Genomic DNA, 45,266 nt, shown 5'->3' with positions numbered 1-45,266 from the left:
TACGCTTTCCTATTTTTTTGTCAACACTTAATTTTGTTAAACTTGAAAGTTTTCGAAACTAAGTTTTACTCAACTCACTGAGTAGCTCGTGCCTCGCTATGCGTTGCGCTCTGCCGTCTCAGTGGGGTCGCATTATAGGGAGATCCGAAAACAGATCAACCCTTTTTTGAAGAAAACTTGAAATAAATGTCTGTTCGAACAAAATTACAACTAAACGCTTAAAAAGACAACTAAACTCAAGCATATTTAGCTTCAAATGAGGTTATAAGTTATTTTTTAATGATAACGTGTTGATGTTGAAATCGCTTGCAAATAGCATCCAATTTCTTGCTATAACTATTTTAGCTAGTAGAACACTAAGGGCATTTGGCAAAAAACATAGCATATAGGTAAGGCTTTCTTTACTTATGTATTTACTGTTTCAACCTATGACGTTAATCACAACCTTAAGTTATATAATTAGCTTATTTTTACCAATCATAGCTAAATAGCATATATAAGTCAGGGGTAACATGAAGAAAGTATTTAAATAAGCGAACTATTTTTCTGTTAGTAGCAAATAGACTGCCTTTATTGATATGGGGCTGTTGTTTATTATTGATAAAAAAATTGGGGAGGACTTTACGCGTTCCTATTACCGTGTGATAAATTTTAGGTATTAAAAAGCCGAGCATAAGCTCGGCTTTTTGGTGTCTCTTTAAAGACTTACTCTGCAGACTGTGCGTCTTCTTGAACTTCTTCGCTCGCCGCTGGGCGACCAACTAGTTCAATATAAGCCATTGGTGCATTATCACCAGCACGGAAGCCACACTTAAGAATACGAGTGTAACCACCTGGACGGTCTGTATTACGAGGACCGATTTCGCTGAACAATTTACCAACTACTTCATTATCACGCGTGCGGGCAAATGCTAAACGGCGATTTGCTACGCTGTCAGTCTTAGCCAGTGTGATTAAAGGTTCAATTACACGGCGTAACTCTTTCGCTTTAGGCAAAGTAGTTTTGATGATTTCATGTTTCACCAAAGAACCTGCCATATTGCTGAACATCGCTTTACGATGGCTACTGTTACGGTTTAATTGACGACCACTCTTACGATGGCGCATGACCCTATCCTTCTAACTAAACTAATATAGTGATTTAGATTATTCAGCTAGGCTTGCAGGCGGCCAATTTTCTAGGCGCATACCTAGAGAAAGACCACGTGAAGCTAGCACGTCTTTTATTTCAGTTAGAGACTTCTTACCTAAATTAGGCGTTTTAAGAAGCTCAACTTCAGTGCGCTGAACTAAATCACCGATATATTGAATTTGCTCGGCTTTCAAACAGTTTGCTGAACGTACTGTTAGTTCAAGATCATCAACTGGACGAAGTAGAATAGGATCGAATTCTGGCTTCTCTTCTTTCTCTTCTGGCTCAGTTACATCGCGTAAATCTACGAATGCATCTAGTTGCTCAGCTAAGATAGTAGACGCACGGCGGATCGCTTCTTCAGGATCTAAAGTGCCGTTTGTTTCCATATCAATGATTAACTTGTCTAAGTCTGTACGTTGCTCAACACGGGCTGATTCAACCGAGTACGCAATACGTTCAACTGGGCTGAATGATGCATCAAGCAGCAATCGACCAATTGGACGCTCATCGTCATCAGAGGATAAACGACTAGATGCCGGCACATAACCACGACCACGCTCAACACGAATACGCATGCTGATCTCGCTGTTATTTGTAGTTAAATTACAAATAACATGATCTGGGTTAGCAATTGTTACATCGCCATCGTGCTGAATATCTGCCGCAGTCACAGGGCCTACACCAGATTTAGTCAGGGTCAGAAAAACTTCATCTTTGCCTTCTAACGTTACCGCTAGACCTTTAAGGTTTAGTAGTATTTCAATGATGTCTTCTTGTACGCCTTCTTTCGCGCTGTACTCATGCAATACACCGTCGATTTCAACTTCAGTTACTGCACATCCAGGCATAGATGATAACAGTATACGGCGTAAGGCATTACCCAAAGTGTGACCAAAGCCACGCTCGAGTGGTTCTAAAACTACTTTAGAACGCGTTGGGTTTATAGCGTCGATATCGACTAACCTTGGTTTTAGAAATTCTGTAACAGAACCCTGCATTTTATCCTCTCTTAACTCTTAACTTTACTTAGAGTAAAGTTCGACGATTAGTTGTTCATTAATGTCCGCAGACAGATCTGAACGCTCAGGTAGGCGCTTGAAGCTACCTTCCAATTTCTTACCGTCAACTTCAACCCAAGTCGGCTTTTCACGTTGCTCAGCCAACTCTAGAGCAGCGATGATACGTGCTTGTGTCTTAGACTTCTCACGGATTACAACAGTATCTTCTGGAGTAATTACGTATGAAGGAATGTTCACAACACGACCATTAACTAGAATCGCTTTGTGGCTTACTAACTGACGTGCTTCAGCGCGTGTGCTAGCAAAACCCATGCGATATACAACATTGTCTAAACGTTGCTCTAAAAGCTGTAACAAGTTTTCACCTGTATTACCTTTAAGGCGAGCAGCTTCTTTGTAGTAGTTACGGAATTGCTTTTCTAATACACCGTAGATACGACGTACTTTTTGCTTTTCACGTAATTGTAAACCGTAATCAGATAAGCGTCCTTTACGAGCGCCGTGCTGACCAGGTGCAGTCTCAAGTTTACACTTAGAGTCGATAGCTCTTACGCCGCTCTTAAGGAACAGGTCAGTACCTTCACGACGACTCAGCTTGAGCTTAGGGCCCAAATATCTTGCCATGTTATTTCTCCTAACCTATTGTTAAACGCGACGTTTCTTCGGTGGACGACAACCATTGTGTGGTATTGGCGTCACGTCAGTAATGTTGGTGATACGGTAACCAGCAGCATTCAAAGCACGTACAGCAGATTCACGACCTGGACCTGGACCTTTGATGAAAACTTCTAGATTTTTTAAACCGTATTCTTGAGCAGCAGTACCTGCACGCTCTGCAGCAACCTGAGCAGCAAATGGAGTAGATTTACGTGAACCACGGAAACCTGAACCACCGGCAGTAGCCCATGATAGTGCATTACCTTGACGGTCGGTAATCGTTACAATAGTGTTGTTGAAAGACGCATGAACATGAGCCATACCATCAGCAACTTGCTTTTTAACCTTTTTACGACGAATTGGTGTCTTAGCCATTTTACTATCCCCTTATCGCTTAATAGGCTTACGAGGACCCTTACGGGTACGCGCGTTAGTCTTTGTTCTTTGACCACGAAGTGGTAAAGAGCGACGGTGACGTAGGCCACGGAAACAACCAAGGTCCATAAGGCGCTTGATATTCAAAGTAACTTCACGACGAAGGTCACCTTCTACAGTGTACTTGCCAACTGCTTCACGCAATACGTCAAGTGTTTCGTCTGAAAGTTCACCGATTTTTGTGGTCTCGGCGATACCAGTCGCTTCTAAGATAGCCTTAGAGCGAGTCTTACCTATGCCATAAATAGCTGTTAAACCAATAACTGCATGTTTATGATCAGGGACGTTAATGCCAGCGATACGGGCCACTAACACATCTCCTATATTTGAATTTGGTAATCATCTGTTTGAAAAGCCCGTAAGGATACTCAAACGAAGACCAAATCACAACTAAAAACACAGGCCGAGAAACCTCAGCCTGCACGACTGTTTACTTAGCCTTGCCTTTGCTTATGCTTAGGCTCACTGCAAATTACGCGTACTACACCAGCACGTTTAATAACTTTACAGTTACGGCATATTTTCTTAACGGAAGCACGTACTTTCATTGCTCAACTCCGTAAACTGACCTTATCGACCGTAGCCTTTAAGGTTCGCTTTTTTCAGCACAGAATCATACTGATGTGACATCAGATGCGTCTGTACTTGTGCCATAAAGTCCATGATTACTACAACGATAATCAAAATTGATGTACCGCCGAAATAGAATGGCGTTTGCCATGCCATAGTCATGAATTCGGGCACCAGACAGATAAAGGTTATATACAAAGCACCTGCCAATGTCAGGCGTGTCATCACTTTATCAATGTATTTAGATGTCTGCTCACCTGGACGAATACCTGGGATAAATGCGCCAGATTTTTTCAGGTTGTCTGCCGTTTCACGTGGGTTAAAAACCAACGCTGTGTAGAAAAAGCAGAAGAAGATGATAGCCGCAGCTAAAACCATTGCATACAAAGGCTGACCTGGAGTCAACGTTGTAGCAATTGCTTGTAGCACATCAGCAACCGGACCTTCACCCTGGCCGAACCAGCTTGCAATTGTACCAGGGAACAGAATTATACTGCTAGCGAAGATTGGTGGAATAACACCCGCCATATTTACTTTCAGAGGTAAATGCGTGCTTTGAGCAGCAAATACTTGACGACCTTGTTGACGTTTGGCGTAGTTAACAACGATACGTCGTTGACCACGTTCAAAGAATACAACAAGATAAGTAACAGCGAATACTATAACCGCAACCATCAACAGTACAAAAACATTCAAATCACCTTGGCGCGCCATTTCGGCTGTCGAACCAATAGCAGACGGCAGGTTAGCTACAATACCAACAAATATTAGAACTGAGATACCGTTACCGATACCACGTTCTGTTATCTGTTCGCCCAACCACATAAGGAACATAGTACCGGTTACTAAACTCACCACTGCGGTGAAATAGAATCCCATACCTGGGTTAACAACTAACCCGTTCATCATGCCCGGTAAGCTTGTGGCAATACCGATTGATTGGATAGTAGCAAGCACAAGCGTGCCGTAGCGTGTGTACTGGCTTATCTTTTTACGCCCTTGCTCACCTTCTTTCTTAAGCTCTATAAACGGCGGATACATATGCGTTAATAGTTGCGTAATAATCGAAGCCGAGATATACGGCATGATACCCAGTGCTAACACTGAAGCTCGCTCAAGCGCACCACCGCTAAACATGTTGAACATCTCAACAATGGTGCCCTTTTGTTGCTCGAAGAAATCGGCAAGTACAGCGGCGTCAATCCCAGGGATCGGCACAAATGAACCTAGACGGTAAATTATGATAGCACCCAATACGAAGAGTAATCGGCGCTTCAATTCCGAAAGTCCACCTTGTGCACTTTGTGTATCTTGACCTGGTTTAGCCATTAGTACTTCCTTAGTCTTCTACCTTGCCTCCGGCAGCTTCGATAGCTTCGCGTGCACCTTTAGTAGCCTTAAGGCCTTTAACGGTAACAGCGCGTGAAACTTCGCCAGATTTAACAACTTTAACGAACTGAACGTTCTTTTTAACTAGACCAGCTGCTTGTAACGCGCTTAGGTCTACCACATCGCCTTCAACTTTAGCGATTTCGTATAGGTTAATTTCTGCAGATACTAATGATTTGCGAGAAGTGAAACCGAACTTAGGTAGACGACGTTGCATAGGCATTTGACCGCCTTCGAAACCAACGCGTACTTTACCGCCAGAACGTGATTTTTGACCTTTGTGACCACGGCCACCAGTCTTACCAAGACCAGAACCGATACCACGACCAACACGTTTTGGAGCAGTTTTTGAACCTGCAGCAGGTGAAAGTGTATTCAAATGCATCGAATTACCCCTCTACCTTAACCATGTAATAAACCTGGTTAATCATACCACGTACACATGCTGTGTCTTCTAACTCAACAGTGTGATTGATACGACGTAAACCAAGACCGCGTAATGTAGCTTTATGCTTCGGTAAACGACCGATAGAGCTTTTTACTTGTGTTACTTTTACAGTTTTATTAGCCATGGTTTACCCCAAAATCTCATCTACTCGAAGACCACGTTTTGCAGCGATCGACTGAGGAGAATTCATGTTCTCAAGAGCTGAGATCGTTGCACGTACAACGTTGATCGGGTTAGTAGAACCGTAACATTTAGAAAGTACGTTCTGCACACCAGTCACTTCAAGTACTGCACGCATAGCACCACCTGCAATGATACCAGTACCTTCAGATGCTGGTTTCATAAACACTTGTGAGCCAGCATGACGTCCTTTAACAGGATGCTGTAATGTGTTGCCATTTAGGTCTACGTTGATCATGTTACGACGTGCTTTTTCCATTGCTTTTTGAATAGCAGCTGGAACTTCACGTGCTTTACCATAACCGAAACCTACTTTACCTGCGCCATCACCAACTACAGTTAGTGCAGTAAAGCTAAAGATACGACCACCTTTAACTACTTTAGACACACGGTTCACCGCGATTAGCTTTTCAGCTAAATCAGGCTGTTGTTGCTTTGCTTCTACGTTAGCCATTGTCTACTCCTAGAATTGCAAACCGGCTTCACGCGCAGCATCAGCTAGCGCCTTCACACGGCCGTGATATTTAAAGCCACTGCGATCAAAAGCAATCTTTTCGATGCCTTTGTCAGCCGCACGTTCAGCAACCGCTTTACCAACTGCTTGTGCAGCTGCAACGTTGCCTGTGCCTTTAACTGTTTCGCTAATAGCTTTCTCAACAGTAGAAGCAGCAGCCAGTACATTACCCTCAGCGTTTACAACTTGAGCGTAAATGTGACGTGGCGTGCGGTGGATAACAAGACGCGTTGTGCCTTGTTCAATATAATTTCTACGAGTGCGTTTAGCACGACGTAGACGAGCTGTTTTTTTATCCATCGTCTTACCTTACTTCTTCTTAGCCTCTTTACGGCGTACATTCTCATCTGAATAACGAACACCTTTACCTTTATAAGGCTCAGGTTTACGGTATGCACGAATGTTAGCAGCTGTTTGACCAACTAACTGCTTATCTACGCCCTTAACTAGAACTTCTGTTTGGCTTGGAGTTTCAATCGTAATTCCTTCAGGAACTGCGAAATTAACTGGGTGCGAGAAACCAAGAGTTAAGTCTAAAACTTTGCCCTTAGCTGCAGCACGGTAACCAACACCTACTAACTGAAGTTTCTTCTCGTAACCTTCATGCGTACCAACAACCATGTTGTTGATTAGAGCGCGAGCAGTACCTGCTTGTGCCCATGCATTGGCTACGCCTTCACGAGGTAAAGTTGTAATAACGTTGTCGTTAACTTGTACTTCAACTGCATCGTTGATAGTACGAGTAAGTTCACCGTTTTTGCCTTTAACTGTGATTTCCTGGCCTTTTAATGTAACTTCTACACCGGCAGGAACGTTTATTGGTGCCTTTGCTATGCGAGACATAGTTCCCCTCCGATTAAGCTACAAAACCAATGATTTCACCACCAACGCCTGCACTACGTGCTGCGCGGTCTGTCATTAGGCCTTTAGAAGTTGATACGATAGCGATACCTAAACCACCCATTACCTTTGGTAATTCGTCACGTCTCTTATAGATACGTAGACCAGGGCGACTTACACGCTGGATATTTTCAATAACAGCTTTGCCTTCGAAGTACTTTAACTCGATAGAAAGCTCAGGTTTTACATCACCACTTACTGAGAAGTCTGCGATGTAACCTTCATTTTTTAATACATTAGCTACTGCTACTTTCAGTTTCGAATTAGGCATCGTTACAGATACTTTTTTCGCTGACTGACCGTTACGGATTCGTGTAAATAAATCCGCGATAGGATCTTGCAAGCTCATAGTCTTACTCCCATGATTCTATTACCAGCTAGCCTTTTTAAGGCCAGGAATTTCACCGCGCATAGCTGCTTCGCGAACTTTAATACGGCTCATGCCGAATTTGCGAAGGAAACCATGTGGGCGGCCCGTAATGTTACAACGATTACGTTGACGTGCAGGGCTAGAATCACGAGGTAAAGCTTGTAGCTTAAGTACCGCGTCCCAACGATCATCTTCAGATGTATTAACATCACTGATGATAGCTTTTAGTGCTGCACGCTTTTCAGCGTACTGAGCAACTAGTTTAGTGCGCTTTGCTTCGCGCGCTTTCATAGAATTCTTTGCCATAACCCTACCCTTATTTCTTGAATGGGAAGTTAAACGCTTCTAACAACGCACGGCCTTCCTCATCTGATTTCGCAGATGTAGTGATTGTGATATCCATACCGCGTACACGGTCTACTTTATCATAATCAATTTCTGGGAAGATGATTTGTTCACGTACGCCCATGCTGTAGTTACCGCGTCCATCAAAAGACTTAGCACTCACACCACGGAAGTCACGGATACGTGGGATAGCGATTGAAACCAAACGCTCAAAAAAGTCCCACATACGCTCGCCGCGTAGGGTTACTTTACAACCAATCGGGTAACCTTCACGCACTTTGAAGCCAGCAACAGATTTGCGTGCTTTAGTGATTAAAGGTTTCTGACCAGAGATAGCTTCTAGATCCGCAACAGCGTTATCTAAAATCTTCTTGTCAGCTAAGGCTTCGCCCACACCCATATTTAATGTGATCTTCTCGATCTGAGGGACTTGCATGACAGAGCTGAAACCAAACTTCTCTTGAAGTTCAGCAACTACTTTGTCTTTATATACTTCATGCAGTTTCGCCATCATTCTACTCCAACTATTAGATAGTTTTACCAGTAGATTTAAAGATACGTAATTTCTTACCATCTTCAATCTTGAAACCTACACGATCTGCTTTGCTCGTTTCCGAGTTGTAGATCGCAACGTTTGATACGTCGATAGACGCTTCTTTCTCAACAATACCGCCAGCTTGGTTCAACTGTGGAACCGGCTTTTGGTGTTTCTTGATTAAGTTAATGCCTTCGACAAATACTCGACCAGACTCGGTTACAACTGAAAGCACTTTGCCGCGCTTACCTTTGTCTTTACCTGCTAGTACGATTACTTCGTCATCACGACGGATTTTTGCTGCCATGATAGACTCCTTACAGTACTTCTGGGGCTAGTGAAACGATTTTCATGAACTTTTCATTACGAAGTTCGCGAGTCACAGGGCCGAAAATACGAGTACCAATAGGCTGCAAGTTATCATTTAAGATAACAGCCGCATTGCTGTCGAAACGGATCAATGAACCGTCTGGACGACGAACGCCTTTTTTGGTACGCACAACTACCGCGTTTTTAACATCACCTTTCTTCACTTTACCGCGAGGAATCGCTTCTTTTACAGAAACTTTAATGATATCGCCAATCGCTGCATAGCGACGGTGTGAACCACCAAGGACTTTTATACACTGCACTTTGCGAGCGCCGCTGTTATCAGCAACTTCCAGCTGAGTTTGCATTTGGATCATGTTAATGACCTCCGGTGTAGTAATTACAACTTGTCTTAAATTTGTTTAAAATCAAGACATTTCGATTGAATTCCACTCAAAAAACATACTAGATGTCTCTTAAGGGCGGGCAATTGTATCAGCATTGAGGGGGGAGTGGTAGGTTATTTTTTAATTAATTTAATAGGGATGCTAAATTAAAACGAGGTTTTCTATGCTATTTATCTAATTTACAGGTGGTTATAAAACAAACAAGGCATCTTGTTGATGCCTTGTTTTATATCAGTAATTAAAATTAGCCAAACAAACCTTTTAATTTGTCTTTAATTTTATCTTTAGCTTTGTCTTTTGCATCATCAAGCTTTTGCTTAGCTTCATCTTTTAAAGCATTGCTTACATCAAGCTTTATATTCACGTCATGAAACGGGCCTTTTATGCGTAAAGGAACTTTAAAGCCAGTACTGTCATCGGTTGTACCTTGACCTTCAATAGAGTCAACGACGCCTGTTACTAGTCGATAGTTAACAAGCGTTTGCGGTAAATCAACGTCTCCTTCACCTGAAATGCGTATTAAAGGGCTGATCAACGATAAATCAGTATTTTTGCCTACGCCATTGGTAAAGTTAAAACTACCAGAAAGTGCAGAGAAATCTGTTTTCTCAGATTCCTCAAATCCTGTATCTAATCCCTCAGACACGGCATTAAAGTTGCCTTTAACTAGCTCTTTCCCCTTACGCACCATTTCTGCTACGTTTGCTCCCTCAACTGCACCATCAGCGAACTTGAATCCTAGTTTACCATTAAGCGCGTTAATAAACGTTTTTTGGCTTTGCCCTGCTGTGGTTAGATTCCAGTTTAAAGAGCCCTTGCCCATTAGCTTATCAAAGCCTGCAGCATCGCTAAGTAATGGCTGTGCGTCTATTTTATCTAAATCGAAGTTGGTTGCTATTTTATAAGGGGTATTTTGAGCATTGATAGTCACCACCCCTTTACCTGTTCCTTCATAAGCCGCAAAGCTGTCTAAACTTAATTTAGCAATGCTATTTTTAAGTGCCACAGTAAACTGGTTTGCGCCGAGTTTAATATCGTTCGCTTTTAAGCCACTTGAACGGACAATCACATTTGCATCTAATGCACTTAAGCCACTTAAATCAATTTTAGTATCATCCCACACTATTGGCTCTGCAGGCTTAGACTCGTCTTTTGCAGGGGCTTCTTTTTTAGCTACGGTTTCTGGTAAGTAAGGATTTAAATCAAGCATCCCTAGGTCAATATCAGCATTAACCGCTAAACGACTGCCTAGATTCACCTTACTTTTACCTTTAATCTCGAGTGCATCGAGCGTTGCAACTAATTCAGTTAGGTTAAACTCCTCACTGAGCAAGTGCATTTGGGCATTGATACTAAAGGCATTAAACGCATTGTCTTTAGCGTTTAAGTCAACCCCTTGCCAGTTAGCAATATTTTTAACTGAATCACCGTTAAGTGCTAATAATCCTTTAATATCTTGGCCTTGTTTGGCTATGCTGCCATCAAACGTTAAATCGACTAAACGTGAGTTAAGCGTTTGCTTTACATTAAATGTGGCACCTTCAATCGCTTTTGCTGGAGTATCAAGTTTTACATCAAGCTCAAATCGCTCTTGCATATAAGTAATAGCCCCTTTGACTTCGAGCTGTTTGCGCAGTGAAGGCAGTAATATAGCCAGTTCTAAATCGCTAATTTGTTGTTTAGCACCCGTTTGACCATCTAAATATGTAAACGACCCGCCATAAATAGCGACTTCACCTAATTGAATATCAAAGTTTTCAGGTAGTTTGACTGCCTCACCCGATTGAGTTTGCTGCTCAGGTTGCTTGGCCACTGCATCAAATAACTGCCAGTTAGCTTTACCGCTTTTATCGGTTTCTAGCAAAATATCAGGCTCATTAATGACAAACTTTTCTAGCTTTAACTCGCCACCGAGTAATGAAAGCCAAGGAATATGAACGGCAAGTTGCTGCATACTTGCCATATCAGCGCGAGAGCCGCTAGGCATATTGGCAAAATGCACATCATTAAGCTCTAATTTTAATGCGGGGAATACACTGAGGGTTTTATCGCCCTTTATGGTTAATGTGCGCCCGGTTGTTTTTTCAACCTGCTCAGACACTTTATTAAAAATGGTATCAGTAGGAATTAAAAAAGGTGCAGCAACAATTAACGCTATGCATAGCAATAATATGACACCAATAATTTTAAATAAGGTCTTCATGATCATCCTTTCAAACGTGCAAATAATGTTCTTATCATAGCGGGAGTTAACACTAAAAGCATTGTTAAATAAATAAAAAACATATCAATTAGGGCATCCCTTTTTAAAATCAGGTTTTCAAAACTCATTTTAATAAATTTAAAGATTCATGCCCCTGATTACATTGCTGCAATTGTTCGGTATGATGCGCGCCCCTGTTGTATTTAGCCTAAATAAGCTAAAATGTAGCGACTAAAAAAAATATCTAACCGGAGAGTCTACAAGGCATGAAGAAACTGCTAATTTCACCGTCAAAAATGGCATTAGGCGAACAAGAAAGTCAAATTTATCAAAACATTCTGAAGCAATCTTCAGAGCTAAGCCTAAACCTGATGGCCGTGAAAGTGGAAAACCATCCAGAAGATTTTTTAGGTTGGTGTTACGAGCTATTAAGTGCAAGCCGCGACCGCATTAATTACGACTTACTCGAAACCTCACAATTACCATTATTAAAAAAACTGCATGACCAACTTATTTCAGCGATTAGCTTTTTACAGTTAAAAACATTACGGGTAGCACCTTGGCCAGTAGTGAGTATGTTTGTAGAACAACATAAAGAACTGGTGGCACTTGATGAGCAATTACGTTTAACTGCTTATATCTCAGGCCTGCGTAAACAACCATTAAAAGACATGATCCCTGAAGACTTACTCGCTTTTAGCGGTAAGCACATGGCGTCACTCGACCCGAGTACTTATAACTTTGATGTAGAATGGTTTGCCTCTACAAAAAGTGCTAAAGGCTTTCACCAGATGTTGGCTGACTTGCCAGGTGCATTTGACGATGCCCTGAGCAATATCCCACTTGAGGGTGATGTAGCGCAAAGTAATTACCAACAATTTGTAATTGCTTACTTGAGTGCATTTAATGGCAGTGATGAAAAACCAACACTAGCGCCTGCAACCCGTTTATTAGCAATGCGCCGCCCTGATGTATTTACACCGATTAGTAACAGTCGCTTAGATGCACTTTGCTCCGCACTTGGTATCACCAAATTAAATAACCGTGACTTTGAGCGTTACTGGCAAGATGTAGTACAAAGCATTCACGCTATGTCATGGTTTAAAATGGCCAATGCAGGTAATGAACTAGAAACTCAGTTAGTGGATATTAAAGCGCTAATACCTTGCTTTTTTTATTATGCAGATACGAATACTGCAGATAACTCTAACTACATTAAGCTACTAAATAAACCTACACGTAGCACTTCGAGCAGCAGTAAAGCGCCACGCCGCGGCAAAGAATCGGCTGAAATATTAGTGGACCGCGCACTTGCTGCTGATGACATCCCAGAGCATATTCGTGCTAAGCGTGATTCTATTATTAGCGAAGTACAAAAAGGCCGTGGTGTAAACGAAACAATTACACTTATGCGTACCATTTTTGGATAAAACGTATATCAAACGCAATTAGCTTTAATAAACTAGCTTAACGTTAGGGTCTGTAGACCTTTCAAGGTTAAATTTTCAAAGGCCAATAGATCCTAATATAGATAGCCTGGTAGCGCTCTAATGGTGCAGCCAGGCTTTTTTTTGCACCAGCAGTGTGTTCTTTCCTTACATACTTTTCACAAAGCGTCTTTGCGCATAACTTCAACACCTTGTTTTATAACATAAAATTTATTTTTTATTAAATAAATGGAAGCTGGCACATACAGTGCAATTCCCCCTGCAGTAACGTAATAATACGCCGCCGTTCAAAAGGTTGTAGTCGTTTATAATAAAAAGCCTTGGCGTGCAAAATCATACAATGGGAAATGAGACATGCTAAAACTACAAAAAACAATATTGATCAGTGCATTGGCATTAACAGGAATGACATCAACTACTGCATTTGCCGAAGTAACAGCCAATGCAGCCGCTACTTCTAACTACTTATGGCGCGGACAAGAGCAAACTGGGGGCGATGCAGCTGTATCTGGCGGTATTGATTACGCTAATGAATCTGGATTTTATGCAGGTACCTGGGCGTCAAATGCGTCTTGGGCCGATGAAATGACTTACGAACTAGACTTATACGCCGGTTTTGGCGGCGCTATTAATGAAAACGTAAGTTATGACGTAGGTTATATTTATTACGCTTACCCAGATGCGGCATCAGATGCCGATGCTGATTTTTCAGAAGTTTACGGTAGCATTAGTGTGCAAGGTTTTACATTTGGTGCAGCCGTACTTGCAACATCTGCTGCCAGTGGTGATGGTACTGATTTTGGTGATTCACTGTATTTAAACGCCGATTACAGCTTCGCTGTTGGTAGCAATGGCACTGAAATGGCGCTACACATAGGGCATTACTCAGGCGATTTCATCGGTGATGACAATATCATTGATTATGGCGTATCAGTTTCTAAGGATGGTTTTACCTTTGGCCTATCTGATAACGACATGGACGGCTCAGATGTTAAAGCTTATGTAGCCTACGCTGTCGACTTTAGCCTATAAAAAGAATGTGTTACTTGCTGCAACACTAAGGGCCGAAAGGCCCTTTTCTCGTTTAATGGCCACCTTTTAAATTAACCATAAATATAAAAACGCCTGTTTATTCAGCTTTAAACTCGTTCTTGTTGCAATCAATTGCAACTGATTTAGGATGCCAAAAAGGACCAACTTGATTGATAACTAACTATACTAAGCCATTAGTAAAGGATTTATAAGCATGCACACTTTGCAATTGCGAGCTTGTATGTGATTGTTTACTTCACCCCCCTCGATAAAAAATAAAATCAATATTTGTGCAACCAGTCAATACCGCGAACTCACAATAATTAGTTTAAAGTTCATACTGACTTTCCTGCCAACTGCATTTGAGCAACCTGAGTATCCTTACAAATTTGCTCTACATCTTCACGCTGCTCAAACACTTATCCCTATAAATAAAATGGATGGCTATCTTCAACACTTGCCTTACTTGTTATTTTTGCGCTGGCTTGCGGCTAACTTTTTACCTCATAGTAAGTACTAAAATCAAGTAAAGCAGCACCCATTATTAATGATTGGATAATCATCCTGATTAGCTCACTATTAGTAATTAACTTTATAAGAGGGCAAAAAATGTTGAGTAATAAATTGTTTAACAAATATCACATGACTACAAATCTTATAAATCATTCATATAAAAAGACCGCATAAATGCGGCCTTTTATGTTTATAAAGATAAATTTAACTCGATCGTCTTTATCTATTAAATATAAGGTTTATCGCCAGTCTATAAAAAAACTGGTATTTTGGTCCAAGTTAACATTATAGCGCCTTGATATTATCGCCACTTTTTTTATCAATTAACTTAACGAAAGGGTCAACACCAGCAAATTTAGGTAACTCAGTTACCTTTAATGTAATGGTATTTTCACCTGTTTTTATCTCGTGCTTTTGCATGTAGATAACAGTATCCCCTTCCTGAATTTCATTTGGATCTGCGCTAAACAAAGCGACATCTATCATTTGCGCTAATGGAATATCCTCTTCATTCCCTTCCCCATCTGCATGTTTTTTTGCTGCAGAAATAGTTAGCGTAACAGTATGCTCGCCATCAACAGATTCAGCCTCTTGAACATCAACATCACTGAGCTTTAACTCATATAACGTAATGGCATTAAACTGATCTTCAATGAATGCTTGCTCTTGCTCACTCGCTCCTTCCTTTAGGTAGGCAATAAAGTCTAACGTGGTAGGGTAACGATCTTGTGCATATTGGTAATCTTGCAAAAAAGCTCGTAAAACGGCATTTAAACGTTGTTCACCTAACAGATCATGAATGGCCATCATAACCACAGATCCTTTGTTATAATGGATGTATTGCTGCCCTACTGTACGCGCTAGAGTCCTCTCATCATAAGGCTCAGTCGTTCGTCCGAACAAATAACGATCTAGCTCATACTTTAAGAATTTACGAAGATTGTTTTCACCGTATCTCTCTTTCATCACCATAATTGCTGCATATTGAGAGAGCATTTCAGATAAAATATTAGAGCCCTCAACCTTCGCGCCAATCACCTGCCCCCCCCACCATTGGTGCGCTAACTCATGCGATGTTACATAGTAAGGATAGTTAATATTATCAGGTTCACGCGTATCGGTAATAAACCCCATACTTTCAGAGAACGGGACTGTATTAGCAAAACTCTGCGCAAAACTACGATAACGAGGGAACTCAATAATACGCATTTGCTTATGCTGATAGGGGCTAAACTCTTTGGAAAAGTAATCTAAAGAGTCTTTGGTAGATTGAATTATCGTATCTATATTCCAAGCATGCTGTTTGTGATAATAAACTTCTATATTTACGCCATTGTACAGCTCTTTTTTCACCTCAAGATCCATAGAGAGCAAGGTGTAAAAGTGCTTCATAGGTGCATCCATTTCGTATACAAACGTAGTGCGGCCGTCTTTAGTAGTTTGTGATTGCAAGTAACCCGGAACCATCGCAATTTGAGACTCATCGGTGGTAATAGTGGCAGCAAAACTGACATAATTATCCGCAAATAAAGGTTGGTTATGATATTGCTTTTCTTCAATTTTATTGCCGCGCTTTAACTCTGGTAAACCTCTTTGACGACGCTCATTTTTATCTTGCAATTGCTTACCAAAGGAATAACCAAAGGTTGGAAACAGTGCTGAGTTATCGATGAATGTACCGTTATATACTACTCGTTCGTCACTACCTCTATCTACGAAACCTTTAGTATGACGCTCTACGCTCATCACAATTTCGCGGCTTTCATTTGGTTGCATTGGCTCTGTAAACTCTAACCAAGCATGACGATACTGCTCATTTAACTCGCCCAGTTGCGCACCATCTGCCACAACACTCCATTTATGAGTATGATAAGGTTTATTCACCAATACTCGTGTAATCGGATGTTGCGACTTATTTTCTACTTGCATAACTACGCTTGCATTAATACGTCGCTCTTGAGGGTAAATATCTGCAGTAACAACAACATCAGTCGGAATAGGCACAGCCGCATTAACAAATTGACCAAACTCACGTTCATATTGCTCTTTTAAATCTTCAGACTGGTCAGTAGTTATAAATTGATTAAGTATTGTTGTGTTGTAGTAAATATAGCTACCCGCACCAACAAAAATAAGTGCACCGCATACCATAACAACCTTACCTGAATTGCCAAGTTGATAGCCTAATAACTTAACCCGTGCTTTTAAATTTTGCCCTGCACCACGAGGCCAAAGCGCATAGCTGAGTGCAGCAATGATCATACTAAAGCCAAACCAGTATAAATTATACCAATGCACCGCAGTTAAAAAGTGGCCGTAACCATTAATGTCTGAATAAGGCGCGCTTGGCGTACTTCCAATAGCAAACATGTTATGCTCAAAGCCATAGCTACTCATCACCTGAGTCGTAATAAAGTACAGTACATATAAACCCATACCGACGTACTTGTTAGGGCTAATTACTTGTAATAAAAATGCAAAGCCACCTTGAAAAATAAGCATAAGTACAAATAAATAACCAAGCCTGATTACATATTGAGCAATATCGAAGTTCGCCATGCCCATAATCATTTGATAAAACAATGTCACCAAAGATCCAAATACGCATAACAATAATAAAACAGCACTCAAAGCTACATATTTAGAGCCCCAGAACACCCAATTTGCAACAGGATAAGCATCAACAATGTCTGACATTCGTGATTCACGATCATGCCATACAAGTTCACCACAATAGTAAACCAGTACTATTATCATTAAAGTACCAAAGCTACCTTGAATAAGCTCAACCATTCTAAAAGTGACAGGCCAAATATCAGTCCCGTATGAGCCCATTGAACCTACCAACGCAGGAATTAATGTCGCTAAAGATAAAATCAATAAGATACCAAACGAATAGCTTTTTATAACTTGTTTGACCTCAAAAACAGTCCGCGTTAAAAACTGCGACCACGCATTACTTCCTGTCGATTTTGCCGTTATATTAAAGTTAAGAGCGGCTGCAGAATTAGTATTACTATCTTTATTGGCCTTGCCTTTCACTTTTTGCTTTTGCGCCAAATGATGGGATGAATTAAGCGCTGCAGTTACAAATGCTACCAAGCCAACACCTAACCAAATTAGCCTGTTATGCAATAATTGGTCTGTTAAGGTAATTTCCATCACGTTGCGATCAGCTATTGTCCAGTATTCCATCTGAACTCTCATAGCAGACAGAGCAAACATATCTAGGTAAGCTGAGATTTCGCGATATTGAATATCACCGAAGATACTTCTTCCAACCAAATAACTAATAAGTAAAGCAACAGCAACGAGATAGAGCGTCACCATACTGCGAAAGCGCACTGCGACTGCGTTGATTAGCGATGAAACAACAAACAAAGAAGGGGCAGCAATATAAAAGAAAGGCACTAAATAATAACTGAGTTTATTTTCACCTACCATCTCACTATCTAACCAACCTATTAGGTTACCAAAACCACTGCCAACCCACACACCCAACATCGTAGTTGAAAACACCAATAGCGTGACCAAATAAGCCCCGATGAATCTACCCGCTCTATACTGAGCGATGTTTAGTGGCTTACTTAGTACCAATTCGTTAAGTTTACTCACATCATCACGAAGAGCAGAACTGCCGACAAAATTGACCACTAAAAAAATAGCAAACACCGACATAATCGCAATAAATTGCAAAATTGCGTAAGGAGAATTTACATTCACATTACTGCTTCCACCGATTTGCACCGTGTCAGAAACAGACGCCATAAAAGTTAGAAAGAACAAAATAAGTGACGTGATATAGAAAGAGGGCTGACGTATAAAATAGCGCAGCTCAAATTGCATCATTTTAAACAACATAATCAGTATCCTTATGCCGCTTTATTGCGATGCTTGTGCAATGTTGAAAAATAAACGTCTTCTAAATCAGCGGGCTTTGCATCAAAACCTTGCGGGGCATCGTCAGCAAATACGCTGAGTAATGTTTTGCCTGCAAACAAGCGTTTTGCGATTACAGGTAATGACTGTTCGAGTTCGATAGCTTCGGCTTGGCTCACCGCCTTGTGCCATATTTTTCCCTGCAGCGTATTAGTCAGCTCGATTGGATTACCTTCCAGCAAAATTTGACCGCTTGCTAATACAGCCATATTTGGGCAAAGCTCAGATACATCTTCAACTATATGGGTTGATAAAATCACCACTTTACTTTCGCCTAAACCAACCAATAAATTATGAAAACGATTGCGCTCTTCAGGATCCAGCCCTGCCGTTGGTTCATCAACAATGAGTAAATCAGGGTCGCCTAATAAAGCTTGTGCAATACCAAAACGCTGACGCATACCGCCCGAAAAACCACTCACTGCATTTTTTCTGTGGTCGTATAAATTAGTTTGCGCGAGTAACCCTTCAACGGCCTCTTTACGCTCAGCTTTATTATTTAAGCCTTTTAAAACTGCCATATGATCTAATAAGTCATAGGCACTCACACGTTGATATACACCAAAATCTTGCGGTAAATAACCTAAACGCTCACGTAAACTTTTGGGTTGTGCTAAAACATCAATCCCATCAAACTTTATGCTGCCGCTATCTGCTGATTGTAACGTTGCAATTGTACGCATCAATGAAGATTTACCAGCCCCATTAGGACCGAGTAATCCAAACATACCTTTAGGAATATTTAAGTCGACACCTTGTAGAGCGTGGACACCGTTGTCGTAGGTTTTTGATAACCCTGTTATTGATAGCATTTTTACTTCCTTGAATTGTAAGTATTATTTTTGTACTACTTTATACCATATTAAAAACGGGAACATAAGTTAGTAACTAGTTAACTTTGTAACAATAAATAAACAGAAATTCATTCTAATAACACTTGCTTAGAAATGAGCCTCTCGGTATAAAAACCACACACTCTAAAAATAAGAAGCGAACAGCCATGCAAAATCATAAAAGCCAACTATTAGCCGATTTTATAGAATACCCGCCAGAGGAAATGCTGACGCGTGCGAATGAGTTTTTACAAACGAGTCAACGCCGTCATAGTATTCGCAGCTTTAGTAACCGCCCAGTGCTAAAAGAAATCATCGAAACCTGTATAAAAGCGGCAGGTACAGCGCCTAGTGGCGCAAACCACCAGCCTTGGCATTTTGTAGCAATTAATAGTAGTGATGTTAAAAAGAAAATTCGTGAAGCAGCCGAGAAATTAGAACGCTCTTTTTATGAAGGCAGAGCGGGTGAAGAATGGTTAGATGCACTAAAACCCTTAGGCACCGATGCTAACAAACCCTATTTAGAGCACGCGCCATGGTTAATCGCGGTGTTTAGTCAAAAAAAGGGGGTGTAAATACGGACGATAAAAACACCAATTACTATGTGCATGAATCGGTAGGCCTTGCCACTGGCTTTTTAATTCAAGCCTTGCACCGCGCAGGCCTTGCAACACTTACCCACACACCAAAACCGATGAGTTTTCTAACCGATATTTGTGGGCGTGATAAAGACAACGAACGCCCTTATATGTTACTTATTACTGGTTACCCAGATGAGCATGCAACAGTGCCGCTGCACGCCCTAGATAAAAAGTCGATTGATGAAATTGCGAGTTTTATTTAATCGCTTTGACTTGGCATGTAATCAACAGCAAGTACATCACCCTCTTTTAGGCCTGCTATTACGTGTTGCTGGTTATTTATAATACTGCCTAAACGCACGAAACGTTTAACCAGCGTTTCGTTTTCAAGTACATACACCATATTGAGCTGACCAAACTCATGCACCCAACGTGGATCAATTAATACACCTTGGGTACTTTTTATTGGTAACTGTAGTTGAGCATAAAGGCCTGGCATTAAACCAAGTTGCGCATCGGCTTCTAAACGAATAAGCAAGCTGCGCGCCGCGTTATCTGCCACTGGTACAATTTCGCTCACCGTTGCGGGTGTTGTTATATCTAGAGAAGGTAATACCACATTTAAACTGTCCCCTACTCTTAATTTTACTGCTTGTTGTTCACGTACATTAAATTCAAGCTGTAACTGTAATGGGTTATACAAAGTAATCAGCGGTTTACCGGGTGTTGCAGTATCGCCAGGTTCAGTTAGGCGCTCAACGACCACGCCCGAAATAGGGGCAGTAATACGCGTATAATTAAGCGATACCTGAGCTTGCGTTTGCTGTTGCTTAGCAACCGCTAAATTAGCGGTTAAGTTTTCAAACTTTGCTTTGGCGTCATCTAATTCACTAACAGATACTAATCCTTGCGCATTTAAATCAATCATTCTGGCTAGTTGCTTTTTAGCTTGCGTTAACGACGCTTGCACCGCATTAATATTTGCACTGCTTTGCGCTAATGCTGCTTTAAAATCATCTTGCTTGAGCATAATAAGTAAATCGCCCTTAGCGACTTTATCGCCAGCACGTACTTTTAACTGCTCAACCTGCGCCATAACATGCGATGAAATTTGCGTATTTTGTTTTGCTATTACACTACCTGGTACCTGCTCAGTGCCTGCAATACTTTGCAGCGTTACCGTTACTCGCTCACCTTGATAGCTCGTTATTTTTGATTCTTTTAAGCCAGCAGCTTGCTTGTCAGAAAAGCTGCCTGCCATATAAAACACAGCCATAATAATGACAAATAACGCGGCAAATGTGCCTATAAGTTTTGATTTACCCTGCATGCGCTTCATCCTCTGTGCTTGCAAACACTAAATAATAAACAAGCGGTACTACAAATAATGAAAATAATGTAGACGCCACAATGCCAAAAATAATCGCAATCGCGAGCCCGCTAAATACCGGATCGAGTGTGATCACTAAGTTACCCAACAAAGTGGTACCTGCGGTTAGGAGCACAGGGCGCATTCGCACCGTACCCGCTGCAACAAGCGCCTCTTTAATTGCCATGCCTTGGCCGCGAGCTTGATTAATAAACTCAACCAAAATAAGTGAGTTACGCACCACGATACCTGCAAGGGCAATCATGCCTATCATCGCTGTGGCAGTAAATAATACCGGCTCTGGGGCACCTGCTATGGAGCGCTCACCAAACTGATTTAACAGCCAAAAACCTGGCATTATACCTATCACTGTTAACGGAATAGCTGACATGATAATCAGCGATAAACTCGCCGACTGTGTTTGTACCCGTAAAATTATAAATATAGCACTGAGCGCAAACGCAAAGGCAATGCCCATATCTCTAAATACATCAATGGTTATGCGCCATTCCCCCTCGCCGCTAAAGCTGACATGGGTTCCTTGTGGTAGTTGCCATGGGGCTGTTCCGCCATTATTAAAAAAGTGACGACCTACCCACGATGTTTTAACAAACTCATCGTTTGATACATTTAAATCAGCATTCACATCAGCAATCACTTCCGCTGGTGTGCGCCCATTAAGCTCAGCCATAACATAAATCACGTCGCGCTGATCTTTACGAACAATCGTTTTAGCAACATGATGTTGTGTAAATTCACCGAGTTCTGAAAGCGATACTAACGGCCTTGGCGCACTGCTTAAACCAAACTCGTTACTGGTTTTAGCTAAATCTCTGTCGCCCCTAACCTGAAGTGCAAGTAATTGCGAAAGCTGATTTCGCTCGCTATAAGGTAGCTGTAATTTAATATCAACGGGCTCTGTTTCATTGCTCACATAAAGTACACCCACGTTTTCACCTTGAGAGGCAATACTGAGTGTTTGTGCAATATTTTGAGTTGAAACCGCACTGAGTGCGGCCTTGGTTTTATTGGTAACAAAGCGCTGTAATGGCGAGGGTGCCACCATTGAGGTATCGACTTCAACTACATGAGGCTCTTGTTGTAAACGCGCAGCTAACTGCAAGGCAGCGTGAGAATGTGTTTGCTCATCAACAAAAGCATCTCGGTAAACCTCAGCAACTAAGGTACTCAGTACCGGCGGCCCTGGTGGTACTTCAACCACTTTTATTACAATGCCATCGGTTGCTAGCATCGCGAGCTGTTCGCGAAGACGCATAACCACCCCATGGGATTGATGATCGCGCTTAGACTTATCCACTAACAATACTCTCAGCTCGGCGAGATTAGCTGCCTCACGGCGATAATAGCCGCGCACCATACCGTTAAAGTCCATACTTGAAGGTTGACCAACATAGGCCGCTATTTCACTTACTTCGTTTAATTGCCATGTGAGTGTTTGGATTTGTTTAGTAAATGCAGCTGTGTGCTCCAGATTAGTCCCCTCTGGCATATCTATCAGCACTTGCAGCTCATTTTTATTATCAAAAGGGAGTAGCTTTAAAGGCACCAAACGCATCACGGGTAACATGGCGCTAATAATAAATAATGCTAGGGTTAGCCACAAAACAAGTTTAGCTCGCCCCTTAGAAGCCAATAATGGGCTTAATATTCTTTGATATGCACCAATTTTAGGAGCAAGCTCGGAGGGTTGTTCGTTATCAGGCTTGAGTAACTTCATCGCAAGCCAAGGGGTTACAAAAAATGCAACAATGGTAGAAACCATCACGCTAACCGGCACATTAAATGCCATAGGTGCCATGTACGGCCCCATCATTCCGGTGATAAACGCCAGTGGAATAAACGCCACCATTATAGTGAGTGTCGACATAAGCAAGGCATTTCGAATTTCGCTCATTGCACCAACAATCTGCTGTTTTTTATCGCCTTTTTTATTCAAAAAGCGGCTAATATTATCAATACCTGTGATTGGGTCATCTACCAGTAAACCCAAAGATAAAATAAGCGCAAATAAGGTCACCCGGTTAATGGTGTAACCAAATGCAAAATCTAATGAGAGTGTAATGCCATAACAAATAGGAACCGCCAACCCAACCACCACGGCAGGACGCCAACCTAAAAACACCCCCGCAAATATCACCACAGTAAAGACCGCAAAGACTAAACTTGAAGTGAGGTTATTTACTTTTTCATCGGCAGTTTGGCCATAATCTCTTAATACCGCATAGCTCACTTCAGGGGGTAATAGCGTGCGTGTTAGCTGCGCCATCATTTGATGAACATCGTTGGCAACTGCAACAGCGTTCGTGCCGGTTTGTTTTGCAACGCTTAGTGTTACCATTGGCAAATGCTGCTGGTTTGCCGATTGAGCAAGCCATTGGTAATACTTAGCTTCACTTGGGCCATCAATAACGTTTGCAACATCAAGCAAGTAAACACTTTTGCCATTAACAACATTCACTACCAGCTGTTCTACAGCAGATTGACTTCGTAGAACATCACCTGCTTGCAATTCAATTTGCTGCTGACCATCAACCACACTGCCTACTTGCGTTAGTTGATTAGACACGCTTAATGCATAAAAAACGTCATTTACGGTTGTTTGGTGGGCAGCCAATGCGCTGGCATTTAAATTAATGGTGAGGGTTCGTTTACGACCAGCAATGACTTTTACTTCACTGGTGTGTTCAATACGTTGTAAACTGTTGGCTATTTCGTTAGCAAAGCGGGTTAACTCGTAATCACCATAAAGTTGTGGGTCTTTACTGTATAGCCCCAGCATAACAATAGGTACATCATCCACTTCAACGGGCCGTATTTGCCAACTTTTGATAACAGAAGCCATGGTATGTTGATAACTGTTAAGTTTTGCATAGGTATCTAAAATAGCTTGTTCGCGGTCATGGCCAACCTCAAAGCGAAGTGTAACCACTGCGGCATTCGTTTGTGTAGTGGAATAAATATGTTCCACACCGCCAAGTTGGGCAAGTAGCTTTTCAAGTGGCTGGGTAACCAATCTGGCTACCTCTGGAGCTTCTACGTTGGGCGCCGATACGTATATATCGAGCATAGGCACCACTATTTGTGGTTCTTCTTCTCGCGCTGTTTGTTGTAAAGCAAATAAGCCAAACAAAATCGACAACACAAAAATAATAACCGGAATACGGCCACTTAAGCTGCTTTTTACTGCGTTATCAATCATGCTCATAACTTTTAGCCCTTGCAAAACAGTCCATATAATGTGCCTAACAAATGCACGGCATTTTGATCAATCACGCGGTAATAAATAGTTTGGCTTTCGCGGCGAGTAGCCACTACATTGGCTTTGCGCAGTGCCGCTAGGTGCTGTGATAACGCAGACTGCGCTAGCGGTACGGCTTCGTTAAGCTGCGAAACACTCATTTCGGTATCTTGTAATGAGCATAAAATCATTAGTCGATTTTTATTCGCTAATATTTTTAATAGCTGCTCAGCTTGATCCACATTAGTCGCCATCGCTGTAAAGTCAATTTTCATACTATGCTCTTATTCTAAAATATGCACTTAGTATAAATTGCTAGATAAGAAATGTCTAATATTAGAATTTACTAATTTAACAATATCTAATATAGTAGCTCTGTACTCAATCAAATAAGTGACCTACTATTATGAAACTCAATAACGCACTTCGTCTTATCGCTGGCATCATGATTGTTGTATCAATCCTTTTGCAAACGTATCACGATCCGAAGTGGATATACTTTACCGCTTTTATCGCTGTAAACTTAATCCAATCAGCTTTTACTAGCTGGTGCCCAATGATCACTCTATTACGCAAACTTGGCTTTAAGGAATAATCACCATGCTTACATCTATCCCCGATTTACTAAAAATTATTACGCCTAATCAACGTCGTATCGACGCCGAACAAGCTAAACAAGAGATCAGTGAAAACAAAGGATTACTCATTGATGTGCGTGAACCGGCTGAACATGCAACCAAAGCCGCTACCGGCGCAATTAATATTCCGCGCGGCTTACTTGAAATGAAGTTAATGGAAATAGAAAAAGACGCAGCACGCCCTATTTACTTACATTGCGCTAGTGGTGCGCGTGCAACATTAAGCGCTGAAGCACTGACACGCGTAGGTTATGAAAACGTCACAGTTATTACCTGTAAAGCAGAAGCTGTTTGTCAGGTATTTTAAAGGCCAAAAATTAAATCACTCGGCGATCAACCGATCGCCGAAAATTAATGTATACCTGCGCCTTACTTCCTCTCATCCAACAAGTTGACTAACATTTGCTCGATATTTTTTACGCTGTAGGTAAGCGAGCGGATGAGCTCTACTTGGCTTTGTGGTTCATCGTTATTAGATTGGGCTGGCTGATCTGCAGTGAGGTTATCTTTTTGAGTTAAAATGGCTTCACGAAATTCACTGGCATTAACTACCCCAAGTAACGATACTAATGCACCGTGACCAGACTGCCCTGCAGTTTCAAAGCTTAAGCGGTATAAACCAAATAGTCGCATTAATGGCCCCTGACTTAATCCCACATCAGTGATTTTTTCAAGCGGAATCGATTTTTCTTCTTTAAACAAAATACCGCGTTTAACCACTAGCTTGCGCTCTAGCAAATCGGCCGACATAGCTGCTAATACTCGCCCTGCGACTAGCCACACCAAAAGCAATACAACGGGTAAAAACACAATAGTTACAACTGGAAAAAGGCTAAATATTGCAGCTAAGCACATCCAGTACTGTTTAACTTTGTTATCAAAAGTGGCACTTTTTAAAATTATATTAGACATCGTTTTATCACTTTTAAATTATAGTTTTTTTAAGTTACATTAATTACCAACTGTACGCAATTCAATCACTTTGATAGTTAAAATCCTATTACCACTTTGATCGCAAGCGCAATAAATACCATACCTAATAGTCTATCTAACCACACATTTTGCTTGGTAAAGCCAAAGCGCTTTTTAGACACATCAGTAAGTAAAGCCACCAATAAATACCACCCAGTATCTATTACAAAAACGGTTAAGCACATAATAATACCGATGTTTAATGTAAGGTTTTCTGGATCGATAAACTGCGAAAATAGCGCCAAAAAGAAAATTGCCAACTTAGGATTTAAAAATGCAATCGCAAAACCATCTTGTAACGCCTTAGAACTGCTCACTGCACTTTTTTGAACTTGCAGCTCGCTGTCGTTAGGTTTTGAAAATAGTATTTTCAAACCTAAATACGCTAAATAGGCTGCCCCTAAGTACACTAAAAGTTGATACACAGTAGGAAACTGCAACATCAATGCGCCTAATCCCAATAATGAGGCCGCTGCATATAAGCCAACGCCAAAACCATGGCTTAACGCTGCCAGCATGCCATTTTTCATCCCGCCATTTAAGCTATGCTTTAATACCACAGCTAAACTAGGCCCTGGCGACATTGCTCCCATCATGCATACCAGTGCTAAGCTAAACCATAATGATAATGCCATTAGTAACCCTTATATTTCTTCATTTTCAATAAGTAATGCATAACCATGCACTTGCCCATAAAAGCCTGTCAATGGCACTGCGTTTATTACTTTCCAGCCGTCTTGGTTTAATTCCTGTATGCGATCATTTAGTGCGACTATATCTACCCCACCCAAAAAACGGGCCTTTCTGAATTCGATTACTTTTTGCATTTTAATCCTTGTTAAACTTATAACATGTATTCAAAATCGTAATGGTGAATCCCTTGCTCAATCCGTATTTTCATACTGCCTGTTAATCCTGCGAGCTCATCAGTGCCTGAGTCGGGTACCACTTTTAAAATCAAGCTATCTTGGCCTTTATCCATGGTGCCAAAATGCTGCAGTACAAAACCACCTTGCAAACCATCAAGTTCGCCTATTACTTGTTCAATAGCCACATAACCGGCACTGCCTTGGGTGGGGGTCATGGCGCTGAGCATTTCACCTTGGCTAGTTGCGGTTAGGCCACCAGTAAATTGTTTATCAATCGACATACGACCTAAATTAACGCCTTGCTGCCCGTGTGCATACCCCTCTATAGGCGCTAATGTAACGGTAAACTCGCCTGTTACCTGTTTAGTTGTCATAATTTTTCCTTATTGATGATTTTTAATACTATTGATTTTTAATCTATTGATGCCATATCTATACCTTAATCATCAATAAGAATCTACTATGCCTACAGACAAGCCTGCTTCAGATAAAGCCGCCTTTAGCGCTTTATTCCCTATATTCAATTTTATTAAGCCTTATAAATGGGTAGTTTTAGGGGCTTTAGTGGCGTTACTTGCCACCGCAGGAGTTAACTTATCGCTAGGGCAAGGCGTTAAATTTGTGATTGATCATGGCTTTATTGCCGGCTCGCAAGCGCAATTACAACAAGCTGTGTTGGTATTAATTGGTTTGATCAGTTTATTGGCAGTGGGTACATTCAGCCGATTTTATTTAATGTCGTGGATTGGCGAACGAGTCAGTAACGACATTCGAAAAGCCGTGTTTAATCGTATTGTTACCTTGCACCCGAGTTACTTTGAAGAAAATCGTAGCGGCGAGCTGATGTCGCGTTTAACCACCGACACCACATTATTACAATCTATTATTGGCTCGTCATTTTCTATGGCACTGCGAAGCTCGCTAATGTTAGTCGGTGGTTTAATTATGCTGCTTGTTACTAATTTAAAGCTTACCTTGGTCGTTGTGGCCTGCGTCCCTTTAGTACTGGTGCCTATGATAGTGTTTGGTAAAAAGGTGCGCAAACTCGCCAGTTCTAGCCAAGATGCTATTGCCGATATAAGCACCTACGCGGGTGAGATCATTCAAAACATAAAAGTGGTACAAAGTTATAGCCACGAACAACTAGAACAATCTGCTTTTGCGCTTGAAACCGAAAAGGCCTTTAATGTGGCTAAAAGCCGAATTAAACAACGTTCGTTTTTAATTGCAGCAGTTATTTTTCTGACCTTTAGTGCTATTAGTGCCATGCTCTGGGTAGGCGGTAGTGATGTGTTAGCAGGCACTATGACGGGCGGTGAACTCGGTGCTTTTGTGTTTTATGCCATTATGGTGGCCATGTCGGTAGCGACCGTTGCAGAAGTTTACGGTGAACTACAACGCGCAGCAGGAGCAGCAGCAAGGTTACTCGAGCTACTTGCGGTTGAAAGTAAAATACAAAATCCCGAAATTCCAAAAGATGATCAGTTACATGCAACAACCAGCAACAGTGCAATTTCACTTGAAAGTATTAGTTTTAATTACCCTTCTCGCCCAGATGTAAGCGCATTAAATAATATCAGCTTAAATATTGAAACAGGTAAAACTGTGGCTATTGTTGGCCCTTCCGGTGCCGGTAAAACCACCTTGTTTGAACTGTTACAGCGTTTTTATGACCCTGCCAGCGGAGCGATTAAGTTTCATAATATAAATATTAAACAGTTGTCATTAAATACCTTGCGTAACAAAATGGGGATGGTGGCACAAAACCCGATTTTATTTAGCTCTGATGTTATGCATAACATTCGCTATGGAAACCCAAGCGCCAGTGACGAGCAAGTTTATACGGCCGCCAAACATGCCCATGCTGATGAATTTATAAAACAGTTACCACAAGGCTATAATAGCTTCTTAGGTGAACAAGGTGTAAGGCTATCGGGTGGGCAAAAGCAGCGTATTGTTCTTGCTCGCGCCATTTTAAAAGACCCAGAAATACTGCTACTTGATGAGGCTACCAGCGCGCTTGATGCACAAAGCGAGCATCATGTTCAGGCCGCACTTGAACACTTAATGCAAAATAGAACAACGCTGATTATTGCCCATAGACTGGCCACGGTAAAACATGCCGATATGATTGTGGTAATGGAAAATGGCGAAATAAAAGCTATAGGCACTCATCAGCAATTAATGGCAAGTAACCCTTTGTATCAAAAACTATGTGAATTACAGTTTAATCTAGATTAATTGCGCTTTAGTAGTTACTTTTTATGAAGCCATTTATTCATTGCGGTATCGTAAGCCTTTGTTAGCTTGGTTTTATCGCACTTTACACCAACGATATAACTCTCTGGCAAGTCCTTTTTGGGCATAACCCCAGCACCAATAGATACCTTTTTAAAACAGCTATCACCTCGTCGGTAAGTGGTAAATTGCATATTTTGCTGCTCTATTTTTAATAGCGGCTTCACCTTCCCTGCATGCTCTTTTGGGACGGTAATGCGCTTTTTCTGAGGGTCATTCTTTGCAGTATCAGAATAGCCAGTTTGTTGCTGTAAAATACTATTGAGCCCTTTTTTCAGGTCGATCTTTTTATAAGACGTTGCGGTTACAGGGTGGGTGTTTATGGAGGTGGTACTTACCGGCTCAGTCGTCTCCTTTGTTTTTTTATTAGTCGCATTTAGTGGTTTTGATTGGGTTGCATTAACAGGCTTGGTTGGGGTTATTTCTGTATTAACATTTTTATTAGCGCTTTGCTGAGTGGCTTGTTGCGTTACTTTAGTTTTGGCAGGCACATTCACCATATACGCTTTAATTGGCGTTAATTGCGGCTGTTTAATTTTAGGGGCTTTTAAGGTAGTTAAAAAAAACAAAACTAACCCATGTAAACATACCGATAAAATAATTGCTGTACGCCAATTTGTCATAAACATGTCCCTATGAAGAACTCCTTATGACAACTAACTTATTTAAAAGTGCCCTTTAAATAAGTACACAAACCGCGCGCAAACGCGGTTTGTAACTACAAAACTAACCTTGAGTGTTTGGTACAATTTGAATTTCTACTCGGCGATTTTGCGCACGACCATTCGCTGTGTCGTTAGTCGCTATTGGGCGTGATTCGCCATAGCCACTCGTGCTTACTCGTGCCGCCATAATTTGCTGGTTCACTAAGTAGTTTTTTACACTTTGTGCACGCTGCTCTGAAAGAGTCATGTTGTAACTGTCTTTGCCCGTGCTGTCGGTGTGACCTTCAACACTTAAGTAGGTTTTTTCGTATTTATTCATTACACTTGCTATCGCATTTAGAGTGTCATGAAAGCCCGATGAAATATAAGATTGATCAGTCGCAAACGTAATATTAGAGGGCATCACTAAGCGTAAGTTATCGCCTTCACGAACCACTTCAACTCCCGAACCCGCTAACTCATCACGAAAAGCAGCTTCTTGTTTATCCATGTAATCACCTACAGCAGCACCCGCTAGCGCACCAATAGCTGCACCAATAAAAATACGCTTATCTTTATGATTACCTGTAGCTTTACCTAAAATACCACCCGCGGCTGCACCAATAGCGGCACCTTTACCTGTGTTATTCATTTCACAGCCAGAAAGTAATACAGCAACGACAGTGACACTTAAAAGTGATTTAGTTAACATCATGGTAATTTCCTATTCATTTAGAATTTATTATTGCGATTATGCAAATATATGTATGAACCAACAATGAAGAATAATGTATAAGCGTTGATATTGCCTATCAAATAAGGAAGTAGTGATAGCGTTTCATAATAATGTCATACTTGTTTGTGACAATTTTATGATTTATCAAAAGGCGATGGACACTATGTTAATTGCGATTTTTAGACAGTTCTTTTTGCTTGGCTGCATGAGCTTTGGCGGCCCTGCCGCGCATTTAGGTTACTTTAAGCACCACTTTGTTGATTCGCTTCGCTGGTTAAGTACAGCGCGTTACGCGCAGCTAATTAGCTTAAGTCAAGCTCTGCCAGGCCCTGGTTCAAGCCAGGTTAGCTTTGCTATTGGCGTAGAACGTGCTGGTGTACTCGGTGGTATCGCTGCGTTTATAGGCTTTACCCTGCCTTCGTTTTTGATCATGGTGCTAATTGCAATAAGTGCACATCAGTTTGATGCTGTTTATTTTGCTTTTATTGCAGGTTTGAAACTATTTGCCGTGGTTATTGTTGCTGATGCGACCCTTAGTATGGCGAAAAGCTTTTGCACCAGTGCGGTACTTAAACTTCTGGCAATAATGAGTACTTTAGCACTGATTTTATTTCCTATGTTGGGCACTCAAATCGCCATTTTAGTAACCGCTGCCATTATCGGTGCTTTATGGCCTTTACTTAACTTAGCTAAATCTACAGAAAATGTTAGCAGAGAAAAAACCAACATCAATTGGATTGCTCTTGGCTTATTTGCACTACTACTTGCCATCAGCTTTATCCCACTTGGCGAAAACGCTGCGTTATTCGCGCCTTTTTACCAAGCAGGTGCCATGGTATTTGGTGGTGGACACGTTGTATTACCTGTTTTGCAAGCGGGAGTTCCAACGCTGAGTAATGATCAATTCTTAACTGCGTACGCCAGTGCCCAAGCCGTTCCTGGCCCAATGTTTACTATCGCCACCTACTTGGGGGCACAATTGAGCTCTGCACAACCATTAGTGGGTGCGCTAATCGCAACATTATTGATATTTTTACCCGGTTTTTTACTGATGCTGGCGTTTCAAAAAAGCTGGATAAACTTGGCCAGTAATCCTCGCTTTGCCAGCTCAATTGCAGCGCTTAATGCTGCTGTAGTTGGCTTTTTGGCAGCTGCATTATATTCACCCATTTGGACTTCTGCCGTAAGCAATATTTGGCAAATTGCATTAGTGATTGCTGCGTTTGCATGGTTACGTATTAAAAAGCCACCTATTTGGTGGCTATTGTTATTGTTTATTGGTGTTGGCCTTGGACAGCATTATTGGGCACTTTAATGCTGGGTTTACCTGCCATATTGGCCCCGTCAGCTGGGCTTAATTGTCCACTGACACTTTGATAAGCGCGCAGCCCAAACACAGGTAATACGGCCAGTAAATGGTCCATAATTTCAGCTTGTAAGTGCTCGTACGATATCCAACGTTTGTCTTCACTGAAGCAGTAAAACTCAATCGGTAAGCCATGATTAAGCGGTTGTAGTTCACGCACCATAAGTGTGAGCGAGGTATTGATTTTACTGTGTTGTTTTAAGTAACCCTCTGCATAGCGACGAAATAGTCCTAAGTTCGACACCGGATCGGGAAGTGTGCCTAGTCGAATATATTCTTGCAGTGGTATAGCCGCTTCTATTTGCGCTTTAAAATCGTCATCAACTAAAAAGATGCTGTTCATATCAATGTTTAAAGAACGCTTGATGCGACGCCCACCAGATTCTTGCATACCGCGCCAATTTTTAAATGAACCGGCCACCAGCATATAAGTAGGGATGGTCGTTATGGTATTATCCCAGTTACGCACTTTTACAGTATTAAGTCCTAAATCAATTACTTCGCCATCGGCGCCGTAGTTATCTACTTGGATCCAATCTCCATAGGTCACCAAACGATTAGCGGCAATTTGAATGCTGGCGACAAAACCTAATATGGTGTCTTTAAATACTAATAAAGTAACAGCGGCAATAGCACCAAAACCAGAGAGAATATAAGTCGGCGATTTTTCAAGCACAATACTAACAATTAATATTGAACACACAATAAAGGTGATCAGCTTAACCACTTGAATTAAGCCTTGAATAGGTACTTCTCGGGCAAAATCTAATTGGTTATAAATAGCGCCAGCAATGCTCACTATGCTGCTAATAATAAAACCAATATAAATAATTAATAATGCTTGGCCAATGGTTTTAAGGATCTCTTGAGCAATTGCATTAACCGGATAAACACTATCAAATGTGGCTAAAAAAAGTACACAACATAACAAGCAAGCAATTCGTTTATTCAGCTTAGTTAACATAGGTGACAATGAACCAATACGCTCAGGAGAGAGTTTAGTCACCACCTTTTGAATACCCGGTAACATTAAGCGACGAGTAAATAAGTAAACAAATAATAATGAAAGAATGCCAATTGATGAGGCGGTGATTGCACTGAGAAAAAAAGCATCGGGGACTTTTTCAAACCAAGGAGTAATTAGCTCCTGTAGGTGTGTTTTGCTCATGGTATTTCAATTTCCTTACTGGGTGTTAATTCAGTACTAGCTTGTTGAATATGAATAGCGCTTAATTGCTTATCTTTTACTGTCCATAAGTTATTTAAGTATTGCTGAAACTGGGCCCTGAATGCCTTATCGGTTTGGTAACTGCCAATCATCTGTGTATTTATTGGCATAACCTCAATAGTAATATGAATAGACTCCAACTCGCCTTTTAAAATATTACGACAAACATGATCTGACTGACCGCTATACACTAAACTGGTGTTAAGCATAGCGTCAAACTGCTCGTTTAAAACCTCTAAGGCAAAAGCAGTTCCACCAGCCTTAGGTTTTAATAAATGCTGAAAAGGACTTTGTTGATGCTGGTGCTTTTGCGCAGTAAAACGCGTACCTTCTACAAAGTTAACTATGGTTGTAGGATGATGACGAAAGTTACGGCAACTGCGCTTAGTACGCTCGACATCTAAGCCTTTTAAATTCGGATTTTTAGCCAATTGCGCTTTGGTCACTCGTTTCATAAAGGGCATACCCATCGCCCACGCACCAGTGCCAATAAATGGCACATATTTAAGCTCATCTTTTAAAAAAAACTTAGGGGCTGGCAATGCATCCAACGAGCTCAATACCGCAATATCAAGCCAGCTAATATGATTACTGATTAGCAAATACCAACTGTTGGCGTTTACCTCCCCACTAATATTAACTTTAATATTATTACAGCCTAGCCACAGCCCTAAGCGGTTACCTTTGCACCACCCTTTATACGCACTGTGTAATAATTTACCCACTACAGGTATGGGCAGCACTAATTTAACTAACCCAAGGGTAAGCACTAATGCGCCAAATATTATTAAATTAGCAAATAAAACACAGCCAACAATTAAGCCATTTAACCAATTAGGTAACCATTTTTTTAGCATAACTGTCAGCTCATTTTGTTATTTTTGTTTGAGATTAACCAACGTCTGGTTTTTTTCTTCCCACACGCGATTTAATTCACTTTGAAAGCGTACTCTAAAGTCAGGATCATTAGTGTAATCACCAATTAAGTCGTCACTAACGCCTTTTACTTCAACATGTACATCAATGTGTTTTACTTTACCGGCTGCAAAATCCATAAAGGTAGGAATGCCCTCAGGGTAATGAATAGTGACATTTACCACTTTAGAAATTTGCTCACCCATGGCTTGCATTACAAACGCCACACCACCCGCTTTCGGTTTAAGTAAGTGAGGAAACGGGCTATTTTGACGCGCATGCTTTTGCGCTGTAAACCGCGTCCCTTCAACAAAGTTAACCACACTGACTGGCATTTCTTTAAATTTTTCACAGGCTTTACGGGTGGTTTCTAAATCTTTACCACGCAATTTAGGATTCTTTTTTAATTGGCTTTTACTTGTACGGGTCATAAAAGGAAAGTCGAGTGCCCACCAACACAAACCTAAAACAGGTACGTAAATAAGCTCTTTTTTCAAAAAGAAGTTCAAAAAAGGTATTTTTCGGTTAAACACCCGCTGTAACACTAAAATATCCACCCAGCTTTGGTGGTTAGCAATGACTAGGTACCAATCTTTTAATTTAAGCTCTTCAAGGCCAATAACATTAAGTTTAGTTGGCGTTAATAACGTCTGATTTAACGTGTTGAAGGTCACCCAAATAGAGGCACATTGCTTGGCCGTCCAGCTCATTAATTTTTGTAGTGGTTTGATTGGGATTAACTTAACGATGCCACAAATAAAAATAGGCACAAACCAAAAAAGAGTGTTTATTGTATAAAAGAAAATACTAAATACACTGCGAATAACTGACATTACTTCTATTCCTTTAAACATCGCGCAGCCACTAAGACCGCGCTTAACTATGCAACTAAATTAATCTTCAAAATAGGTGTAGCCCTCAAGCCCTGCATTGAGCTCGGCTAGGTACCCTTCTTTACAGTGTTCTGATACATCAAGTTTATTAATTTGAGTGGCAAAGTTATCAGCTAATAACTCGCTATCATAATCAACAAATTTTAATACATCCTTAACGCTGTCTCCTTTAATGGCATTGGTTAATACATATCCCTGCTCATTTAGCTCAACATGGACTGAGTCGGTATCACCAAATAGGTTATGTAAGTCACCTAAAATCTCTTGGTATGCCCCCACCATAAACATGGCAATATGATACTGCTGACCTTGTGTATATTCAGGGATAGGTAAACTTGTTTCAATACCTGCACCTTCAACGTACTCACGTATTTGCCCGTCAGAATCACAAGTAATGTCTTGGATAATCGCGCGCTGAGTAAGCGGCTGCGTTAGATTTTCGATGGGCATGACCGGAAATAACTGCTGAATACCCCATACATCAGGTAATGACTGAAACAATGAAAAATTCACAAACAGTTTATCGGCTAGCTTTTCGTTTAAATCATCCAGCACTTCGCGATGAGCGCGTGCGTTAACGCTTAACGATGCACGAACTCGGTGTAAAATCGTAAAGTAAAGCTGCTCTATTTTCGCCCACTCTAGCATGCTCACTAAACCATGCACGTATTGATCGTGTGCTTCGCTAAATAAGTGCATAGCATCATGATATATTTCAAGTGCCATACGTGGGTTCAAACGTTGTAAGCATTGCCACATTTCATCTAGCACTAATGCGCTGTTTTCCAATGGCGGTTCTGGGTTTAAATGATTCGGTGCTTTTTCTACATCAATGACATCGGTGATCAACACCGCATGATGAGCCGTTAATGCACGGCCAGATTCGGTAATAATCGCAGGATGCGTTAAGTTATGCTGATCGCACACATCGGCAAATGCATTCACTACATTACGCGCGTATTCTTCGACTGTGTAGTTCATTGAGCAGGCACTACGTGAGCCTGAGCCTTCATAGTCAACGCCAAGCCCGCCACCCACATCAACCGTATTTAGCGGTACACCGTATTGAGTTAATTCAGCAAAATGGCGAGCACATTCGCGCAAGGCACGATGAATATCACGAATATTGGCGATTTGAGAACCAATATGAAAATGCACCATTTGCATTAAATGCAACTTGTTATGTTGCTTAAGTACTTCCACTGCACTGAGTACTTGCCCTGCGGTTAAACCAAACTTACCTTTTTCACCACCGGTATTTTGCCATTTACCTTTGCCAACCGAATTTAAGCGAATACGAATTCCAATAGCCGGTTCAATGCCTAAATTATCAATTTCTTCAAGCAATGTGGTTAGCTCTGAGAGTTTTTCAACCACAATTTTAACGCTGTGTCCCATTGCTTGACCAATACAGGCTAAGCGTAAAAACTCGCTGTCTTTGTAGCCATTACATACAATAGTAATAGGCTCTTTCGCCACCCCTAAAATGGCCATTAGTTCAGGCTTAGAACCGGCTTCAAGTCCCACTAAGCCACTTGGGTGAGCTAATAACTTACTCACAACAGAGCGCTGCTGGTTTACTTTAATAGGATAAACACAGGTGTATTTGCCGTTATATTCGCGGTTAGTGCGCGCTTGAGTAAAGGCATTGGTGAGCGTATCTACACGATTTTTTAAAATATCAGTAAAGCGCACCAGTACGGGCAATGTTAACCCTTGCTGCTTAAATTGCTCAGTAAGCTGACTTAAAGAAATGGCAGGTTTTGTTTGGTCGCCATCAGGATAGGCTATCAACTCACCTTGTGCGTTAATATCAAAATAACCATCGCTCCAATGAGCAACATTGTATGTAGCACGTGCTGTTTCTAAACCCCAAGTCATGGCAACTCTTCTTTATTAAATTAGGTGTAAAGGGGCATTTTAATACGTCACTATCTGCTAAGCTAACAAAAATTGAACTTTCCCCTCTTTATAGCTAACTTTATTCGCTAAAGAGAGTAAAATTTGATTGAGCAATAGGCCAAGCACTGGCAGAATTGCCTCCTTTTTTTCATACTCAACCAAAAGTGTAACAACAACTATGGCAAATTTAGATCAAAGTAAGTGGTTTACTGAAATTAGCGACCGCGATGGCAGCGCATTTTCATTACGTATTAACAAAAAGTTAGATGAAAAACAGTCTCCTTTTCAAAAAGTAGAAATGTTTGAAACCACAGACTTTGGTAATTTAATGATCATTGATGGTTGTACTATGGTAAGTAGCCGTGAAAACTTTTTTTACCACGAAATGATCAGCCACCCAGCATTACTGGCGCATCCAAACCCAAAAAACGTAGTTATTATTGGTGGCGGCGATTGCGGTACATTACGTGAAGTGCTCAAGCACCCAAGCGTAGAAACTGTAACTCAAATAGATATTGACGAAGTCGTTACCCAAATGTCGTTAAAGTACTTCCCTGAGTTATGTGAATCAAATAACGATCCTCGTGCTACTGTGATGTTTGACGATGGCATTAAATACATGCGCGAAGCAGCTGGTGAGTCTATTGATGTAGTAATTGTTGATGGTACTGATCCGGTAGGCCCAGGTGAAGGTTTATTTAACCATGCGTTTTATACTAGCTGTTTAAACGCACTTCGCCCTGGTGGAATACTGGTACAACAAAGTGAATCGCCATTAATGCATATGCCACTGTTGGTTGAAATGCGCGAAGCTATGCTAAGTGTTGGTTTTAACGATTTACAAACACTCCCATTCCCACAACCTATTTACCCAAGTGGGTTATGGTCAGTGACGCTAGCTCGCAAATCTGAGGCATTTAATGGCTTTAGAGAAGACGGCGCAGCAATAATTGCACAGCATAGTGAATACTACAATGGCGGCATTCATCACGGTGCACTCGCAACACCTAATTACATGAAACGCGCTTTTGATAAAAAATAATAAGTTATAAATATAAAACAGGGCTCGCTAGAGCCCTTTTTTATGTGTTTAATTACATTGAATACGTTTGCAGTCATCTCGTAATAACCCCACCTTCACTTTATGCTCATAGTCTACAATTTGACATAAAGGACACACAATGAGATTACCTTTACTGCTAGTTGCTTTACTTTCAAGCAGCGCTTTTGCAAAAGAAGCCATGCTGGAATCGCCTGATCAAAAAATTAAAATCACCATATCTGATCAATCTTCATCTCCTTACTATTCTATTAGCTTTAATGGTAAACCTGTTATTGCGCAGTCACATTTAGGTTTTAGATTTAAAAGCCAAGCGCCATTTGATGAAGGCTTTGTTATTAGTGAAGTAATCCACTCACAAACAGATAGCCAATGGCAACAGCCTTGGGGTGAGCGTCAAACCGTTATCGACAAGCACAATGAAATTGCCGTTACCTTTAATAAACCCGCACCCCACGGTGGCACATACACAGTGCGATTTAAAGCCTTTGATAGCGGTGTGGGATTTCGCTATGAAGTCCCTAAACAAGCCGGTTTTGAAAAAACAGAAATTACTAAAGAGCTGACCGAGTTTGCCATCGCCGGTGCCGATAAAGCCACCGCATGGTGGATACCTGCTCGCGGTTGGAATCGTTACGAATATGTCTACAACACCACAGCCTTACAAGATGCTGCACTCGCTCACACCCCTTTTACCTTTAAAAATGGCAACGGCGTGCATGTCAGCATTCATGAAGCAGCCCTAGTCGATTATGCGGGCATGGTGCTTAACCAACGTCGCCCAGGCACTTTTAGCGCCGATTTAACGCCATGGTCAGATGGTATAGCAGTCAAAAAGCACGGTGCATTTAATACGCCTTGGCGCACCATTCAAATTGGCGAACATGCGGTAGACTTAGTTAATTCAGATATTATTTTAAATCTAAATGAGCCAAATAAGCTCGGTGATGTGTCCTGGGTTAAACCAGGCAAATACGTAGGTATTTGGTGGGGCATGCACATCAATGAGAATACTTGGGGTAGTGGCGAAAAACACGGTGCTACCACAAAAAATACTAAATACTACATGGACTTTGCCGCAAAATACGGCTTTGATGGTGTATTAGTGGAAGGTTGGAACACCGGTTGGGATGGCGACTGGTTTTTTAATGGCGATGTATTTAGCTTTACCCAACCATATGATGACTTTGATATTGAGGAGCTTACCCGCTACGGTAAGCAAAAAGGGGTGCAGTTAATTGGCCACCATGAAACCTCAGGTAACGTAACAAATTATCGTAATCAAATGGAAGACGCTTTTGCGCTTTACGAGCAATCAAATGTAAGCCAAATTAAAACCGGTTATGTGGCCGATGGTGGCAATATTAAACGCATTGATGAAAACGGCATTGCCCGTTTTGAGTGGCATGACGGCCAATTTATGGTTAATGAGTACTTATACAACGTTAAGCTAGCTGCAAAACATAAAATAAGTATTAATACTCATGAGCCAATAAAAGACACCGGCCTTCGCCGAACTTACCCTAATTGGATTGCTCGTGAAGGCGCTCGCGGCCAAGAATTTAACGCATGGGGCACGCCACCCAATCCACCAGAGCACATTCCAATGCTTGCTTTTACGCGTATGCTTGCAGGCCCAATGGACTTTACACCGGGTATTTTTGACATGAGTTTTAATGGCTTAGGTGGCGATACAAACCGTCCGCAAACAACACTTGCAAAGCAATTAGCACTTTATGTTGTAATATACAGCCCAATTCAAATGGCGGCTGATTTACCTAAAAATTATTTAGCTAAGCCCGATGCTTTTCAATTTATTCAAGACGTACCGACCGATTGGCAACAAAGTATTGCGCTTGATGGAGAAGTAGGCGACTTTATTGTATTTGCACGAAAAGAACGTAAACGCGATCAGCACACTGGTAATGACTGGTACTTAGGCGCTGTAACTGATGAAAACGCCCGCACCATTGAGGTTAAACTCGACTTCTTAGATAAAGATAAACAGTTTGAAGCGCAAATCTACAAAGATGGTGATAAGGCAGAGTGGAAGAACAACCCTTACGATTTAAAAATCGAAAAACGCACTGTTACCGCAAATGATAAACTCACACTAAAATTGGCCACCAGTGGTGGTACAGCCATTCGTTTTAAAGCACTATAAAATGGTTAAAGCTATCCGCATATAACGGCGGATAGCTTTATTTAGTTTTGATTAACCACTTTAACCGGTAAATATATTTGCGCACTTAAACCACCTTCAGGGCGATTAGAGAGCACAACCTTGCCATTATGCATGTCTATAATGCGTTTAATAATAGCTAAGCCTAAACCACTGCCTTCACTGCCTCGTGCAGCGTCACCTTGCTTAAATGGTTCGAACACTGATTCTAATTCACTCTCAGGAATACCTGGGCCATTATCGTTAACCGCAATAATGACGTACTTTTTATTGCTATTAAAATAACTTTGCACCTCAATATCCCCTTGCGAGTAACGCAGTGCATTTTCAATCATATTCGTCACTACTCGCTTAATAGCAACTGAGCTGATGGGAATATTACCTAGGTTAGGATTGCTTTCAAACGTGATAACACGTTGATGCTTTAATTCACTTTGTACGACTTCGGCTACCAACGCATTGATATCTTCATAGCTTTGTTCTTCACGTTTATGATGGCGTAAATATTCAATAAACTGATCAATAATGCCATTCATATCTTCAATGTCGTAAATAATACCTTCGCGTAAATAATCATCTTCATCAACCATCATTTCTGTGGCTAAGCGAATACGGGTAAGCGGTGTGCGTAAGTCGTGAGAGACACCGGCCATGAGTAATCGACGATCATTTTCAAGGGCTGCTATACCTCGCGACATTTGGTTAAAAGCCCGCGTTACCTCAATAACTTCACTTGAGCCTTGTTCTTGTAACTTAGTACTAAAATCACCAACGCCTACTTTTATTGCCGCTTGTTGCAGTGCTTTTAATGGTCGGTTCAAATGTCTTGCAAATAGCCACCCGCCTAATACACTTAAAAAGCCTATACTGGATAAGTAAAAAGTTAAAAATTCAAGATTACTTTCTTTAAATCCGGTTAAGGGAACTTTAACCCAATAGCCCGGTGCTTGCGGGGCTTCCACCCAATAAATAAGTGGATCGGTTTGACTAATGCGTACCCGAGAAAACCCATTCAACTGCTCTGACATACTTCGCGATAGCCCTGAATACTCACGACTTTGCCCTAAGCCATTGCGCATCGCTTCACGCTGAGTCATCACCTCAATACCGGTTATTTCAAAAAACTTTTCTGAAACTTCATCGGTTACTTCAACACCATCTTCCCAGTCAATAAATACAGTTTTAATTTGCTTAGCGAGCATCAAATTAACTTGCTCAATGGTGGGTTTAACAACATATAAACTTACTGTGACGTAGGATACAATTTGGTTAATCAGCAACAAAGCTGCTACTAAAAAAACAGTTTGCCCAAACGCACTACGTGGAAACATCCCCATAATTATTACTTTTCACCATCAGGAACAAACACATAACCTAATCCCCATACAGTTTGAATATAACGCGGGTTAGCCGCATCCACTTCAATCATACGGCGAAGGCGTGACACTTGCACATCAATACTACGCTCTAGCGCACTGTAATCACGACCTCTTGCCAAGTTCATTAATTTATCACGACTTAACGGCTCTCGAGGATGAGATACCAACGCTTTTAATACGGCAAATTCACCACTTGTGAGTGATACGGTATTATCCCCTTCGCTCATTTCTCGTGTGGCTAAATTTAAGGTAAATTTACCAAACTTGATTAAATTCTCTTCTGCTGAGGGCGCCCCTGGCACTTCTTTTGATTGGCGACGTAAAATTGCTTTTATGCGGGCAAGTAACTCACGTGGATTAAACGGTTTAGGAATATAATCGTCAGCACCGAGCTCCAAACCAATAATGCGGTCTACTTCATCACCTTTAGCGGTCAACATCACAATTGGGATTTGGTTTTCTTTTTGACGTAACCGTCTGCAAATAGAGAGCCCGTCTTCTCCGGGCAGCATTAAATCAAGCACCATTAAGTGAAAGTTTTCACGCTCAATAAGCCTATCCATTTGCTGTGAATCGGCGGCTGTTCTAACAATAAATCCTTGCTCTACTAAATAGCGCTCAAGCAAACTGCGCAAACGTTTATCGTCATCAACCACTAATACTTTTACTGTCTCTTGTCCCATAATCTGTTGCTTATTTTTATAATTTATTAATAGTTAATATAAATGAAAAACTTAATAATAAAAAACTAATTAAGTGCTTAGATTGTTACTGAACATTTCAAACCCATTGGTGGCTATTTTATCTCGACAAGCTGCCTTTATTTTAATACCGTGCCACACATGAAAATTAAACAAGAACACGGCGTGAAAACAAACTTAATTACTCGCGAAGGTTATTTACAACTTCAGCAAGAACATGACCATCTTTGGAATGTAAAACGCCCAGAAGTCACTAAAATTGTGAGTTGGGCTGCAAGCCTTGGTGATCGCTCTGAAAATGCAGACTATCAGTATAACAAGCGTCTATTACGCCAAATAGACCGCCGAGTGCGCTATCTACGTAAGCGCATCCCCGATTTAAAAATTGTTGATTACTCACCCGTGCAAGACGGCAAAGTTTTTTTTGGTGCTTGGGTTGAAATAGAAAACGAGGCTGGGGAGTGTAAAAAGTTTAGAATTGTCGGTCCCGATGAAATTTATGATCGTAACGATTACATTTCTATTGACTCACCGATGGCGCGAGCACTATTAAAAAAACAAGTAGACGATGATTTTGAGGTCATGACCCCTCAAGGTGCTAAGCAATGGTATGTAAATAATATTTCCTACCAAAAATAAAACGGCTTAGTTTTGATTCAGATCATATTAACTTTTTATTGTTTATATTATCTGAGTAAGCTATAACTAAAGTAACTCAAGTTATGATGTATTAATTTGAGAGTAGTTAATTAAGGTCGTCACTATGTCAAACATTACAGCGCGCATATTACAACATGCCCTATTGTTTACACTCTTTATGAGTGTAAGTTTGACATTGCATGCAACACCCAAAAATACGCAAATTGATGCTGGTTTTACACCTGCAGAATTTATTGTTTGCGACTCTCCTGACCAAGCAAACCTCGACACCGATATAGATTCTCATGTCGGTGTTATTGCGCTTAGAGAAATTCAACCACTTCCTTTAGCGTTTTACTTTCATTATGAAAGCAGCCTTTTAGTCACACCCTACAGCCATGCACACCCGCGAGCGCCACCCATTATTTAGTTTAATAACTTGCTTTTAAACATTATTAAATTTTATAACTAATTAGGTGGATATTATGTCTAACTTCAAAGAACTCCGTACCCAAGATATTTCGCATGGCACTATTGCGAATACATTTACTAATGAAACTGTCATTGATTTAACTTCACCTGCTACACAAGTGGTGACTAGTTTTACTGATACAAGCCCGATGCGTGCATCGTTTGATACAACAATTGAACAAGCGTCAAAACAGTTAACGACTCAACGCTCTGATTTTATTTTGGTAACTGATGAGCAGCAAAAGCTAGTAGGTATAGTGGCGAGTGCTGATTTACAAAGCTCAAAAATCATGATTTTAGCACAGCGTTTAGGCTTGCCTCGTAGTGAAATTAGCTTGCGCTATTTAATGACACCGCTAAGTAATTTAATGGGTGTAAGTATGAAAAGCTTAAGCTACTCATGCATTGGTGATGCACTGCAAACTATGGAACATCATGGCGCTATGTTTTTATTAGTCACTGCGGCTAATAATGAAATAAGTGGTTTAATTTCAGCACGCGATATAGCACGTAAGCTGCAAATTCCTGTTCATATTAGTCCAATAGCGCACACATTTAGTGAAGTACTCGAAAGTATAGAGCACCCTCACTAAATCAGCTTTTTATTAGTATAGTTCCAACCCCAGTAATGGCATCTTAAAGCAAGTAAAATAGCTTGCTTTAAGAGCTTTTTATTACCCTCCCCTGTGATATTATTCAAGACATTGACGCATCAGTTAACTTCTTAGCTGGTCTTATTTTTTGTATTAAAAGGTTTTTGCATGAGCGATATCTCTGCACGTTTAGCAACTGAGCTAAATGCACAGCAGCAACAAGTGGTTGCAGCAACAAAGTTACTTGATGAAGGCGCAACCGTCCCCTTTATTGCCCGTTACAGAAAAGAAGTGACCGGTGGATTAGATGACACCCAACTACGCCTTCTAGAACAACGTTTGTCTTATTTACGTGAACTTGAAGAACGTCGTGGCTTTATTCTATCGACGATAGAATCTCAAAATAAGCTTACCGGGGAATTAGCAGCTGATATAAAAGCAGCGCAAAGTAAAACCGAGCTTGAAGATTTATACTTGCCTTATAAGGCAAAGCGTCGCACTAAAGGTCAAATCGCTATTGAGGCCGGTTTAGAACCTCTTGCTAATGCGTTATTTAACGACCCAATGCTCGACCCAGAAGCTGAAGCCGCTCACTATATTAATGCCGATAAAGCCATTATTGATACAAAAGCAGCCCTTGATGGTGCCAAATTTATTCTAATGGAGCGTTTTGCTGAAGACGCTAAATTACTCGCTAAGTTTAGAAGCCATATTAGTCAAAATGGGGCGATTGAGAGTAAGTTAATTGATGGGCAAGAACAAGCAGGTGCTAAATACAGAGACTACTTTGAGCATCAAGAGCCGTTAAAAAAAGTGCCCTCGCACCGTGCGTTAGCCATGCTAAGAGCACGTAATGAAGGCATTTTACAGTTAACGATTAATCCTGAGCCAAGTGCTGAAAATCCAGCCCAGTTATGTGCCCAAATGATCAGTGATCATTACCGCCTAGATATTAAAAACAAACCTGCTAGTGCATGGTTATTAACTGTGGTGCAGTGGGCATGGAAAATTAAGCTTGGGCTACACTTAGAAAACGAGTTTTTAGCCGCAATGCGTGAAAAAGCCGAAACCGGTGCCATTGACGTATTTGCTAAAAATTTAAAAGATTTATTAATGGCAGCGCCTGCAGGCCCTCGCACGACACTTGGTTTAGATCCTGGCTTGCGTACTGGTTGTAAAATTGCGGTAGTCGATAGCACAGGAAAACTGCTCGCTACACAAACAATCTTCCCACATGCACCGCAAAATCATTGGGATAAATCACTGCGTACGCTCGAGCAATTATGTCGCCAACATAAAGTTGAGCTTATTGCGATTGGTAACGGCACTGCTTCTCGCGAATCAGATAAACTGGTTGGCGAACTTATCAAAGCCAATGCCGAGCTTAAAC

The 45,266-nt window shown here is 41.1% G+C and carries 47 protein-coding genes and 1 pseudogene (1 of these 48 only partly in view); 13 read left to right on the top strand and 35 right to left on the bottom strand.

The window, feature by feature from the left end:
- Nucleotides 1-705 precede the first annotated feature (705 nt).
- The 18 genes from rplQ to BM380_RS16260 form a co-directional block, all read right to left on the bottom strand.
- Entirely contained in the window at nt 706-1,107 is a 402-nt protein-coding gene (gene rplQ, locus BM380_RS16345) for a 50S ribosomal protein L17 (protein ID WP_013466072.1), read from the bottom strand.
- Nucleotides 1,108-1,146: 39 nt separating this feature from the next.
- The gene (gene rpoA / locus BM380_RS16340; protein WP_008115371.1) at nt 1,147-2,133 is read right to left on the bottom strand and encodes a DNA-directed RNA polymerase subunit alpha; all 987 of its coding nucleotides are present in this window, start codon (nt 2,131-2,133) and stop codon (nt 1,147-1,149) included.
- Nucleotides 2,134-2,157: 24 nt separating this feature from the next.
- Nucleotides 2,158-2,778, bottom strand: coding sequence for a 30S ribosomal protein S4 (gene rpsD / locus BM380_RS16335; protein WP_002959461.1), 621 nt, complete (start codon nt 2,776-2,778; stop codon nt 2,158-2,160).
- Between the two features lie 21 nt (nt 2,779-2,799).
- Nucleotides 2,800-3,186 (bottom strand): 30S ribosomal protein S11, encoded by a 387-nt coding sequence (gene rpsK, locus BM380_RS16330; protein ID WP_002959471.1) that lies wholly within the window; start codon nt 3,184-3,186, stop codon nt 2,800-2,802.
- Nucleotides 3,187-3,198: 12 nt separating this feature from the next.
- Complete coding sequence (gene rpsM, locus BM380_RS16325; RefSeq protein WP_008115377.1) at nt 3,199-3,555, bottom strand: 30S ribosomal protein S13; 357 nt, start codon at nt 3,553-3,555, stop codon at nt 3,199-3,201.
- Nucleotides 3,556-3,680: 125 nt separating this feature from the next.
- Nucleotides 3,681-3,794, bottom strand: coding sequence for a 50S ribosomal protein L36 (gene rpmJ, locus BM380_RS16320; protein ID WP_002959476.1), 114 nt, complete (start codon nt 3,792-3,794; stop codon nt 3,681-3,683).
- A gap of 22 nt (nt 3,795-3,816) precedes the next feature.
- Nucleotides 3,817-5,145: a preprotein translocase subunit SecY gene (gene secY / locus BM380_RS16315; RefSeq protein WP_008115380.1), complete on the bottom strand. Its 1,329-nt coding sequence runs from the start codon at nt 5,143-5,145 to the stop codon at nt 3,817-3,819.
- 10 nt (nt 5,146-5,155) lie between these two features.
- Nucleotides 5,156-5,590: a 50S ribosomal protein L15 gene (gene rplO, locus BM380_RS16310; RefSeq protein WP_013466073.1), complete on the bottom strand. Its 435-nt coding sequence runs from the start codon at nt 5,588-5,590 to the stop codon at nt 5,156-5,158.
- Nucleotides 5,591-5,594: 4 nt separating this feature from the next.
- Complete coding sequence (gene rpmD / locus BM380_RS16305; RefSeq protein ID WP_008115384.1) at nt 5,595-5,777, bottom strand: 50S ribosomal protein L30; 183 nt, start codon at nt 5,775-5,777, stop codon at nt 5,595-5,597.
- 3 nt (nt 5,778-5,780) lie between these two features.
- Complete coding sequence (gene rpsE, locus BM380_RS16300; protein ID WP_008115387.1) at nt 5,781-6,287, bottom strand: 30S ribosomal protein S5; 507 nt, start codon at nt 6,285-6,287, stop codon at nt 5,781-5,783.
- A gap of 9 nt (nt 6,288-6,296) precedes the next feature.
- Entirely contained in the window at nt 6,297-6,647 is a 351-nt protein-coding gene (gene rplR, locus BM380_RS16295) for a 50S ribosomal protein L18 (protein WP_008115388.1), read from the bottom strand.
- A gap of 9 nt (nt 6,648-6,656) precedes the next feature.
- Entirely contained in the window at nt 6,657-7,190 is a 534-nt protein-coding gene (gene rplF / locus BM380_RS16290; protein ID WP_006794247.1) for a 50S ribosomal protein L6, read from the bottom strand.
- Nucleotides 7,191-7,203: 13 nt separating this feature from the next.
- Entirely contained in the window at nt 7,204-7,596 is a 393-nt protein-coding gene (gene rpsH / locus BM380_RS16285) for a 30S ribosomal protein S8 (protein ID WP_016899320.1), read from the bottom strand.
- Between the two features lie 21 nt (nt 7,597-7,617).
- The gene (gene rpsN, locus BM380_RS16280; RefSeq protein ID WP_006794245.1) at nt 7,618-7,923 is read right to left on the bottom strand and encodes a 30S ribosomal protein S14; all 306 of its coding nucleotides are present in this window, start codon (nt 7,921-7,923) and stop codon (nt 7,618-7,620) included.
- 10 nt (nt 7,924-7,933) lie between these two features.
- A complete protein-coding gene (gene rplE / locus BM380_RS16275) occupies nt 7,934-8,473 on the bottom strand; it encodes a 50S ribosomal protein L5 (protein WP_010392500.1) in 540 nt (179 codons plus the stop codon).
- Nucleotides 8,474-8,489: 16 nt separating this feature from the next.
- Nucleotides 8,490-8,804, bottom strand: a complete 315-nt coding sequence (rplX, locus tag BM380_RS16270) for a 50S ribosomal protein L24 (RefSeq protein ID WP_004589210.1) — start codon at nt 8,802-8,804, stop codon at nt 8,490-8,492.
- 10 nt (nt 8,805-8,814) lie between these two features.
- A complete protein-coding gene (gene rplN / locus BM380_RS16265) occupies nt 8,815-9,183 on the bottom strand; it encodes a 50S ribosomal protein L14 (RefSeq protein ID WP_008115397.1) in 369 nt (122 codons plus the stop codon).
- A 274-nt stretch (nt 9,184-9,457) separates the two neighbouring features.
- Nucleotides 9,458-11,416, bottom strand: coding sequence for an AsmA family protein (locus tag BM380_RS16260; protein WP_090495212.1), 1,959 nt, complete (start codon nt 11,414-11,416; stop codon nt 9,458-9,460).
- A 266-nt stretch (nt 11,417-11,682) separates the two neighbouring features.
- Between BM380_RS16260 and BM380_RS16255 the strand changes: the two genes are divergently transcribed.
- Both BM380_RS16255 and BM380_RS16250 read left to right on the top strand, forming a co-directional pair.
- Nucleotides 11,683-12,846 carry a hypothetical protein gene (locus tag BM380_RS16255; protein ID WP_090495210.1) on the top strand — a complete coding sequence of 388 codons (1,164 nt, stop codon included), beginning with the start codon at nt 11,683-11,685 and terminating at the stop codon, nt 12,844-12,846.
- Nucleotides 12,847-13,218: 372 nt separating this feature from the next.
- Nucleotides 13,219-13,896 (top strand): TorF family putative porin, encoded by a 678-nt coding sequence (locus BM380_RS16250; protein ID WP_090495208.1) that lies wholly within the window; start codon nt 13,219-13,221, stop codon nt 13,894-13,896.
- Nucleotides 13,897-14,694: 798 nt separating this feature from the next.
- Here BM380_RS16250 and BM380_RS16245 read toward each other — a convergent pair.
- Both BM380_RS16245 and BM380_RS16240 read right to left on the bottom strand, forming a co-directional pair.
- Nucleotides 14,695-18,270, bottom strand: a complete 3,576-nt coding sequence (locus BM380_RS16245; RefSeq protein WP_090495207.1) for an ABC transporter permease/M1 family aminopeptidase — start codon at nt 18,268-18,270, stop codon at nt 14,695-14,697.
- An 11-nt stretch (nt 18,271-18,281) separates the two neighbouring features.
- Nucleotides 18,282-19,160 carry an ABC transporter ATP-binding protein gene (locus BM380_RS16240; protein ID WP_090495205.1) on the bottom strand — a complete coding sequence of 293 codons (879 nt, stop codon included), beginning with the start codon at nt 19,158-19,160 and terminating at the stop codon, nt 18,282-18,284.
- A 188-nt stretch (nt 19,161-19,348) separates the two neighbouring features.
- On the opposite strand from BM380_RS16240, the pseudogene BM380_RS16235 reads away from it, so the two are divergent.
- Nucleotides 19,349-20,025 (top strand): annotated as a pseudogene (locus BM380_RS16235) (nitroreductase family protein).
- Here the strand turns inward: BM380_RS16235 and BM380_RS16230 are convergent.
- From BM380_RS16230 to BM380_RS16220, 3 genes are read right to left on the bottom strand one after another with little or no spacing between them, the layout of a single operon-like run.
- On the bottom strand, nt 20,022-21,092 hold the full coding sequence (locus BM380_RS16230; RefSeq protein WP_090495204.1) for an efflux RND transporter periplasmic adaptor subunit: 1,071 nt from the start codon (nt 21,090-21,092) through the stop codon (nt 20,022-20,024). The pseudogene BM380_RS16235 and the gene BM380_RS16230 sit on opposite strands and share 4 nt — an antisense overlap.
- Nucleotides 21,082-24,357: an efflux RND transporter permease subunit gene (locus tag BM380_RS16225; RefSeq protein WP_090495202.1), complete on the bottom strand. Its 3,276-nt coding sequence runs from the start codon at nt 24,355-24,357 to the stop codon at nt 21,082-21,084. The genes BM380_RS16230 and BM380_RS16225 overlap by 11 nt, the downstream gene beginning before the upstream one ends.
- Before the next feature lie 5 nt (nt 24,358-24,362).
- Nucleotides 24,363-24,665: an ArsR/SmtB family transcription factor gene (locus BM380_RS16220; RefSeq protein WP_008467273.1), complete on the bottom strand. Its 303-nt coding sequence runs from the start codon at nt 24,663-24,665 to the stop codon at nt 24,363-24,365.
- Between the two features lie 131 nt (nt 24,666-24,796).
- On the opposite strand from BM380_RS16220, the gene BM380_RS16215 reads away from it, so the two are divergent.
- A complete protein-coding gene (locus tag BM380_RS16215; protein WP_008467276.1) occupies nt 24,797-24,985 on the top strand; it encodes a YgaP family membrane protein in 189 nt (62 codons plus the stop codon).
- Nucleotides 24,986-24,990: 5 nt separating this feature from the next.
- On the top strand, nt 24,991-25,335 hold the full coding sequence (locus tag BM380_RS16210; RefSeq protein WP_064662878.1) for a rhodanese-like domain-containing protein: 345 nt from the start codon (nt 24,991-24,993) through the stop codon (nt 25,333-25,335).
- A gap of 62 nt (nt 25,336-25,397) precedes the next feature.
- Here BM380_RS16210 and BM380_RS16205 read toward each other — a convergent pair whose 3' ends face one another.
- From BM380_RS16205 to BM380_RS16190, 4 genes are all read right to left on the bottom strand, one after another.
- The gene (locus BM380_RS16205) at nt 25,398-25,940 is read right to left on the bottom strand and encodes a PH domain-containing protein (protein WP_064662879.1); all 543 of its coding nucleotides are present in this window, start codon (nt 25,938-25,940) and stop codon (nt 25,398-25,400) included.
- 77 nt (nt 25,941-26,017) lie between these two features.
- Nucleotides 26,018-26,635 carry a LysE family translocator gene (locus tag BM380_RS16200; protein WP_090495201.1) on the bottom strand — a complete coding sequence of 206 codons (618 nt, stop codon included), beginning with the start codon at nt 26,633-26,635 and terminating at the stop codon, nt 26,018-26,020.
- A 9-nt stretch (nt 26,636-26,644) separates the two neighbouring features.
- Entirely contained in the window at nt 26,645-26,827 is a 183-nt protein-coding gene (locus BM380_RS16195; RefSeq protein WP_008109493.1) for a hypothetical protein, read from the bottom strand.
- A 17-nt stretch (nt 26,828-26,844) separates the two neighbouring features.
- Nucleotides 26,845-27,243 (bottom strand): DUF3224 domain-containing protein, encoded by a 399-nt coding sequence (locus BM380_RS16190; protein WP_008109495.1) that lies wholly within the window; start codon nt 27,241-27,243, stop codon nt 26,845-26,847.
- An 88-nt stretch (nt 27,244-27,331) separates the two neighbouring features.
- On the opposite strand from BM380_RS16190, the gene BM380_RS16185 reads away from it, so the two are divergent.
- On the top strand, nt 27,332-29,110 hold the full coding sequence (locus tag BM380_RS16185; RefSeq protein WP_090495199.1) for an ABC transporter transmembrane domain-containing protein: 1,779 nt from the start codon (nt 27,332-27,334) through the stop codon (nt 29,108-29,110).
- A 14-nt stretch (nt 29,111-29,124) separates the two neighbouring features.
- Here the strand turns inward: BM380_RS16185 and BM380_RS16180 are convergent, their stop codons facing one another.
- Together BM380_RS16180 and BM380_RS16175 are read right to left on the bottom strand one after the other, a co-directional pair.
- Entirely contained in the window at nt 29,125-29,790 is a 666-nt protein-coding gene (locus tag BM380_RS16180; RefSeq protein ID WP_090495197.1) for a hypothetical protein, read from the bottom strand.
- Between the two features lie 103 nt (nt 29,791-29,893).
- The gene (locus BM380_RS16175) at nt 29,894-30,526 is read right to left on the bottom strand and encodes a YiaD family glycine zipper/OmpA-like lipoprotein (protein WP_016899327.1); all 633 of its coding nucleotides are present in this window, start codon (nt 30,524-30,526) and stop codon (nt 29,894-29,896) included.
- Nucleotides 30,527-30,710: 184 nt separating this feature from the next.
- Here BM380_RS16175 and chrA point away from each other — a divergent pair, with 184 nt between their 5' ends.
- Entirely contained in the window at nt 30,711-31,862 is a 1,152-nt protein-coding gene (gene chrA / locus BM380_RS16170; RefSeq protein ID WP_090495196.1) for a chromate efflux transporter, read from the top strand.
- On the opposite strand, the gene BM380_RS16165 is transcribed toward chrA, so the two are convergent.
- From BM380_RS16165 to speA, 4 genes are read right to left on the bottom strand one after another with little or no spacing between them, the layout of a single operon-like run.
- Entirely contained in the window at nt 31,822-33,081 is a 1,260-nt protein-coding gene (locus tag BM380_RS16165) for a mechanosensitive ion channel family protein (protein WP_016899329.1), read from the bottom strand. The genes chrA and BM380_RS16165 overlap by 41 nt on opposite strands.
- Complete coding sequence (locus BM380_RS16160) at nt 33,078-33,998, bottom strand: acetyltransferase (protein ID WP_090495194.1); 921 nt, start codon at nt 33,996-33,998, stop codon at nt 33,078-33,080. The genes BM380_RS16165 and BM380_RS16160 overlap by 4 nt, the downstream gene beginning before the upstream one ends.
- Nucleotides 33,999-34,016: 18 nt before the next feature.
- On the bottom strand, nt 34,017-34,889 hold the full coding sequence (locus BM380_RS16155) for an acyltransferase (RefSeq protein WP_008109502.1): 873 nt from the start codon (nt 34,887-34,889) through the stop codon (nt 34,017-34,019).
- Nucleotides 34,890-34,949: 60 nt separating this feature from the next.
- Nucleotides 34,950-36,830: a biosynthetic arginine decarboxylase gene (speA, locus tag BM380_RS16150; protein ID WP_028834838.1), complete on the bottom strand. Its 1,881-nt coding sequence runs from the start codon at nt 36,828-36,830 to the stop codon at nt 34,950-34,952.
- A 199-nt stretch (nt 36,831-37,029) separates the two neighbouring features.
- Here speA and speE point away from each other — a divergent pair, with 199 nt between their 5' ends.
- Together speE and BM380_RS16140 are read left to right on the top strand one after the other, a co-directional pair.
- The gene (gene speE, locus BM380_RS16145) at nt 37,030-37,893 is read left to right on the top strand and encodes a polyamine aminopropyltransferase (RefSeq protein ID WP_064662884.1); all 864 of its coding nucleotides are present in this window, start codon (nt 37,030-37,032) and stop codon (nt 37,891-37,893) included.
- Nucleotides 37,894-38,032: 139 nt separating this feature from the next.
- Nucleotides 38,033-40,075, top strand: coding sequence for a glycoside hydrolase family 97 protein (locus tag BM380_RS16140; RefSeq protein ID WP_090495193.1), 2,043 nt, complete (start codon nt 38,033-38,035; stop codon nt 40,073-40,075).
- A 41-nt stretch (nt 40,076-40,116) separates the two neighbouring features.
- Here BM380_RS16140 and envZ read toward each other — a convergent pair whose 3' ends face one another.
- Both envZ and ompR read right to left on the bottom strand, forming a co-directional pair.
- Entirely contained in the window at nt 40,117-41,430 is a 1,314-nt protein-coding gene (gene envZ, locus BM380_RS16135; RefSeq protein ID WP_013466098.1) for a two-component system sensor histidine kinase EnvZ, read from the bottom strand.
- Between the two features lie 5 nt (nt 41,431-41,435).
- On the bottom strand, nt 41,436-42,155 hold the full coding sequence (ompR, locus tag BM380_RS16130; RefSeq protein WP_013466099.1) for an osmolarity response regulator transcription factor OmpR: 720 nt from the start codon (nt 42,153-42,155) through the stop codon (nt 41,436-41,438).
- Between the two features lie 183 nt (nt 42,156-42,338).
- On the opposite strand from ompR, the gene greB reads away from it, so the two are divergent.
- The 4 genes from greB to BM380_RS16110 all read left to right on the top strand — a co-directional run.
- The gene (greB, locus tag BM380_RS16125; RefSeq protein ID WP_024602196.1) at nt 42,339-42,812 is read left to right on the top strand and encodes a transcription elongation factor GreB; all 474 of its coding nucleotides are present in this window, start codon (nt 42,339-42,341) and stop codon (nt 42,810-42,812) included.
- Nucleotides 42,813-42,936: 124 nt separating this feature from the next.
- Entirely contained in the window at nt 42,937-43,242 is a 306-nt protein-coding gene (locus BM380_RS16120) for a hypothetical protein (protein WP_090495191.1), read from the top strand.
- A 55-nt stretch (nt 43,243-43,297) separates the two neighbouring features.
- The gene (locus BM380_RS16115; RefSeq protein ID WP_064662887.1) at nt 43,298-43,876 is read left to right on the top strand and encodes a CBS domain-containing protein; all 579 of its coding nucleotides are present in this window, start codon (nt 43,298-43,300) and stop codon (nt 43,874-43,876) included.
- A 168-nt stretch (nt 43,877-44,044) separates the two neighbouring features.
- Nucleotides 44,045-45,266: the 5' portion of a Tex family protein gene (locus tag BM380_RS16110; protein WP_090495189.1), read on the top strand. 1,103 nt of this gene lie beyond the right edge of the window; the window shows 1,222 of its 2,325 coding nt (coding positions 1-1,222); the start codon lies at nt 44,045-44,047; its stop codon lies off the right edge, out of view.

Source organism: Pseudoalteromonas sp. DSM 26666, from assembly GCF_900116475.1.
In the GTDB taxonomy this organism is placed as follows: Bacteria; Pseudomonadota; Gammaproteobacteria; order Enterobacterales; family Alteromonadaceae; genus Pseudoalteromonas; species Pseudoalteromonas tetraodonis.
The sequence above is the reverse complement of the archived record's forward strand: the minus strand, read 5'-3'. Positions and strand labels throughout refer to the sequence as shown.

Coding starts and splice junctions, on each gene's coding strand:
- rpsH (WP_016899320.1), bottom strand. CDS start 7,596: ATGAGCTTGCAAGATCCTATCGCGGATTTATTTACACGAATCCGTAAC.
- BM380_RS16245 (WP_090495207.1), bottom strand. CDS start 18,270: ATGTTGTTTAAAATGATGCAATTTGAGCTGCGCTATTTTATACGTCAG.
- rpsK (WP_002959471.1), bottom strand. CDS start 3,186: ATGGCTAAGACACCAATTCGTCGTAAAAAGGTTAAAAAGCAAGTTGCT.
- BM380_RS16255 (WP_090495210.1), top strand. CDS start 11,683: ATGAAGAAACTGCTAATTTCACCGTCAAAAATGGCATTAGGCGAACAA.
- BM380_RS16175 (WP_016899327.1), bottom strand. CDS start 30,526: ATGATGTTAACTAAATCACTTTTAAGTGTCACTGTCGTTGCTGTATTA.
- rplQ (WP_013466072.1), bottom strand. CDS start 1,107: ATGCGCCATCGTAAGAGTGGTCGTCAATTAAACCGTAACAGTAGCCAT.
- rpmD (WP_008115384.1), bottom strand. CDS start 5,777: ATGGCTAATAAAACTGTAAAAGTAACACAAGTAAAAAGCTCTATCGGT.
- BM380_RS16195 (WP_008109493.1), bottom strand. CDS start 26,827: ATGCAAAAAGTAATCGAATTCAGAAAGGCCCGTTTTTTGGGTGGGGTA.
- rplF (WP_006794247.1), bottom strand. CDS start 7,190: ATGTCTCGCATAGCAAAGGCACCAATAAACGTTCCTGCCGGTGTAGAA.
- BM380_RS16240 (WP_090495205.1), bottom strand. CDS start 19,160: ATGCTATCAATAACAGGGTTATCAAAAACCTACGACAACGGTGTCCAC.
- BM380_RS16185 (WP_090495199.1), top strand. CDS start 27,332: ATGCCTACAGACAAGCCTGCTTCAGATAAAGCCGCCTTTAGCGCTTTA.
- BM380_RS16160 (WP_090495194.1), bottom strand. CDS start 33,998: ATGCTAAAAAAATGGTTACCTAATTGGTTAAATGGCTTAATTGTTGGC.
- BM380_RS16120 (WP_090495191.1), top strand. CDS start 42,937: ATGTCAAACATTACAGCGCGCATATTACAACATGCCCTATTGTTTACA.
- speA (WP_028834838.1), bottom strand. CDS start 36,830: ATGACTTGGGGTTTAGAAACAGCACGTGCTACATACAATGTTGCTCAT.
- BM380_RS16250 (WP_090495208.1), top strand. CDS start 13,219: ATGCTAAAACTACAAAAAACAATATTGATCAGTGCATTGGCATTAACA.
- BM380_RS16165 (WP_016899329.1), bottom strand. CDS start 33,081: ATGAGCAAAACACACCTACAGGAGCTAATTACTCCTTGGTTTGAAAAA.
- chrA (WP_090495196.1), top strand. CDS start 30,711: ATGTTAATTGCGATTTTTAGACAGTTCTTTTTGCTTGGCTGCATGAGC.
- rpmJ (WP_002959476.1), bottom strand. CDS start 3,794: ATGAAAGTACGTGCTTCCGTTAAGAAAATATGCCGTAACTGTAAAGTT.
- BM380_RS16215 (WP_008467276.1), top strand. CDS start 24,797: ATGAAACTCAATAACGCACTTCGTCTTATCGCTGGCATCATGATTGTT.
- BM380_RS16225 (WP_090495202.1), bottom strand. CDS start 24,357: ATGAGCATGATTGATAACGCAGTAAAAAGCAGCTTAAGTGGCCGTATT.
- secY (WP_008115380.1), bottom strand. CDS start 5,145: ATGGCTAAACCAGGTCAAGATACACAAAGTGCACAAGGTGGACTTTCG.
- BM380_RS16260 (WP_090495212.1), bottom strand. CDS start 11,416: ATGAAGACCTTATTTAAAATTATTGGTGTCATATTATTGCTATGCATA.
- speE (WP_064662884.1), top strand. CDS start 37,030: ATGGCAAATTTAGATCAAAGTAAGTGGTTTACTGAAATTAGCGACCGC.
- BM380_RS16210 (WP_064662878.1), top strand. CDS start 24,991: ATGCTTACATCTATCCCCGATTTACTAAAAATTATTACGCCTAATCAA.
- BM380_RS16180 (WP_090495197.1), bottom strand. CDS start 29,790: ATGACAAATTGGCGTACAGCAATTATTTTATCGGTATGTTTACATGGG.
- rpsE (WP_008115387.1), bottom strand. CDS start 6,287: ATGGCTAACGTAGAAGCAAAGCAACAACAGCCTGATTTAGCTGAAAAG.
- BM380_RS16115 (WP_064662887.1), top strand. CDS start 43,298: ATGTCTAACTTCAAAGAACTCCGTACCCAAGATATTTCGCATGGCACT.
- BM380_RS16140 (WP_090495193.1), top strand. CDS start 38,033: ATGAGATTACCTTTACTGCTAGTTGCTTTACTTTCAAGCAGCGCTTTT.
- BM380_RS16190 (WP_008109495.1), bottom strand. CDS start 27,243: ATGACAACTAAACAGGTAACAGGCGAGTTTACCGTTACATTAGCGCCT.
- envZ (WP_013466098.1), bottom strand. CDS start 41,430: ATGGGGATGTTTCCACGTAGTGCGTTTGGGCAAACTGTTTTTTTAGTA.
- BM380_RS16200 (WP_090495201.1), bottom strand. CDS start 26,635: ATGGCATTATCATTATGGTTTAGCTTAGCACTGGTATGCATGATGGGA.
- rpsN (WP_006794245.1), bottom strand. CDS start 7,923: ATGGCAAAGAATTCTATGAAAGCGCGCGAAGCAAAGCGCACTAAACTA.
- rplX (WP_004589210.1), bottom strand. CDS start 8,804: ATGGCAGCAAAAATCCGTCGTGATGACGAAGTAATCGTACTAGCAGGT.
- rplR (WP_008115388.1), bottom strand. CDS start 6,647: ATGGATAAAAAAACAGCTCGTCTACGTCGTGCTAAACGCACTCGTAGA.
- rpoA (WP_008115371.1), bottom strand. CDS start 2,133: ATGCAGGGTTCTGTTACAGAATTTCTAAAACCAAGGTTAGTCGATATC.
- ompR (WP_013466099.1), bottom strand. CDS start 42,155: ATGGGACAAGAGACAGTAAAAGTATTAGTGGTTGATGACGATAAACGT.
- rplE (WP_010392500.1), bottom strand. CDS start 8,473: ATGGCGAAACTGCATGAAGTATATAAAGACAAAGTAGTTGCTGAACTT.
- rplO (WP_013466073.1), bottom strand. CDS start 5,590: ATGCATTTGAATACACTTTCACCTGCTGCAGGTTCAAAAACTGCTCCA.
- BM380_RS16220 (WP_008467273.1), bottom strand. CDS start 24,665: ATGAAAATTGACTTTACAGCGATGGCGACTAATGTGGATCAAGCTGAG.
- BM380_RS16230 (WP_090495204.1), bottom strand. CDS start 21,092: ATGCAGGGTAAATCAAAACTTATAGGCACATTTGCCGCGTTATTTGTC.
- BM380_RS16155 (WP_008109502.1), bottom strand. CDS start 34,889: ATGTCAGTTATTCGCAGTGTATTTAGTATTTTCTTTTATACAATAAAC.
- rpsD (WP_002959461.1), bottom strand. CDS start 2,778: ATGGCAAGATATTTGGGCCCTAAGCTCAAGCTGAGTCGTCGTGAAGGT.
- BM380_RS16205 (WP_064662879.1), bottom strand. CDS start 25,940: ATGTCTAATATAATTTTAAAAAGTGCCACTTTTGATAACAAAGTTAAA.
- rplN (WP_008115397.1), bottom strand. CDS start 9,183: ATGATCCAAATGCAAACTCAGCTGGAAGTTGCTGATAACAGCGGCGCT.